Genomic DNA, 55201 nt, shown 5'->3' with positions numbered 1-55201 from the left:
CGGGCCCGTACCCGACGGTGGGCCCGTCCCTACAACGCGCTCCCGCTCAGCGGCCCCGACACGCCCTCGTAGAGGGCGGCGCGGTCGCGCACCGCCGCGGGCGTGGGGGCGCGGGTGCGCCAGCCGACGTAGCCGTCGGGGCGGATGAGCAGGGCGGTTCCCGGTGCCGGCCGGTAGGCGCGGCGGGCGGTGCGGCCGCGGTCGCGGACGGTCTTGCCCTCCCATCCCGCGGGGACCGGGCCGTCGGTGACCAGACACGTGTCGAGGTGGGAGGGCAGGTCGGCGCCCGATAGCCGGGCGGCCGCGCGTTCGCCGAACAGCAGCAGCGTCGCCCGCGGGCCCCGGAACACGTCGAACAGCCGCATGTGCGCGCCGGTCGCGGCGTCGGTGATCAGGGCGTCCGGGGCCCTGTCTCCGGCGCGCACCCGTCCCCCGGACAGGTCGTCGGCCACCAGCGGACTGTCCCGGTAGCCGATGTCGGTCTGGGAGACCTTGCCGATGAGCGCCCGGTTCACCGCCGGGATGCTCAGCAGCGGCAGGGCGACGCGCTGCACCATGAACGCGACGGCGCGGTTGGGGCTCATGACGACATCGAGGATGTCGGTGCTCTTCTCCAGCACGCCCCGGGCGACCGGCATCCGTTCGGCCTGGTAGCCATCGATCAGGTCCTCCCCGCCGCCGTGCAGCCGGGCGGCGAGCTTCCAGCCGAGGTTGTAGGCGTCCTGGATGCCGGTGTTCATGCCCTGCCCGCCGGTGGGCGGGTGGACGTGGGCCGCGTCGCCGGCCAGCAGGACCCGGCCGCGCCGGTAGGCGTCGACCATGCGGGTGTTGACCGTGAAGTCCGACAGCCACGTCGCCTCGCCGAGGCGGACGTCCGTGCGGCCGGTGCGTTCGTCCCACAGGCGCTGGAGGGCCGGCAGCGACGGTTCGAGGCCGGCGGCGTCGGCGGGGACGTCGGCCCCGATCTGCCACTGCCCGGTCCCGGGCAGGCCGGCCAGCCCCAGGAAGGAGCCGTCGGAGGCCAGCCAGGCGTAGGAGCGGACGGCCTCGTCCTCCTCGGGCGACCACCCGGGTACGGTGACGTCGCCCAAGAGGTAGCGGTGGGTCTCGCGGGTGACCCCGGCGAAGCCGACGCCGAGGGTGCGGCGGACCAGGCTGCGTCCGCCGTCGCAGCCGACCAGGTAGCGGGCGTGCACCTGCTCCTCGGCGGCGTCGGTCGCGGCGAGGGTCGCCCGCACGCCGTCGGCGCCGTCGGTGAAGCCGGTGAGGCGGGTGCCGAAGCGGATCTCGCCGCCCAGGTCGCGCAGGCGCTCGGCGAGGATGCCGCTGGTGCGCCACTGCGGCTGCATCACGATATTGGGGTAGGGCACGTCGGAGCGGGGCTCGGCGAAGCCGGTTCCCAGGTCGGCGAGCTCCGTGCGGTCCTTGTACAGGGTGGTCCGCTGCCTCCACCGGCCGTGGGCGAGGACCTCCTCGATCACGCCGAGGTCGTCGAGGACTTCGAGGGTCCGGGGTTGCAGTCCTTTTCCGCGCGACTGGCGCGGGATGGCGGGGGCGGCCTCCACCAGGACGGCGTGCACGCCCCGGCGGGCGAGGTCGACGGCCAGGGTCAGGCCGGTGGGTCCCGCTCCGATGATCAGTACGTCGGCGGTGTGCGTGGTCATCGCTGGTCCTCCTGCTGCGGGGGGGTCGTGGCGCGGACGAAGCCGGCCGCCAGTGCCGCGGCGACGGCGGCGCGCTCCTGGGCGGGGCGCGGCCTCTGGTCGACAGTGGCCACCTCGACGTAGAACTGGACGGGGCCGAGGAACTGGGCGAGGAGCGCGCCGGGGGGGTGCGCGCGCACGAGTTCGGCGGGGAGCCGTTCGGCCAGGAACGCGTCCACGGCCGCGGCGCTGTGCGGGATGTAGGTGTCGCGGATGTGCCCGGCCAGGGCGGAATCCGGGCGGGCCAGCGCCTCGGTCATCAGGGCCGTGGCCACCGAGGACCGGTCGAGGCCGAGGTCGAGGAGCCTCCGGAAGACGGCTTCGGCGATGTGCCGCAGGGCGGCACCGTCCTGCCCGGGGGCCGCGGCGGGGTCGTCGAGGAGCGGCGCGAAGCGCGGCAGGACGGCGTGGTGGTCGAACACGGCGATGAGCAGTGCGTCGCGACCGCCGATCTGGTTGTGGATCGACATCACCGTGCACCCGGCCGCGGCGGCGACCCGCTCCAGGGTCAGGTTCCCCAGGCCGTCCGCGACGATCAGCCGCCCAGCGGCCTCGACCGCCCTCTCGGCGAGGGTCAGCGGCCCGGTGCCGCGGCGCCGGAGAGCGTCGTCGATGGCCTCGCGGCCACCGACGCGCCGCAGGAGTGTCGATCTCGACGTCCCGGCCGCCGCTGCGATCTCGGCCAGGCTCAGGGCGCCGACCGCCCGTCCTTCCCTCTCGGCCGCGCGGATCGCCGCGTCGGCGACGTCATCTGCGTAGGTCATGACGCAACCATATATTATCTGTAAAAAAATGCGTCATAGAGGGTGGGTTCAGCCTGCCACCGAGGTCGGCGCGTTGGTCACCCGGCATCTCGACCGCGCTCGGCGCAGGGGGTCCTGGTGGCGTTGACGAGCACGAATCACGTGAACGCGCCGGGGGAGCCGCGCCGAAGCGGAGCGGTGGGAGCGGTGGGGGCGGTGCAAGGCGCGAGGGGCCCGCGGCCGGTCGCCGCCGATGCGGTCGGCGCCGAGCGCGAGGGTGTCCGGGACCGCGCGGCCGGATGCCGCCGGCGCCCGCCGCGGTCGCGCCCGCGGTCGTGCGGTCGTCTCCGGTTCGGGTGCGGTGACCGGGCCATGCCGGGTGGGTGACGGCCGGTCCGCACATGCCCGCTACAGCGGGCCGTCCTCGCACCGGGCCGGAGGCAGGGGCGCCGGGCGGGGGAGCGAGGATCCACCGGATGGGACGCCGGCGGGGTCAGAGCATCCCGGAAGGGGCGGCGACGCCGGCCATGCGCAGCAGCTGCTCCAGCCCGTTGATGGCGGGGAGGTCGGTCTGGCCGGTGTTCATGCCGTGGCGGTCGATCAGGATGGGGCGCAGCCCGCCGGACATGGCCCCCAGCGCATCGGCGCGGAGCTGGTCGCCCACGTGCCAGGCGTGCTGGGGCGCCACGCCGATGCGCTGGCAGGCGATGTGGAAGATCCGGGGGTCCGGCTTGCCGGCGCCCGCGCTGTCGGCGCACACCACGACCGGGAAGTACTGCATGATGTCGACGGCGGCCAGCTTCTCGTGCTGGAGCGCCTCGATCCCGTTGGTGATGACCCCCAGCCGGATCCCGGCCGCAGAGATCGCGTTGAGCGCGGGGACGACGTCGTCGAACGCGCGCCAGGCGCTGCGGTGCGCGGCCAGGTAGCGCTGGTAGAGGTCGTCGCAGTGCTCGTCGGCGACCGAGGAGTGCCCCGCCTGGGTGGCGAGGGCCCGCACGCGCTCGCGGCGCTGCTCGGCCAAGGTCAGGCGCCCGGCGATGTAGGCGCCGAAGGAGATGTCGGTCTGGACGTCCCAGAGGCGTCGCGCCGCCGGGAAATCGGGGTGGCCCAGGAGGTCCATGAGCGCGTGCAGCCCGGCGGTGCTGGCGGCCTGGTCGTCCAGGAGGGTGTCGTCAAGGTCGAAGAAGATCGCCGCGGGAGCGGCGGAGGTATCCGGCATCGTCACGTCTTCCAACTTTCCCGTCAACAGGGCAAACAGCGACACGGTACCGGGCGAACAGCGGAAATGCGGCATCGGGGCTGTTCGCCGGGCTTGCGGCGACCCTCTTGGAGGTGACATGACCGGGTCGTCCCGGTTTGCGCAATGCCCTGGGGGGAAGGAAGTTTCGCCGCCCCGCGGCGTCTCCCGACGCCCCGCCGGGCCCCGGGCGGAGTGGCGAATCGCGCGCGCCGCCGCGGGCACGCGTCGGCCGGACGGGGGGAGGGCACCGCGACGAGGCGGCCCCCGCCCTCCGGCGCGCCCCGGAGGGGCGGCGCCCCTTGCGGCCCGCAGACGGGCGCCGGTCGCCGGCGCGGAGCGCGCCGACGGGAAAGCCGGGGGCTGGCCGGATCAGGTCAGGGCAGGCGCTGGAACCACGCCAGAGAGGTCACCGCGGTGGCCGTGCCGAGCACCAGGGCCGCCAGCACGAACCAGTGGACGATCTCCTGGTCGACGGTCTCGCTGCCCAGGGAGGAGCCGATGTCGGCGTAGACGTCGCTCAGCTCGCCCTCGGACTCCGCCTCGTAGAAGTGCCCGCCGGTCCCCTCGGCCAGCCGCTCCAGCGCCTCCTTGTCGATGTCGGCCTCGACCGGCTCGCCGTTGATCTCGATGATCGCCGCGCCGGTCCCGAAGGCGATCGTCGACACCGGGACCTCGGTGTCGCCCGCTTCGCGGCTGGCCGCCGTGATGGGCCGCCCGCTGGTGTTCTCCCCGTCGGACAGCAGCACCACGGCGGAGGGCGGCGGGTTCTCGCCCGCCTCCTCGTCGAAGGAGGTGATCGACTGGAGCGAGGTGAACACGCCCTCGCCGATCGCCGTGCCCGGCGACATCTGGAGGTTCGCGATGGAGTCGACCACCGCGCGGTGGTCCTGAGTGGGGGACGACACCACGCTGGCCGCCGAGGAGAACGCGACCAGCCCCACATTGAACCGGTCGGGGAGGGACTCGACGAACCCCTGCGCGGACTCCTTGGCGGCGGTCAGCCGGTCGGGCGCGACATCGGTGGCCGCCATGGACGGCGACACGTCCATGGCGATGATGATCGTGGCGCGCTCACGCGGCACCTCCACCGGCATCGCCGGCCGCGCCATGGCCGCGATCAGCACCACCAGGGTTAGGCAGAACAGCGTGGCCGGGACGTGCCGGCGCCACTCCGGGCGGCGCGGCGCCACATGGTCGAGCAGCGCCAGGTTGGTGAACCGCAGCGTGTAGTCCTTGCGGCGGTACTGCAACAGGACGTACACGGCGACGAGGGCGGCGAAGGGCAGCAGCAGCCACAGCCAGCCAAGGGACAGGAAGCTCACCCGTGGTCCTTTCCGCGTGGGTCGTGCAGGGGGCTGTGGGTCGGTGGGCGCCGGCCCGCGGGCGGGCCGGCGCGGTCAGCGTGGGATCGCCGGCGTGTGCCGCGCGAGCCGGTGGGCCGTGCGCCGCTGCTCGACCACGAACCGGGCCATGTCCACGATCCAGTCCCGGTCGGTGCGCAACACGAGGTGCGGTACGCCGCACCGGCGCAATCCGGCCTGGACGGCCGAGCGCTGCGCCAAGGCGGCCTGCCGGTAGTCGTGCCGCACCCGGGGCGTGAGCGCGACCTCGCGCACCCGCCCGGACTCGGGGTCCTGCATCGTGACCAATCCTATGTCGGGGAGATCGAGTTCACGGGGGTCGATGACCTCGATCGCGATCACCTGGTGACGGGTCGTGAGGCTGCGCAGGGGGCGCTCCCACGACGCGGGCTCGGCGGACGATGTCCCCGGCGGCGTGTCCAGGAAGTCGGAGATCACCACCCGCAGGCCCCGCCGCGTGCGCGTGCGCGCCAGGTCGGTGAGCGCGTCGCCGAGCGCCGCGCCCTCGGAGCCGCCGGGGTCGGTGCGCGGCGCCGCGGCCACGGTGGCCATCAGCGACAGCAGGGCCGCCTTGCCCGACCGGGCCGGCCACCTGCGGATACGGCCCCGGTGCAGGAAGTGCGCGCCGAAGCGGTCGCCGACGCGCTGGGTGAGGACGTTCACGGCCGCCAGCGCGCCGATGGCGATGTCGCGCTTCTCCTGGCGGCCGGTGCCGAAGTCCATGCTCGCGGACAGGTCCAGCAGGGTCCAGCTCTCCAGCTCGCGGTCCGCCACGAGGTCGCGCACGTGCGGGCTGGTGGTGCGCGCGGTCACCGACCAGTCCATCAGCCGGACGTCGTCCTCGCCGGCCTGGTACAGCCGGGCCTCGGCGGGCTCGCTGCCCGGCCCGAGCCGCAGGCCCAGGTGCTCGCCGTGCAGCAGCCCCTCAAGGCGGCGCACCACGCGCAGGTCGAGGTGGTGCAGGGCGGAGTGCAGGCGCGGGTCGAGTCCGCGCGAGGCCGGCGTGCGCATCGCGGCCTACCTGGCGGCCATCGCGGTCTGCTCGCCGCTGGAGGGGTCGTCCCAGATCACCCGGGGCGGCGGGACCGCGGCGAGGACCCGGTCGACGATCTGGGTGGTGGTGACGCCGTCGGCCAGCGCGTCGAAGGACAGCACCAGCCGGTGGGCCATGACATCGCGCGCCAGCACGCGCACATCCTCGGGCAGCACGTAGTCGCGCCCGCGGATCAGCGCGAGCGCCCGGGACGCGGCCACCAGGCCCAGCGTCGCGCGCGGGCTCGCCCCGACCTCCAGCACCCGGCGCAGCTCCGGGACGCCGTAGTTCTCGGGCTCGCGGGTGGCCATGACCAGCCGCACCACGTAGTCGGCGATGAGCTGGTGCACGTGCACCCGTTCGGCGTCGTGCTGGAGCTCGCGCAGCGTCACCGGGTCGAGGATCTGGTGGGCCTCGGGCGGCGCGGCGCTCATCCGGCGCAGGATCTCCATCTCCTCGTGCGCGCGCGGGTGCGGCACGATCACCTTCATCAGGAACCGGTCGCGCTGGGCCTCGGGCAGCGGGTAGACGCCCTCGGACTCCACCGGGTTCTGGGTGGCGATCACCACGAAGGGGTCCGGCAGCCGGTAGGTGGTGCCGCCCAGCGACACCTGCTTCTCGGCCATGACCTCCAGCAGCGAGGACTGGACCTTCGCCGGCGCCCGGTTGATCTCGTCGGCCAGGACGAAGTTGGCGAACACCGGCCCCAGTTCGACGTCGAACTGCTCGGTGGAGGGGTGGTAGATGCGCGTGCCGACGATGTCGGAGGGCACGAGGTCGGGCGTGAACTGCACTCGGGCGAACGACCCGCCGGTGACCTTGGCCAGGGTCGAGACCGCCAGGGTCTTGGCGATCCCCGGCACGCCCTCCAACAGGCAGTGCCCGCGGGCGATCAGCGCCACCATCGTGCGCTCCACCATCTGGTCCTGGCCCACGATGACGGTGGAGACCTCCTGCATGGCGGCGCGCAGGAGGCGTGTGGGCTCGCCGACGCCGCCGGACGCGGCGGCCCGGTGCTCGCGGCCGTCGTCGCCTCCAGGCGCGGTGTCGTTTTCCGGCATGAGTCCACCCTTTCACCGAACGGTGCCGCCCCCACGGTGCCGCCGCCGGGTACGTTGGTCACGCATCGGTGATGCTACCCGTTCGAACCGTATGCGACCGGTCAATGCGGGACCGATCGGTGCCCGTGGCACAGGGGGAATGAGGAGGACGAGCGTGCCGCTAGAGGACGCCGACCCACGTCAGCTCGGGGCCTACCGGCTGAGTGACCGGGTCAGCACCACACCGGAAGGTGTGGTGTACAGCGCGCGCGACTCCCGCGGGCGCCCGGTGAGCGTCGCGATGCTCAGCGCCGGCGCGGCGGCCGACCCCGCCGCGCGCGACCGGTTCGTCGCCGCCGTGCACAAGGGTGTCGGCGTGTCGGGGTCGCCCAAGGTACTGGCGTCCAACACCAGCGGCTCCGCCGCGTCGTGGGTGGCCGTGAGCGGCGGCGGGGACCGGGCGGGGGCGTTCCTCACCCCGGTCGGCGTCGGCGGCGCGGCGGACACCGGAGGGCCCTCCTACGCCCCGTACTGGGCCACGGGCTCCCAGGCGCCCGCCGCGGCCCGGTGGTCGTGGGCCGGCCGGGGGCCCGGGGGCCGCGGCTCGACCGAGACCGGCCCGACGTGGCGGGTGGTCGTGGCGCTGCTGCTGGTGCTGCTGCTGTTCATCGCGATCCTGCTGATGCTGTTCATGTGGCTGTCGGGGCTGGCGCAGGAGGAGACCCCGCCGCCGCCACCCAGCCCCTCGCCCTCCCCGTCCCCCTCGCCGGAGTCGGCGTCGCCCTCGCCCTCGCCCTCGGACGGCGCCAGCCCCAGCGCCGACCCGTCCTCCTCGCCGAGCATCGAGCCCTCCAGCGACGTCCCCACCGTCGAGCTCGATGAGGACGAGTTCACCGATTTCCCGGCCGAGCCGAGCGACCAGGCGTGACCCGCCGGTCGGCCGGCCGCGGCGCCCCCGGTGGAAAACGCGATGACAGCGCGTGACCCGACCGGGATCCTGGGGGCATGACGCATCCACAGGAGCCGGTCGTGCCGGTCCACCACCCCGATCTCCACGAGCTGGCCCGCGACCCGCTGCCGCTGCGCGGCCGCTCGGCGCTGGTCACCGGCGCCAGCAGGCGCGCGGGCATCGGCTACGCGGTGGCCCGCCGGCTCGCCGCCTACGGCGCCGATGTGATGTGCCACCACCACCGGGCCCACGACGAGGACCAGCCGTGGGGCGGCGACGATCTCGGCGCGGTCCTGGCGGGCGTGCGCGAGGCCGCCGGGCCCGGCGGCGGGCGCGTGGCCGACATCGGCGCCGACATGGCCGACCCCGGTGCGCCGCGCGAGGTCGTCGACGCCGCCGTCGCGGCCTTCGGCCGCCTCGACATCCTGGTGTGCAACCACGCCCGCAGCGGGGGCGACGCCGCCCTGGCCGGCGTCACCGCCGGCATGCTCGACGCCCACTACGCCGTCGACGCCCGCTCGCCGCTGCTGCTGGCGCAGGCGTTCGCCGCCCGCCACGACGACGGCCGCGAGGGCGGGCGGGTGGTCTTCATGACCTCGGGACAGGGCCAGGGACCCATGCCCGGCGAGGTGGCCTACGCGGCGGCGAAGGGAGCGCTGGCGGCCATCACCCTCACCATCGCCGAGGAGCTGGCCGACCGCCGCATCACCGTCAACACCGTCAACCCCGGCCCCGTGCAGACCGGCTACCTCACCGAGGACGCCTGGCGGTGGCTGCGCCCGATGTTCCCCGCCGGCCGGTACGGCTTCCCGGACGACCCCGCGCGGCTCATCGCCTGGCTGGCCACCGACGAGGCCCGCTGGATCACCGGCCAGGTGATCGACACCGAGGGCGGGTTCGCACGCTGGCGGGCGGGCGCGCCCGAGACGTGACCGGCCGCACCGGCGTGCGGGCCACGCGCCCGCCCGCGGGCGGGCGGCGGGTGCCGGGCGGATCCGCCGTGCGGGCCGGCGGGCGGGGTGCCGGGCGGCCGGACGGTTGTCCCGCCGTCGCGGGGTAGGTACCCCCGGAGACGGCCGCAGGTGCCGAGGGGGCGAGGGAGACCACCATGACGTTGCTCGACGAACAGCAGATCACCGAGGGCCTGGAGCGCCTGGACGGCTGGGAGTGGGACCGCGAGCGCGCCGAGATCCGGCGGACCGTGGAGCTGCCGGACTTCATGGGCGGCGTCCACCTGGTGACCGCGGTCGCGTATGCGGCCGAAGAGGCCGACCACCATCCCGACATCGACATCCGCTACACCAAGGTCACCTTCCACCAGACCACGCACGTGGCCGGCGGGGTCACGCTCGCCGACTTCGAACTGGCCGCCCGGATCGACGAGCTCATCGAGGCGGCGATCCCCGGCGAGTGATCCGCGGCGGCCCGGGCACGGCCCCGGGCCGCGCGCCATCGCCGCCGCGCCCGGGGCCGTGACCCGTGGCGCGGCGGGGGACCCCGCCGCCCGGTGACGAGAGCCGCACCGGCCGGACCGGCGGCGCTCAGTGGCGCGGGAAAGGGGTCGTTCAGCCCGTCCGGCGGAGCCGGGCCCGGCGGATCTTCCCCGACGGGGTCTTGGGCAGGTTCTCGGCGAAGGTGATCCGGCGGGGGTAGGCGTGTGCCGCGAACCGGGTGCGCACGATGTCGCGCAGGTCGTCGGCGAGTTCGTCCCCGGCCCGCCAGCCCTCGTTGAGGACCACGGTGGCGGCCACCACCTGGCCGCGCAGCTCGTCGGGGACGCCGTAGACCGCGCTCTCGGCGACCGCGGGGTGCTCCAGCAGCGCCGTTTCGACGTCGAAGGGTCCGATGCGGTAGCCCGACATCAGGATGGCGTCGTCGTCGCGCGAGGAGAAGTAGAGGTAGCCGTCGCGGTCGCGGCTCCCGGTGTCGCCGGTGAGGAACCAGTGGCCGTCGGGGGTGAAGCGGGCGGCGGTCGCGGCGGGGTTGCCGAGGTAGCCCGTGAACCACATGGCCGGGCTGCCCTTGACGTCCACCGCCACGCGGCCGAACCCGCCGGGCGGGGCCTCGTGGTCGGCGATCTGGTCCAGCACGGTCACCGACCAGCCGGGCAGGGCGGTCCCCAGCGACGCCGGCCGCAGGTCGGTGGCGACGGCGTCGTGGCCGTGGTGTCCCACGCACATGCCCAGCTCGCTCTGGCCGTAGTGGTCGTGGACCGGGACGCCGAAGCGGTCGGTGGCCCAGTCGACGACGTCGGGACCGAGCGGTTCACCGGCGCTGGAGAGGCGGCGGACCGCGATCTCGGGCGGCAGGGTCTTCACGGTCGCGCGCAGCGAACGGTAGACCGTGGGCGAGGCGGCCAGGTTGGTGACGCCGTAGGTGGCGAGCACGTCGAGGGTGAGTTCGGGGTCGAACCCGGCCCGCAGCTGGAGGGTGCGCTGCCCGGCCAGCAGCGGGGAGACGAGCCCGTGGTAGAGGCCGTAGGCCCAGCCGGGGTCGGCGGTGTTCCAGTAGACGTCGTCGTCGCGGACGTCGAGGGCGTAGTGGTGGTAGGCGTGCATGGCCGCCAGCGCCCGCACCGGAACGGGGACGGCCTTGGGCGGCCCGGCGGTGCCCGAGGTGTGCAGGAGGATGAAGGGGGAGTCGCCGCCCACGGCGGCCGCCGGCGGCTCCGCCGTGCCGGACGCGGCGAGGGAGGCGAGGGTGTGGTCGCCCTCGCGCAGCGGGGTCCCGCCGGTGGTGGCGATCCGCCAGGGCGGGTCGGCCGGCATGTCGCGGCCGGGCTCCAGCTTGGGGCGCTGGTCGTCGTCGCAGACGATCAGGCGGACCGCCGGGTGCAGCAGGCGGTGGGCGATGGCCGAGGGCGCGAACGCGGTGAACAAGGGGACGTGCACCGCCCCCAGGCGCCAGACCGCCATGGCGGTGACGGCGAAGTCGATGCCCTTGCCCAGGAGCGTGGCGACGTGGTCGCCAGGGCCGATACCCAGGTGCGCCATCCCGGCGGCCACCCGGCCGGAGCGCTCGGCGAGTTCACCGTAGGTGAGATCGCGCGGCCGGAGATCGGGCCCGATCTCGGTGACGGCGACGGCGTCGGCAGGGTGGCGGTCGCAGAGCAGTCGGGCCACCGACGCGGTGGGTGAGCCGTAGGTGGCGAGCCAGTCGCGTATCTGCTGCGCCGGTTCGGGCATCGGTGGTGGTCCTCTTTCCAGTGGAATGCGGGGTTGGTAGCGCCCCTCCCAGAATATGCCCCGGGATGTGAACCCGCCCTCACCATGTAGCGACGAGGGTCTCACCCCGCGTGAGCACGCCCTGAGGACCGGCCGCGCGATCAGCGCGAACGACCGCGGACGCGGGCCGTTGGCCGCCCCGGGGGCCGGAAACGCCGGACGTTTCGGGGGCGGGTGGGGGGTCCGGTGCGGTGCCGTCTGGGTGGTGTCGTGCCTGGTGGGAGCGCTGCCGCGCGCAGCCGTTCTCGGGACCAGGGCCGAGGGGGTGCGCCGGGCGTTCCCGGTTCCCTCGGGCGGGCCAATATATGGGGATGGACGCTGCTGCTGTGGTCGACAGGTTCGGTCTGGACGAGTCCGCGCGCGTGTGGCTGGAGGAGGCCGCCGCGCTGCCGTTGCCGGAGGGGGGTGTGCCGCTGCCGGTCCGGGCACGGGCGGCGGAGGCGCTGGCTCCGTTCGCGCCGTCGCGACGCGATGCCGCGGAGCTGATCGAGGCGTGGCCGGACCCCGCCTGGCCCGTGGAACTGTGGTGGCTGCTGGAGCGTATGTACGCCCGGGTGGCCGCGGACCTCGCCGAAGGGCGCCGTGAGTGGCGCTCCTGGCCGAACCTGATCGCCGCCGAGGACGTGCGGGTGCGCTGCGCCGTCGTCTACGCGCTGGCCGCCGCGGTTCCGCTGCTGGAGGCCGTCTACGACCGCCACGGTGTGCCGGAGGAGGTACGGGCGGCCACCCTCCGCGACATCGGGCGCCACATCGGCCACAGCCGCGCCATGTTCGGCCGGCTGGGGCTGGAGACCGTGACGTGGGCGGCGCTGCACTTCCGGGCGGGCCTCTACGAGCTGGGGCGGCTGCAATACGAACCCGCCACCCTGTCCACCGCGGGTGCGGTCAGGTGGTACGGCTCCGGTGCGGCCGCCGGCCTGGGGCCGGAACTGGCCGAGGGCGCGCCCGCGCTGCGCCTGCACATCCCCGTGGGCGGTCCGCTGGACGCCCCGAGCGTCCAGCGCTCGCTGGACGCGGCCCGCGGGTTCTTCCGCTCCTGCTTCGCCGCCGACTACCCCGTGGCGACCTGCACCTCGTGGCTGCTGGACCCGCAACTGGCCGACCACCTGCCCGAGTCCTCCAACATCCTCGCCTTCCAGCGCAGGTTCACCCTCGTGGAGGCGGACGCGCCCGGAGACGCCGATGTCTTCCGCTTCGTGTTCCGGATGGCCGAGGTCGACCCCGCCCGCACCCCCGCCCGCACCACGCTGGAGCGCGCCGCGGCCGGCCTCGTGCGGTCGGGCGGCTCCTGGCGGGTGCGCACGGGGTGGCTCCGGCTCGCCTGACCGGCGGCCGCTGTCGGTGCCGGCTCCGACCGGCACCGACAGCGGAGGACCCGCCCGCCGGGCCGCGCGCATCAGATCGCGAGCAGCCGCTGGGCGCCCGCTGTGTCCAGCTCCGCGCGCGGGCCCGCGCGGATCACCCGGCCGGCGTCCAGCACCGTGATGCTGTCGGCCAGCCGCAGCGCCACGTCGAGGTACTGCTCGACGAGCAGCACGGCCACCCCGTCGCCGGCGATGGCGGCGACGGCCTCCTCGATCTCGGCCACGATGGAGGGCTGGATGCCCTCGGTGGGTTCGTCCAGGATGAGCAGGGCGGGCCGGGTGACCAGGGCGCGGGCGATCGCGAGCTGCTGGGCCTGTCCTCCCGAGAGCAGCCCCGCCCGGCGCTCCAGCAGCGGGGCCAGCCTCGGGAACAGCTCCAGCGTCCGGTCGATCGCCTCGGGTCGTGCCCGCCCGGCCGCCTCGCGCGCGACCTGGAGGTTCTGGAGCACCGTGAGCGGGGCGAAGGACGCGTGCCCCTGCGGCGCGTAGCCCATACCGGCGCGCACCCGCGCATGGGCGGGCGCGCGGGTGACATCGGCGCCGTCGAAGGAGATCCGGCCCGCGGTCGCGGGGATCAGGCCCGCGACGGTGTTGAGCAGGGTGCTCTTGCCAACCCCGTTGCGCCCCATCACGCAGGTGACGCTCCCCGGCTCCGCGGTGAGGTCGACATCGAAGAGCACTTGGGCGCGGCCGTAGCCCGAGCACAGGCCGTGGACGGTCAGCATGTCAGCGTCCCTCCTCGTTCGCGGCGGCGGCCACCGGGCCGGCGGCGCCGGATCCGGCGCCACCGCGGCCCAGGTAGACCTCCTGCACCCGCGGGTCGGCCTGTACTTCGGCGACGGTGCCCTCGGTGAGGACGCGGCCCTCGTGCAGCACGGTGACGTCGCGCGCGTAGCGGCGCAGGAAGTCCATGTCGTGCTCGACGACGATGACGGTGTGGTCGGCGGCGATCTCGGTGAGCAGTTCGCCGGTCCGCTGCCGCTCGTCGGCGTTCATGCCGGCCACCGGCTCGTCCAGCAGGAGCAGCCGCGGGTCCTGGGCCAGCAGCATGGCGATCTCCAGCCATTGCCGCCGGCCGTGGGAGAGGGTGCCGGCGCGGTGGTCGGCCAAGGCGGCGAGGCCCACGCGGTCCAGGACGGCGGCGACGGGACCGCTCAGGCCGCGCCTGCGGCGCAGCAGCCCGATGGGGCTCATCCGGAACGACGCCGCGAGGTCGACGTTGTCGGCGACGGTCAGCTCCTCGAAGACCACGGCGGTCTGGAAGGTGCGGCCGATGCCGGCGCGCACCACGCGGTGCTCCCCGCGCCGCGTCAGCCGTCGGCCCGCGAAGGCGACGGTGCCGGAGGTGGGCCGGGTGCGGCCGGTGACGACGTCGATGAGGGTGGTCTTGCCCGCCCCGTTGGGGCCGATGAGGAAGCGCAGCTCACCCTCGCCGACGGTCAGGTCGATGCCGTCGAGCGCGGTGAAGTCGCCGAAGACGACGCGGATGCCGGACAGTTCCAGGAGTGGGGTGCTCATCTGGTCCCTTCGGTGGCCGGGGAGTTCGGGGACGCGGGTGCCGCGGGTGCCGGGGAGGGCGCGGCCGGCCACCGGGCGCGCAGGCGCTCGGCGGACGCGCGGGCGATGCCCGCCAGCCCTCCGGGCGCGAGCGCGATCACCAGGACGAACAGTGCGCCCTGGAGGTAGAGCCAGCCGCCCGCGAAGGCCTCGGAGAACGTGGTCTGCGCGGCGTTCACCAGCACGGCGCCGGCCGCGGCCCCGGCCAGGCTGTACCGGCCGCCGATCGCCACGGCCAGCACCAGCATCAGCGAGGGGACCACCCCCAGCAGGGAGGGCGAGATGATGCCCATGACCGGCACGAACAGCGCCCCGCCCACACCCGCGGCCATGGCCGACAGGGTGTAGGCGACGGTCTTGATCCAGGTCGGGTCGTAGCCGAGGAACCGCACCCGGTCCTCGCCGTCGCGCACGGCGATCAGCAGCGCCCCGTAGCGACTGCGGGCGACCTGGCGGAACAGCAGGTACACCCCTGCCAGGGCGAGGACCGTGAGCACGTAGAGGCCCTGCTGCGCCTCGGGGCGGTAGAGGTCGATCCCGGCGAAGACCGGGAAGTCGGTCAGCCCGTTGGAGCCGCCGGTCAGGTGCTGGCGGCCGATGAGCAGGATGACGAATGCCGCGGCCAGCGCCTGGTTGAGGATCGCGAAGTAGGCGCCGCGCACACGCTGGCGGAAGACCGCCCAGCCCAGCAGCGCCGCGACGGCACCCGGAACGAGGACCGCGGCGGCGAGGGCGAACACCGGGTCGGCGAAGGGCCGCCAGAAGAGGGGCAGCTCGGTCAGCCCGCTCCAGGACATGAACTGCGGCAGCGCGCCGGGATCGAGCGGATCGGCCGCGGAGTTGGCCAGGGTGAGGTGCATGGCCATGGCGTAGCCGCCCAGGCCGAAGTAGACGCCGTGGCCCAGGGTGAGCATGCCGCCGCGCCCCCACGCCAGCGCGATGCCCACGGCGACGATCGCGTAGCACAGGTACTGGGCGAGCAGGTTGAGCCGGAACGGCTGCATCACCAGCGGCAGGACCAGGACGGCGGTGAGGAGCAGGACGGTGAACACCGCCGGGCCGCCCAGCCGCGCGAGGCGTCGGGCCGGGGCGGGGGCGGAAGGTGGAGACGTCACGTCAGGGCCCTCGTTCTCACGGTGAACAGTCCTTGCGGGCGCATCTGCAGGAAGGCGATGATCGCGGCGAAGACGACGACCTTGGCGAGGCTGGCGTCGCTCCAGAACTCCACGAGCGCGTTGAGCAGGCCCAGGGCGAACGCGGCGATCACGGTTCCGCGCAGCTGGCCCAGCCCGCCGATGACGACCACGAGGAACGCGTCGACGATGTAGTTGGTGCCCAGGGTGGGCCCCGTCGGCCCGATGAGGGTGAGCGCCACCCCGGCGATCCCGGCCAGACCGGAGCCGATGAAGAAGGTGGCGGCGTCCACGCGGCGCGTCGCGATGCCCGAGACCGCGGCGAGGTCGCGGTTGTGGATGACGGCCCGCATCTGCCGCCCCGGCCGGCTGCGGTTGAGGTAGTAGGCGATGGCGGCCACGCAGGCGATCGCCAGGGCGAGGATGAACAGCCGCGAATAGTGCAGCCGCACCCCGGCCAGGGTGATCCCGCCCGTCAGCCAGGCGGGCGCGGGGACGTCCACATTGGGTGCGCCGAACACGTCGCGCGCCAGCTGCTGGAGGACCAGTCCGATGCCGAAGGTGAGCAGCAGCGTGTCCAGGGGGCGGCCGTAGAAGTGCCGGATCACCCCCAGTTCGAGCAGCCAGCCCAGGGTCCCGGCGATCGCGAAGGCGGCGGGCAGGGCGATCACGAGCGCGGTCGAGGCCGGCAGGTGCACCCACGCCTGGAGCACATAGGCGGTGTAGGCGCCCACCATGATGAATTCGCCGTGGGCCATGTTGACCACGCCCATCTGGCCGAACGTGAAGTTCAGGCCCAACGCGGCGAGCAGCAGCACGGCGCCGATCGCCAGCCCGATCGGCAATTGGTTGACTATCGCGTCCATCGCATCTCTCTTGCCTTCCCGGGCGCCGGCCGGGAAGGCCGGGCACCCGGGGCGGGGGCGGGCAGGCGGACGCCGTTGTCCGTGCAGTGGGGGAGGGGGCGGGGGAGCCGGCGGAGAGGGCGTCAGCCGCCGCTGCCCGACAGGTCCCGCGCCCAGTCGTAGCCCTCCAGGAAGGGGTCGGGGGCGATCGGCTCGCCGGAGTCCCAGACCTGCTCGATCATGCCGTCCTCGCCGATCTCGCCGATCCGGGCGGTCTTGACCACGTGCTGGGTGGCGCCGTCGATGCTGATGTCGCCCTCGGGGGCCGCCAGCGCGATCCCGTCCAGGGCGGCGCGCACGTCGTCGACCTCGAAGCCGCCCGCCTCCTCCACGGCCTCGGCCCACAGGTACACGGCGTTGTAGGCCGACTGCATCGGGTCGGAGGTGACCCGGTCGTCGCCGTTGGCCTCCTGGAACGCGGACACGAACCCCTCGTTGGCGGGGGTGTCGGTGGTCTGGTAGTAGTTCCACGCCACGAGGTGGCCGGCGATGTTCTCGGCGCCGATGCCCTCGATCTCCTCCTCGGCCACGCTGACCGACAGCACGGGGGTGTCCTCGGCGCTCACCCCGGCCGAGCGCAGCTGCTGGAAGAAGCTGACGTTGGAGTCGCCGTTGAGGGTGTTGAACACGGCATCGGGCTCGGAATCGGCGATCCTGCCGGTGATCGTCGAGTACTCGGTGTGGCCCAGCGGGGTGTAGTCCTCGGCGACGATCTCCATGTCGTTGGCCTCGGCATAGGCCGTGATGATCTGGTTGGCGGTGCGCGGGAAGACGTAGTCGCTGCCCACCAGGTAGATCGAGGTGTGGCCCTGCTCCTTGAGGTAGTCCAGGGCCGGGACGATCTGCTGGTTGGTCGTGGCCCCCGTGTAGACGATGTTCTCCGACGCCTCCAGGCCCTCGTACTGCACCGGGTACCACAGCAGGCCGTTGTTGCGCTCGAAGACGGGGAGCATGGCCTTGCGCGACGCCGAGGTCCACCCGCCGAAGACCGTGGCCACCTGATCGGACTGCAGCAGCTTCTGGGCCTTCTCGGCGAACACCGCCTCGTCGGAGGCGCCGTCCTCGATCACGGGTTCGATCCGCCGGCCGAGCACGCCGCCGTCGGCGTTGATCTCGTCGATGGCGAGCTGGACGGCGTCGCGGACCGTCACCTCACTGATGGCCATGGTCCCCGAGAGGGAGTGGAGCATGCCGACCCTGACGGTGTCGTCGGTGACCCCGCCCGGACCGGCCGACCCGCACGCGGTGGCCGTGAGGGCCAGGGCGGCGAGTGCGGATGTGAGGGCGGCGCCGGTGCGCAATGAGCCCACGCGCGTCCACCTCCTTGGTGTCGTGTTTCATCTGGGGATACCAAGGGGGAGTCTCGCGCCGACCTGTTTCCCTACCGGTCTCGTCCGGTTACGCAGCCGTTTCCGGACGGTCCGGCGTGTGAACGGAGGTGGTCCGTTATTCGTCGGCGCGCGGGCCGTCGTCGTCGTGCTCGTCGACGGCCGACCAGCCCGCGGTGGTGATGCGCCCCCCGCCGGCGCAGTCGGGGCAGCGCCGCGGCACGACCATCTCCCCGGCGAGGTCGCCCCCGGCGTAGCCGACGACATTGACCCGCAGCCCGCTGCCCTGGCACGCGGGACACACGATCACGATCTCCATCCCCGCAGGATAGGCGCCGGGGCCGTGGGGGACGGGGAATCCGGGCGGATGGGGCGCTTCGAGCCGGGCGCGGACGCTCCGGGACGCCTCGGGGTGTGTGATCCCCGGCATCCGCGGGTAGCGGGAGGGTTCCGCCACGTCGCGTGGCGGTGCCGGCGTCCGCCCAGGGGGAAGGGGAGGATATGGCGCGCAACCTCATCACGCTGATCACCCGGGACCACCGCGAACTGGAACGGATGTTCCACCCGCTGGGCCGGGAGCCCGAGAAGCGGGAACGCCTGGTGCGCGAGGTGGCCGCGCGGTTCGTCGCCCACGGCAATGCGGCGGAGGAGTACCTGTACCCCGTGGCCGAGCACGAGGCGGGGGAGGTCGAGGGGGTCCGCGGCTGCGCCGCGGAGCACCACAAGGCGGAAGAGATCCTGGAGCGGCTGTCGGCCACCGATTGCGGCTCTCCGCTGTTCGACGACCGCCTGCACGAGCTGGTCGACGTCGTGCGCCGCCATGTCCGCCAGGAGGAGGACGAGATCCTGCCCGCCCTGGCCAAGGTCGTCAGCACCGAACGGCTGGAGGAGCTGGGCGCCGCCTTCGACCGCATGCGCCAGGAGGAGGTCCGCCGCATCCTGTCCGCGGGCAAGGCACCGCTGACGCGCGAGGAGCTCTACGAACAGGCGGAGAAGATGGGCATCGAAGGCCGCTCCCACATGAACCGCGAAGAGCTCGCCGAATCCCTCCAGCGCCGCAAGTGACCTCCGGGCCCCCGGGCCCGGCGGCAGGGCGGATCGGGCGACCGGTCGGGGGCCGGCGGGGACGAACGGCGCCGGCCGGCCGGTCCGCCCTCCCCGCCGAGCGGACGCGCGGGGCCGACATCCCTCCGCGCGCGCCACCCCGGCCTCCAGAGCCCCCGGGCGGCAGCGCCGCGGCGGTGCCCGGGCATCGGCGCCCTGTCCACCCCGCCCGCCCCCGGGTCCGGCCCCCGCCGTACCGTGTCCGGGGACCGGAGGAAGGGGCGCGATCCCGCCGGTGCCACAATGTCCCGCGGGTGTCGCGGGCTCCGCGGCCACGGCGGGCGGGGAGGCTCCTGATGGACCGGCGGCGCACCAACTGGGCGGGCAACACCACCTTCCGGGCCGACCACGTGCACCACCCCGCCACCGTCGACGAACTGCGCGGCATCGTCGCCGCGGCCCGGCGCGTCCGCGCACTGGGCTCCGGCCACTCCTTCAACGACATCGCCGATTCCCCCGGGGGCGCGCTGGTCTCCCTGGCCGCCCTGGAACCCGTGGTCGAGCCCGACGCCGCGACCATGACGGTCCGCGTCGCCGCCGGCGTCCGCTACGGGGAGCTGGGCCGCCGGCTGCACGCCCTGGGCTACGCGCTGCGCAACCTCGGCTCGCTGCCGCACATCTCGGTCGCCGGGTCGTGCGCGACCGGCACCCACGGATCCGGCGACCGCAACGGCGGCCTCGCCACATCGGTCTCCGCACTGGAGATCGTCACCGCCGACGGGAGCCTGCGCACCCTCGACCGCTCCGCGCACGGCGACCGCTTCGACGGGGCCGTGGTCGCGCTCGGCACGCTGGGCATCGTCACCCACCTCACCCTCGACGTCGTCCCCGCCTTCGACGTCTACCAGCGCGTCTACGAAGGGCTTCCGCTGAACGCGCTGGACGAGCACTTCACCGACATCACCTCCGCCGGGTACAGCGTCAGCATGTTCACCGGCTGGCGCGGTCCGGCCATCGACCAGGTGTGGGTCAAGCGGCGCACCGATTCCCCCGGCGACGGCGCGCCCGATCCCGGCGCGTTCGGGGCGCGGGCGGCCGACGGCCCCCGCCACCCGGTGCCCGGCGTGTCCCCGCGCAGCTGCACCGAGCAGCTCGGCGTGCCCGGCCCGTGGTTCGAGCGGCTGCCGCACTTCCGCCCCGACTTCACCCCCAGCAGCGGGGAGGAGCTGCAATCGGAGTACCTGGTCGCGCGCGAGCACGCCGTCGCCGCAGTCCACGAGCTCGACGCCGTCCGCGACCGCATCGCCCCCGTCGTGCAGGTCGGCGAGATCCGCACCATCGCGGCCGACCGGCTGTGGCTGAGCCCGAGCCAGGGGCGCGACACCGTGGGGTTCCACTTCACCTGGGTCAAGGACCCCGACGCGGTGCGCCCGGTGATGGACCTGGTCGAGGAGCGGCTGCGGCCCTTCGACGCGCGCCCCCATTGGGGGAAGCTGTTCGCCACCCCGCCCGAGCGCATCGACGCCCTCTACGACCGGCTGCCGGACTTCCGCGCGCTGGCCGCCGAACTCGACCCCCACGGCAAATTCGCCACCCCCTTCACCGCCCGGCACCTGCGCATAGCCCCGTGACACCCCCACGGCCCGCGCCGCCGCCGGCCGGACCCCCGTCCGCGCCGTCCCCGGCTTGAGCGGCGCCGGCGCCGCGTCCTCGGGCCGCCGCGGTGGGGCGGCCTGCGTTCGGTCGGGATGTGCTCGTCGCGTGCCAACCCGGCCTGCCATGATGGCGCGCATGTCCGATCGCGAACTCACGGTTCTGGGGACCTCCAGCGCCGTCCCGACGAAGCGCCGCAATCACAATGGGTACTTCCTGCGGTGGGACTCCCACGGTGTGCTGTTGGACCCCGGCGAGGGGATCCAGCGCCAGATGCGGCACGCCGGGCTGTCGGCGCACGACGTCACCCGGATCTGTGTGACGCACTTCCACGGCGACCACTGCCTCGGGGTGCCCGGTATCGTGCAGCGCATCGCGCGCGACCGCGTCCCCCACGAGGTGGAGGCCGTCTTCCCCGCCTCGGGACTGGAGTACTGGCGCCGGCTGCGGCACGCGTCGGTGTTCGAGGACACCGACGTGATCGCCGAGCGGCCGGTCAGCGGCGAGGTCGCGGCACTGGGCGGCGGCAGCGGGCTCACACTGACCGCGCGCAGGCTCACACACCGCATCGAGACCTACGGCTACCGGCTGGCCGAGCCCGACGGCTGGCGGATGCTGCCCGAACGGCTCGCGGCCCGGGGCATCACCGGACCCGACATCGGGATCCTGGAGCGCGAAGGGCGCGTGCGCGACGCCGAGGGCTCCTGGGTGGGGCGGGAGGAGTGCGCCGTCCCGCGCCGCGGCCAGGTGTTCGCGTTCGCCATGGACACCGCCTACTGCGAGGCGGCGGTGCAGCTGGCCGAAGGCGCCGATCTGCTGGTGATCGAGTCGACCTATCTGGACTCCGAGGCCGGGTTCGCGGCGTCGCGCGGCCACCTCACCGCCGCTCAGGCGGCGCGCATCGCCGAGCGGGCCGGGGTCCGCACGCTGGTGCTCACCCACATCTCCGAGCGCTATGAGGAGGCCGACGACGAGCGGTTCGTCGCCGAGGCGTCCGCCCGCTTCGGAGGGGACGTCGTCCTCGCCGCCGACCTCGCGACCATCCCGGTGCCGCGCCGGCGCTGACCCCGCTTCGCGCGCGGCCGGGCCGCGCCGGTCGTCAGGTCGGACCGGAGCGGGGACCGGGGCCGTGGCGCTGGGCCAGCCGGGCCTCCCAGGCGGCCGCGAGCCGGGCCAGGCGCCGCGCGGCGGCCTCCAGGCGTCCCGGGCACAGCGCGTAGTGGACCTCCCGGCCGTTGCGGGTGCCGGAGATCAGCCGGGCGTCCCGGAGCACGGCGAGGTGCTTGGCGACCGCCTGCCGGGTGACGGGCAGGGGGCCGGCCAGTTCGGTCGCGGTGGCCCTGCCGCGGGTGGCCAGGATGTCGAGGATGTCGCGCCTGGTGCGGTCGGCCAGCGCCGCGTAGACGCGGTCGTCGGCACCGGCCGCCACGGGGTCGGCGGGATCCGGGAACGGGTCGCCGCCGGGCCGGTCCGGCCCGCCCGGCTCCGGGTCGGCGGGCGGGGGCGTGGTGTCCGTCATCGCCTCACCCGACCGGCAGGCGGGCGTGCGACCAGGGGCCCGCGGGCGGTCGGCCCCCGGGCGGGCCCGCCGGTGCGCGTGCGCTCGGCGGGGCCGCGGCGCGGGGCGTGTGCTCGATCCGCGGTTCGGGCATGGCCTGCTCCTGACCGGGTACGCGCGCCCGCTACCGCGCCGGACCCCGAGACTGTGGTGACAATGTGTGAACACATCGTCGCACACTGGATTCGACCGCTCGCCCGCCAGGGGCGCGGGGCCGGGACGGAGCGATGCCCCGCGTCCGCGCGGCGGGTGCCCCGCGGTGGAGCGGTGCTCCGATGCCCGCGGCCCTCAGCGGGGCACCGCGCGCCGCCGGCGGCGGCCGGCGGAGTGCGTACGGCCGCCCGCGGCGGCCGCGACGGTGTCGTCCCGGGAGCGATCCCCGGGCGCCCGATCGTGTCCACGGTCACACCGTAGAACGCGGTACCGACGTTTTCCGGGACGCGTGCGGCGGGGCACACCCGCGTCCCGCCCCCATACGTGGCGGTTCGCCCGGGTCGCCGACGTGCGGGCCCTCCTCCCGGGTCGTCCGGGGCCCGCGTACCCGGTCGCGCGGGGCCGGCCGCGGCTCCGGGCCGGGGCCGCCCGCGCGGGCCCGGCATGGCACGATCGCCTTGTGCACCGGCGCGACCGGCGACGGGTGCAGTGGGCCCGCCACCGGAGGATCGACACGAGAGGACCCGCCGAACGATGGCAGCCGACCCCAACGACAGCGCACTGTGGATCCGACGCTTCCACCCCGCCCCCGACAGCGCCATCCGACTCGTCTGCCTGCCGCACGCCGGCGGTTCGGCCGCCGTGTACTTCCCGATGTCGCGGGCGCTCAAGGACGACGCCGACGTGCTCTCGGTGCAGTACCCGGGCCGCCAGGACCGGCGCGCCGAACCCGGTGTCCGCGACATGGCCGAGTACGCCGACCGGGTCTACGACGCGCTCCTTCCGTGGAACGACCGCCCGCTGGCCCTCTTCGGCCACAGCATGGGCGCGGTCATCGCGTTCGAGGTCGCACGGCGGCTGGAGGAGCGTGCGGGCACGGTCCCCGCGAGGCTGTTCGTGTCCGGCCGGCGGGCACCATCGCGCACGCGCGAGGGCGAGGACCTGCACCGGCGCGACGACGCGGGCCTCATCGACGAGATGCGCCGCCTCAACGGCACCGATTCGACGCTGCTGGACGACCCCGAGCTGCTGCCGCTCATCCTCCCGGCGCTGCGCAGCGACTACACCGCCATCGAGACCTACGTCCACCGGCCCGGGCCGCCGCTGGCCGCCCCGGTCACCGCTCTGGTGGGCGACGCGGACCCGCGCGCCACCCTGGAGGAGGTGCGCGCCTGGCGCGACCACACCAGCGGCGCGTTCGACATGGAGGTCTTCCCCGGCGGGCACTTCTACCTGACCGACCACCAGGACCGGGTGGCCGGGCTCGTCGCCGGCCACCTGCGCGCGCTGCGGACCGCGGGCCCGCGGAACTGACCGCCGGACGCCCGGGCCCCGGCGGCCTTCCGGGGTGCCGCGCCGCGCGCGGCACCCCGGGCCTCATTTCTTGGAGATCATCACCTCGTGGCCGTCGGGGTCGGTGGCCTTGATGTAAGTGCCCCAGGGCTCCTCGACCGGGTTCGTCACGGCCACGCCCCTGCGGCGCAGCTCCGCCGCCGTCGCCTCGACGTCGTCGCAGGCGAAGGTGAGGAACGCGCCCTCACCCGGCCTGCGGTTGAACGTGGCGGCGCTGTGCAGGGTGATCGAGGTCTGGGCGCCGGGCGGCCGTACCTCCACCCAGCGGGCCCCCGGCCACATCTCCGCATCGACGGTCTTCTCGAATCCGAGCTTGCCTGCGTAGAAGTCCACCGACCGCTGCTGGTCGCGGACGTACATCACCGCGACGCTGATGTGCGTGATCACAGGTCTCTCCACCTGCCTGTCCGTGTGTCGTGCCTGTTCCGGGCCACCACGCTAGCCAGACGGGGCGACATCCCCGGGCGGCTCGCCGCCCACCTGGGGCCGGCCCGGCGGATTCGGGTTTCGGGCGGTCCGCGCGGGCCGCTGCGGCCACTGGGAGGTGTCCGAAGTCCCCGGAAGGCGGTACCGGTGCGGTCGGCGGGGCGGCTCGGGGCGGCGGCGTCGCCTGCCAGGCGCGCGGTGGTACGTTGTACGGCGTTCCCGTGGCGAGCCGGGACACCACCCCGGCGAGGAGGGCCATGGCGGCGCGGAGCAGAGGGGGCGGCGATCCCGCGCGGGGGCTCGCGCTCCTGTGGCGGGCCCGGGAGGCGCCGTCCGCCGGACGGACGGCGCTGACGGCGGACCGCGTCGTCCACGCGGCCATCGGGATCGCCGACACCGAGGGCCTCGCGGCACTGTCCATGCGCAGGGTCGCCGAGAGCCTGGGCGTGGGCACGATGTCGCTCTACACCTACGTCCCCGGCAAGTCCGAGCTGACCGACGCCATGCTCGACACCGTCTACGGCGAGGCGCTCCACGACACCCCCGGGGCCCCGGCCCCATCCGGGGCGGGCGGCCGGGCCGGCGGTCCGGCCGACGGCTGGCGGCCCCGGCTGGAGCGCATCGCGCGCGACGACCGCGCCCTCTACCTCCGCCACCCCTGGATGGTGCAGATCGCCACCGGCCGGCCGGTCCTGGGCCCTAACGAGACCGCCAAGTACGACCGCGAGCTGCGCGCCGTCGAGGGGATCGGCCTCACGGAGGTCGAGATGGACTCCGTGATCAGCCTGATCACGGGCTACGTGCACGGCGCGGTGCGCGGCGAGGTCGAATCCGCGAGGGCCGCGCGCGAGAGCGGGGTCAGCGACGCCGAATGGTGGTCGGCCCGCGCCCCCCTGCTGTCGCGCCTCATGGACCCCGACCGCTACCCGACGGCGGCGCGGGTGGGCCGGGCCGCCGCCGAGCGGCACGGCGCCGCCCACGACCCCGACCACGACTTCGAATTCGGGCTGCAACGCGTCCTCGACGGCATCGACGTCTTCGTCCGCGGCCGCGGCACCGGCGCCGGCGGCGCCCGCCGGGCTCCCGCCCCCGGCTGACCGCGGGGCGGCGCCCCGATACGCCGGCCCCGCCTGCGTGCGGCCGGTGATCCGCCGTGTCGGATGCCGCGTGCGCGGCATCCGGCGGGCGAGACTGGGGCCATGTGCGGACGCTACGTCAGTGCCCGGAACGACCGCGAGCTGCGGCTGCTGTTCGACGTCGCCGAGCGCGTCGGCGAGCGCTCCGCGCCCTCGTGGAACGTCGCGCCGACCGACACCGTGCGCATCGTGCTCGACGACGCGCACAAGGACCGCCCGCCGGCCCGGCAGCTGCGCGACGTCCGCTGGGGGCTGCTGCCGGTGTGGGCCGAGGACCGCCGGTCCGGGGCCCGGATGATCAACGCGCGGTCCGAGACCATCACCGAGAAGCCCGCGTTCCGCTCGGCCGCGGCCCGGCGGCGCTGCGTCGTCCCGGCCGACGGGTACTACGAGTGGCAGAAGTCGCGCGACCGCACGACGCCCTTCTACCTGCACGCGCCCGATGAGTCGGTGCTCCCGTTCGCGGGGCTCTACGAGCGCTGGCCCGACCCCGACGTCGCCGAGCACGATCCCGCGAAGTGGGTGTGGACCTGCACGATCCTGACCCGCCCGGCCACCGACACCCACGGGCACATCCACGACCGCGCGCCGGTGATCCTGCCCCTGGCCATGGTGGGGGACTGGCTCGACACCGCCACCACCCGGCCCGGCGCCGTGCGCGCCCTGGTCGACGCGATCCCCGAGGCGCACCTCGTGCCGCGCCGGGTCGACCCCGCGGTCGGGTCGGTCCGCACCGACGAGCCCTGGCTCATCGACCCGGTGGACTGACCCGCACGCCGCGCCGCCCTGCCCGGCGCCGCCACCGCGTACGGGGCCGCCGGGCGGGAACGGACGGCGGCGGCCGGGACGCCGATCCGGGGACACGGGCCGCGGATGACGTGCACGCGCGGACGCGGTGGGTAACGTCGGCTTCGGGAAGTATCCGGCCTGGTCAGGGCCTATCCGATCGATTCTGGAAGAGGGACCCGATGCTCCGCACCCCAGCGCCCACGCAGGGCCGTGCCCGCAACCCCGGCCGCCACGGGGTCCTGGCACGGGTCGCGGCCGTCGCGGCGGGGGCCGCGCTGGCACTGGGATCGGCCGTTCCCGAGGCGCGGGCGGGCGGCAGCGCGTGCACGTCGGCCGCCCATCCCCAGGCGGCCCTGGCCATCGACGAGGTGATCGAGCGCATCACCGCCGAACGCGCCGGCGACGTCGCGGTGGGGGTCTCCGCCTTCGACGGGGAGCTGAGCTGCGGCCACCGCTCCGGCGACGTCTTCGACGCGGCGAGCGCCGGGGAGGTCGTGGTCCTGTCCGCCCTGCTGCACCGGTCGGCGCGGGAGGGACGCGCCCTCACCCCGGAGGAGGACCGGGCGGCCGTCCGCATGGTCACACGATCCGATGCCGCCGCGACGCGCTGGCTGCGCGACCATGTGGGCACCGGCGCGATGCAGCGCTTCGTCGACGCCGCGGGCATGACCGGTACCCGGCCGCACGCCAGGGGCGCGGTGGGGCTGATGAAGACCAACGCCGCCGACCAGCTGCGCCTGCTGGAGCTGATCACCGCGCCCAACGACGTCCTCGGCGACGAGGGGCGCGCCTATGCGCGGCGGCTCATGGGCGAGGTGCCCCGGGAACAGCGCTGGGGGGTGCTCGCAGGGGCGCCGGCGGGTGCCGAGATCGCGGCCAAGAACGGGTGGCTGCACCGCGCCGGCACGGACGTGTGGCGGGTCAACAGCGTCGGCATCATCGACAAGACCGGCATCGGACCCTATGGCATGGTCGTCCTCACCGACGGTAACGATGCGCGGGACTACGGCGTACGGACCATCGAACTCATCTCCCGCGAGGTCCACGCCGCCCTGAACGGCACCCGGGTCCGCACCCCCGTGACCCCGGCGGTGCCGCCGGACACGGCCTGAGCGGCGCGCTCGCCGGTGCCGACCGACCTCCGACGCCATCTCCCCGGTGCGCAACCGGTGCGGGCCGCCGCGTTGGTAGGTTCTGTCCATGCGGTCAGAAAGCAGCCAGGGCGGCCAGAAGGGCAAGGAGCGTACCTTCATCGAGAAGGCGCGCCGCGCCCAGATCATCGGCGCGGCGGTGCAGACGATCGACGAACTGGGCTACGCGCAGGCGTCGCTCGCCCAGATCGCCAAGCGCGCCGGGATCAGCAAAGGCGTGATCTCCTACCACTTCAGGGGCAAGGACGAGCTGATGGAACAGCTCGTCGAGCACGTCTACACCGCGATCATCGAAGCCGTGGTGCCGCGGATCCTCGCCCAGGAGGACCGGCGCGAGATGCTGCGCACCCACATCCTGGCCGTCGCGGAGTTCATGCGGGAACACCCCGCCGAGCTGAACGCGCTCGGGGAGGTCTTCAGCAACTTCCGCACGGCCGACGGCCGGCTCCGCTACGGGCCGCACACATCGGTGGACCTCTACGAGGGCCTGGAGCACATGTACCGCGCCGGTCAGGAGGCGGGGGTGTTCCGCCCCTTCGACACCCGGGTCATGGCCATCACCGTGCAGGCGTCGATCGACGCCATGTTCGGTTACTGGAACCTCTTCCCCGACACCGACCTGATGGCGCACGCTCGGGCACTGGCCGACATCTTCGACCACGCGACGCGGGCGGCACCGGGTTCCGGCGCCGCTGGTGCCGGAGCCGCGGCCGCCGAGCAGGGACCCGAGACCGCGGACGGCGCCGACGAACCGTAACGACCCGTTGCGCACCGCCCGGACCTGCGAACGGGCGACGGGCGGTGCGGGCAGCGGGGAGCGCCGGCCCGCTCACCCGCCGTTCGCCGGGCCGAGGCCGGCGAAGGCGCGGCGGAGCAGGCGCACGCCTTCGGCGATCTCGGCGGGCCCGGAGGTCTCACCGAAGCTGAGCCGCAGGTGCGGGCCGGGCGGTTCGGCGGGGAAGTAGGAGTGGCCGGGGGTGACGGCGACCCCCGCCCGCAGCGCCGCCGCGGCCAGCGCCGACTCCTCCACGGAGTCGGGCAGCCGCAGCCACAGGTGGAAGCCGCCCGCGGGCAGGTGCGGCGCGGGCAGCCCGGGGAAGCCGTCGAGCAGTGCCGCGGCCATGGCCGTCCGCCGCTCCCGCAGGCCGGCCGCCACCGTCCGCAGGTGCCGCCCCCACGCGGGCGAGCCCACCAGTTCCAGGGCCGCCTCCTGCAAGGGGCGCGGCACGAAGAAGCTGTCGACGACCTGGATCGCCCGCAGCCGGCGCAGCACCGGCCCCCTGGCGGCGATCGCGCCGACGCGCAGGCTGGGTGAGGTCGCCTTGGTCAGCGACCGGATGTGCACGACGGTGCCGTCGGGGTCCTCCGCGGCCAGCGGCGGGGGGAGGGCGGCGGCGTCGGCGTGGCCGAGGTGCCGTGCGAAGTCGTCCTCCACCACGAAGGCCCCCGCCTCGCGGGCGATCCGCAGCACCTCACCGCGGCGCTCCGGTGCGAGCACCGCCCCGGTGGGGTTCTGGAACAGCGGCTGGCACAGGAGCACCCGCGCGCCGGTGGCGAGAAGGGCGTCGGCGAGCAGGTCGGTGCGGATCCCGCCGGTGTCGACCGGGACCGGGACCGGCCGCATCCCGGAGGCGCGGGCGATGGCCAGCATGCCGGGGTAGGTGGGCGATTCGACCAGAACAGGCGCCCCCGGCGGGGCGAGGGCGCGCAGCGCGGCGGCCAGCGCGCTCTGGCCGCCCCCGGTGATCAGCACGTCGGCGGCGCCGATCGCCCCGCCCGGGCCGCCGATCTCGCGGGCGAACCAGCCGCGCAGCTCGCTCAGGCCGTCGATCGGCGGGCGCTCCCACGCCCCCGGCCGCCGCCCGGCGCGGGCCAGCGCGGCGGCCATCGCGCGTTCGGGCCGCAGGTCGGCGGGCAGGTAGCCGCCGTTGAAGGCGATGACGCCGGAGGCGGGGGCGGCGAGCGTGGCCAGGACACCCGACGCGTCCACCGCCCGGGGGACCGGCTCTCCGGCGGCGGTGGCCGGATCCGCGCTGAGGGTCACCTGCTGCCAGGAGGTGTCGCCCGCCGCGCCCGCGGGAGCGGCGACGGCACGGAAGGCGCCCGATCCGGGACGGGTGGCGACCAGGCCCTCGGCGGCCAGCGCCGCGATGGCCCGCGAGACGGTCACCGGGCTGACGCCGTGCCGCTCCACCAGCGCGCGGCTGGACGGCAGCTTGGCCCCTGGTGGGTAGCGGTCGAACTCACTTCGCAGGACATCCGTGAGATCACGGACACTGCTACGCTGATTCATGAGAGTCCATGATAGCGCTACCGCACCTCGGCGAGTAGCGGCACCCGACGGCACCCTGCTCGCCGCCCTCGGGGTGCTCGCGTTCTCGTTCACCTTTCCGGCCACCGCGTGGGGCCTGGAGGGCTTCGGGCCCTGGAGCGTCGCCGCGGTCCGCTGCGGGCTGGCCGCCACCATCGCCGCGGGCTGCCTGGCGGCGGGGCGCGTGCCGGTCCCCGCCCGGGCGCACTGGCCGGGGATCGCCGCGGTGGCCGGCGGCGTCGTCATCGCCTTCCCCTTCCTGAGCACCCTCGCCCTCCAGGCGTCCTCGACCTCCCACTCCGCCGTGATCATCGGCCTGCTGCCGCTGACCACCGCCGTGGTCTCCGCTCTGCGTACCGGGGTCCGCCCCTCGCCGGTGTTCTGGGCGGCGGCCGCGTGCGGGGCGGCGGCCGTGGTGGCCTTCGCGGTCGTGAACAGCGGAGGAGCGCTCGGCGTCGCCGACCTCTACCTCGCCGCCGCGCTGGTGGCGGCCGCGGTCGGCTACGCCGAGGGCGGCCGGCTGGCCGCGTCCCTGCCCGGGTGGCAGGTGATCGCCTGGGCGCTGGTGGCCGCCGCCCCGATCAGCGTGCCGCTATCGGTGCTGGCCCTGGCCGTCGAGCCGGTGGACGCCGGGCCCCGCGCCCTCGCGGGCATGGCGGTCCTGGGCGTGGTCTCCCAGTTCGGCGCGTTCGTCGCGTGGTACCGGGGGATGGGCGCCATCGGCGTCGCCCGCGCCAGCCAGCTCCAGCTCGCCCAGCCGCTCCTCACCCTGCTGTGGGCGGTGCTGCTCGTCGGTGAAGAGCCGACGTGGGCGGCGCTGCTGGCCGCCGTGGCCGTGCTGATCTGCATCGCCGTCACCCAACGCGCCCGGGCCTGACCCACGCGCGACCGGTCGGCCGCGTCCCTCTCAGGCGCGGGACGCGGCGTTCCGGCGTTTCCCCTCGGGGGGTCCGAGTGGGGGGAGGGGGTGATGCCGGTCTCGCCGGCCCGCCCCCCTGTGAGGCGGACCGCGGGCGGGACCGCCTGCCCCTGAGGGGATCCGCTCATTCCCGGAGGGTGGAGTCAGGGGCTCCTCGGTGGCCGTTCCGGGACATCCCGGATGGATTCCCGTCCATGCGTGCTAGATTCTGGCCAAGCGGTCAATAAATCAGTCGAGCGTCTTGAATGCGGCGCGCCATGTCCGACGGCCACCCCTCCGGGACCGCACAGGAGCCCAACATGAGCGAACAGACGACCACCCCATCCCCCCGGCAGGAGGGGCACCCCGGCCGGCCCGCATCCCCCGCGCCGCCGCCGGCCGCCCGGCGGCTCGCCTACATCGACAACCTGCGGATCGTGCTGACGGTCCTGGTGGTCCTGCACCACGTCGCCGTCACCTACGGCAACATCCCCGTGTGGTACTACACCGAGCCGGCCCAAGACCCCTCCGGTGCGGCGCTGGACCTCCTGGTCATCTTCAACCAGGCGTTCTTCATGGGGTTCTTCTTCCTCGTCTCCGGCTACTTCGTGCCCGCCTCCTACGACCGCAAGGGGCCCCGGGCGTTCCTGCGCGGCCGGCTCGTCCGGCTGGGCGTCCCGATGCTGCTCTTCGTCCTGCTCGCCCGGCCGCTGCTCACCTCGGTCTTCTTCCCCGCCGCGCAGGCGGCCGCCGCCGAGCAGGGTGAAGAGCTGCCCTACTGGCTCTTCTACCTGGTCAGCTGGGACCCGGGACCGATGTGGTTCGTCGAGGTCCTGCTGGTGTTCTGCCTCGGGTACATGCTCATCCGCCGGATCCGCGGAACCGCCGCCGCCTCCGCCAGGCAGGTCGAGGCCCCGGCCCCGCGTCCGGTGTCGCCCCTGACCGGCACCCTCGCCGTCGCCGCGTTCACCGCCGTGCTCATCGCGCTGACCTACGCCTGGCGCCTGCTGGTGCCCACGGGCAGCTACTGGCCGTTCGTCGGCCTGCCCACCCCCTACTACCTGCCGCAGTACGTCCTGCTGTTCACCGTTGGCGCACTCGCCTTCCGCCAGGGGTGGGCGGACCGGCTGCCCCGCGGCGCCGGATGGGGCGGACTGGCGGTGGCGCTGATCGGTGCGGCCGCCGGCCTCGCCCACCTCTCCGCGTCCGACGACACCGCCGGCGCGGGCCTCGCGGCCCTGACCGCGGCGGCCTGGGAGAACGTCTTCGCCGTTGGCGTCATCATCGCCCTGACCGTCCTGTTCCGCGAGGTCTTCAACGGCCAGGGGCGGTTCGGCCGCTTCCTCTCCGACCAGGCGTTCGGCGTCTACTTCCTGCACCCGCTGGTGCTGGTGGGGCTGGGCTACGCGCTCAGCGGCTGGGAGGCGACCGCGGTGGTGAAGTTCGCGGCCATGGCCGTCCTGGCACTGCCCCTGTGCTGGGGCGCGGCCCGGCTGCTCCGGTCGGTACCGGGGGCACGCAAGGTCTTCTGAGCCGGTGTCAGGGCGCGCGGAACCGCGCCCGAGCCGTCCGGCCCCGGCCCGATCCGCTCGGGCCGGTGCCTCTGCCCCCTGTCGTCGCGGCCCGCGACAACAGGGGGCCGCGGACGTCGGCGCGGCGCCGCACCCGCGCGGTACGCGGACCGCACACTCGGAACATGGAGCCTCCGAAGACCGGGCGCAAGGACCTGGTGATCAGGATCGGCGGCGATGAACTGGTCATCCGGCGCCGCTACGAGGCACTGAGCATCGTCAACGACATCCTGATCGCCGTGTGGTTCATCGCGGGCAGCATCATGTTCTTCTCGACCGCGCTGGCCACGGCGGGCACCTGGATGTTCCTCATCGGCAGCGTCGAGCTCCTCATCCGCCCGGTGATCCGCCTCGCCCGCCAGTTCCACCTGCGGCGCGTCCACGGCGCGGCGGCCACACCGGGGGAGTCGCCGGGCGACTTCTGACGCGTGAGCGGCGGAGGAGCGGGCGGCGCAGCGGCGGTCAGCGCGACAGGACGGCGACGTGCCCGTTCTCCAGCGCGGTCCACACCCGGCCGGCCCCGTCGACGGCGATGCCGTGCGGCTCCGACGACGGGTCGGGGAGCGGGAATCCGCTGATCCGCCCCTCGGCGGTGACACGGCCGATGCGGCCGGAGCCCCACTCGGTGAACCAGCACCCGCCGTCGTCCGCCGCGGCGATCGCGTGCGGGCGGCCGGCCGGATCGGCGAGCGGGTACTCGGCCACCGACCCCGACGGATCGACGCGGACGACGGCGCCCGTACCGATCAGGACCGCCCACAGCGCGTCCGGCGTCGCGCAGATCCCCACCGGTGCCGCCCCCGTGGTCGGCAGCGGGTGGATCGTGGCGTCGCCGCCGGTGGTGATGCGGCCGATGGCGTCGGCCCGGTTGAGGGTGAACCACAGTGCGCCGTCGGGGCCGGTCGCGATCATCGACGGCATGCCGCCGTTGACGGGCAGGCCGAACTCCGTGACGGAGCCCGCGGTGTCGATCCGGCCGATCCGGTCGGCGCCCATCTGCGTGAACCACAGCGCGCCGTCGGGGCCCGCGCAGATGCCGAACGGTGCCGCCCCCGTGGTCGGCAGCGGGTGGATCGCGGTGTCGCCGCCGGTGGTGATGCGGCCGATGGCGTCGGCCTGGTTCAGGGTGAACCACAGCGCGCCGTCCGGTCCCGCCGCGATCACCGATGGGCGCCCGCCGGGAAGCCCGATGTCGTGGACGGCCACCGAGCCCTCGACGGTCACGCGCGCCACGGCGCCGGCGTGGGCCAGAGTCGTCCATACAGCGCAGTCGGGCCCGGCGGCGATCCCGTAGGGACCGCCCCCTTCAGGGCCGACCGGGATCTCCCGGATCCCGGGACCCGTTGAGGGAGCCGACATCGCTGACCACCTGCCTGACCTCGTCGCGTGCGGTGCGCCGGAATCCTCGCGCATCCGCCGCGTACCGGCAACGGGATTTACGCGCCGGCCGCCCGCGGCAACGGATGCACGCCGGGACGCCCCGCGGCAACGGGACGCACGCGGCCGCCGGGTCAGCGGCGGACCGCGGTGACGCGCAGGCGCCGGTAGTCGGCCCACCAGGTGCCGTCGCGGTGGAGCTCCGGGCGCAGCCGCGCGTCCAGCTCGGACAGGAAGGCATCGGGGACGGCGACACCGGCGAGCAGGTGCCCGCCGAACATGCGCACCCAGGTGGCGAGGCCGTCGTCGCCCGGCAGCCGGGTGGGGCGGTCGAACAGCCAGGCGCCGGTCACCTCGAACCCCGCGCGCTCCAGCACCGCCGCGTATTCGGCGACCCCGGGGAAGTACCAGGGGTTCGCGGCCGGCTCCAGCCCGTGCCGCGCCCGCAGGGCGCGGGCACCGCCGTCGATGGCCGCGATGTTGCCGCTCCCGCCGAGTTCGGCGATCAGCCGGCCGCCGGGACGCAGGGCCCCCGCGAGCGAGGCGGCGGCGCCGGCGGCGTCGGGGATCCAGTGCAGCACGGCGTTGCTCAGCACGGCGTCGAACCCGCCGAGGGGCCCGAGGTCGCGCAGGTCGGCGACGCGCAGATCCAGGCCGGGGAAGCGGGCACGGGCGCGGTCGATCATGTCGGGGCTGGCGTCGACCCCGACGACGCCGGCGCCCGACGCGGCGACGCGGTCGGCGAGGTCGCCCGTTCCGCATCCGGCGTCGAGGACCCGTTCGCCCGGCCGCGCGTCGAGCAGGTCCAGGAGGCCCGCGCCCAGCGAGGCGACGAACCCGTGGCGCGCGTCGTAGAGCTCGGCGTCCCACGTGTGTGCGGTCATGTGGCGAGCCTAGGGCCTGTGTTCCGCGGGAGCGGGAGCGCGGGCGGCCCCGCGTTCGGATGAGGGGCCGCCCGCGGGTCCGGCCGCACCCGCCGGTGGTGCGCGCGGCGGCGGGCCGGCGGCCCGTCACCCGCTCGGCATGGGAGCGCCTCCGCTGATCAGGGGTCGAGGGTGTGGGAGCGTTCGACGAGGCGGCGCATGGCCCGGTGGAACTCGTCGCGCTGCCGGGGGGTCCACTGCTCGGTGAGGTGGTCGAACACCGCCTCCTGCCACCGGCGGGCATCGCGGAGCAGGGCGAGGCCCGCCGGGGTGACCGACACCTCTCTGCGCCGTGCGTCGGTGCCGGACGGCCGCAGTTCCAGATGGCCGGCGGCGACCGCGTCCTTCACCAGCCGGGACGCTCCGCTCTGGTCGATGCCGACCTCCCGGGCCACGGCGTTGATCGTCGCGCCGCCGCGCGCGGAGAGGGCGTGCACCGCCTCCGTGGCCAGCACGTGGCGGCCCTGCTGTGCGGCCGCCGCGTCCCCTGGGGCGTTCCAGCGGCGGGACCAGTGCCGCACGAAGGAGAAGAGGGCCTGGCCGGGGCCGTCCGCGGGCGGCTGCGGGGCGTCCCTGTCGACGGGGTTCACTCGGTCGCCGCCATCTCACGGCAGATGTAGGCCAGGTCCAGGGCCGACCTGAGGTCGGGCAGCCGCAGCGCGGCGGAGACGAGGCCGCCTGTGGCACGGAAGACCGTGGCCACCCGGGTCGGCCCCGTGCTCTGCGGCCAGGTGGCGTCCTGCTCGACGACCATGAGGCGGTCGCCGACGGGATGCCACGACCGCGGGACGAGGCGGATGCCGGAGCGCGTCACCCACGCGGCGAAGTCGGCGGGGCCGATCGGACCGGCTCCTTTGGGGCCCAGGACGACGATCGGATCGCTGACGGCCGCCGCGGCCCGGTCGGGACGTCCGGTGTTGACCGCCGCGTGCCAGCGGCCGATGGCGGCTTCCAGAGGAGGTTGCATGCGGGGAAGTATATGCGAAACGCATGTATTTTTTCGCGATGCCGACGGCGCCGTCCTCCGTCGGCGACATCGCGGACCCCGGAGACTAGGGTCGGGAGGGACCGGCGGCGGGGCCCGGCCGCAGCCGCAGTGCCCAATTGGCGGTGCCGGGCGCGGGGATGCGAGGACACTCTCATGGCGATGACGGACACGACCGTGCTGATCACCGGCGCCACCGACGGCCTCGGGCGGCACACCGCCAACCGCCTCGCCGGGCTCGGCGCGCGGCTCATCCTGCACGGGCGCGACCCGGAGCGCGCCGCGCGGGTGCGCGAGGAGATCGAGGCGGCGGGCGGGACCGCCGACGTCGTCCTCGCCGACCTCGCCGACCTGCGCGCCGTCGACCGGCTCGCCGACGACGTGCTGGCCTCCCATTCTCGGCTCGACGTGCTGGTCAACAACGCGGGAGTCGGCTTCGGCCGCCCCGGTGCCGGCCGCGAGGAGAGCGCCGACGGCATCGAACTGCGCTTCGCGGTGAACCACCTCGCCGGCCTCCTGCTCACCCGGCGGCTGCGCCCGCTCCTCGCCGGCTCCGCCCCGGCGCGGGTGATCAATGTGGCCTCCATCGGGCAGGAGGCGATCGACTTCGCCGACCCGATGTTCCACGAGGGCTACGACGGCGTCGCCGCCTACCGCAGGAGCAAGCTGGCCCAGATCATGTCCACCTTCGACCTCGCCGCCGAGTTCGCCCCCGACCGGATCACCGTCACGGCGCTGCATCCGGCCACGCTGATGGACACCACCATGGTCGGGGACGCCCAACGGGAGCCCCGGAGCTCCGTGGCCGAGGGCGGCGACGCGCTGCTGCGCCTGGTGACCGCGCCCGAGACCGAGATCGGCACCGGCCGCTACTACGACGGGCGGCAGGAGTCACGCGCGCATCCGCTGGCCTACGACCCCGACGCGCGCGCCCGGCTGCGCGACCTCTCGGCCGAGCTGATCGCCGGAGCGCTGGGGCGCCCTGCCTGAGCCCGGCGGCGGGCGGGACCCGTCGCGTGCGCCCCCGGTCCGGGGCGGGGACCGCGATCCGGACGGCTCGGGGGGCGGGGACCGCGATCCGTGCCCCGGTGCGCCCCTCAGGGGCCGCACCGCGGGCGGGGTACGTGGCGGGAGCGCCGTTGCGCGGGCGTCCGGGGCCGTCCGGAGGACGCCGACCAGGCCCAGCGGGCGACCATCATCCCAACGTCACATGACTTTCTGGGAGAATGCTCAGAAATGTCGGCTGCGTGACTTGTTCATAACGACGACATCACGGCAACATAGGGGTTTCCGGCTCTGGACGCCGATGCCGTCCGGGGATTCGGACCGTACGCCTTGTCCCACCCGTGCCGTCTGGAAATGCGCTCCGTGACGACAGATACCCGTTCCGCACCCGCCGCCGGCAGCGCGTCGGCGCTCGCCGCCCAACGCCGATTCTTTCCCGAGGTCCAGGGCCTGCGCGCGGTCGCCGTCGTGCTCGTCCTGCTGTACCACGTCGACAAGGATCTGATCCCCGGCGGCTACGCCGGGGTCGACGTCTTCTTCGTGATCTCCGGTTTCCTCATCACGACCCTGCTGCTGCGCGAGGCACGCGATCACGGGCGGGTCTCCCTCGCCCGCTTCTACGTCCGCCGTATCCGGCGCATCCTGCCCGCGTCCACGCTCGTGCTGCTGGTCACCGGAGCGGCGGCCTTCGCCCTGCTGCCGTCTCCCCGGCTGCTCGACACGGCAGGCCAGCTCGTGGCGAGCGCGGCGTACCTGGAGAACATCTACCTCGCCCAGCAGGCGGTCGACTACCTCGCGGCCGAGGCCGCGGCCAGCCCCGTGCAGCACTACTGGTCGCTCGCCGTGGAGGAGCAGTTCTACCTGGTGTGGCCGCTGCTGTTCCTCGGGTGGGCCGCGCTGGGGCGGCGCGGCCGCGGCGGCGGTGACCGGACCATCCTGGCGGCCACAGGGGTGGTGCTGGCGGCCTCCTTCGTCTGCTCGGTGATGCTCACCGCCGCCGACCCGCAGGCGGCCTACTTCCTGCCGCAGACCCGGATGTGGGAGCTGGCGGTCGGCGGCGTGCTCGCCATCGCCCTCAGCCGGTGGCGGCTTCCCGCCCGCCTGCGCTGGGCGCTGGGCTGGGCCGGACTCGGCGCCATCCTCGTGGCCGTGTCCGCCTACGACGACGCCACCGCCTTCCCCGGCTGGGCGGCGGCGCTCCCGGTGCTGGGCGCCGCGGCGGTCATCGCGGCGGGCGAGAGCGGGACCCGTTGGTCCTCCTACGGCCTGCTCAGCACGGCACCCGCCCGCTTCATCGGCGACATCTCCTACGCGCTGTACCTGTGGCACTGGCCGCTGGTGGTCTTCACCCTCAGCCTCACCGAGTCCACCACCCTGTCGCCGCCGGCCGGTGTCGCCGTCATCGTCCTGTCGGTCGCGCTGGCCTGGGCCACCAAGATCTGCGTGGAGGACCCCGTCCGCGACGGCGGCCTGCTGCGCGCCGGCCGCAGCGCGGCCGCGTTCGCCATGGCCGCCACGCTCATCGTCACCGCCATCGGCGGCGGCCAGTACCTGCGCGTCCAGTGGCTGCGCGCGGTCGAGTTCGACCCGGCCGTGCACGTCGGCCCGCAGGCCCTCAGCGAGACCACGCCCGAGGGCGACCCCGGCGAACCCGTCTACCCCTCCCCGGTGGCCGTCGAGGAGGACCTGCCCAGCGTCTACGCCGACGACTGCCAGGCGCCCAACCGCGCGCTCACGCCGCAGTCCTGCGAGTACGGGCCGGCCGAGGACGACGCGGCGGCGACGGTGGTCATCGTCGGCGACTCCCACGCCGCCCACTGGGTGCCCGCTCTGCGCGAGGTCGCGGCCGAACGCGACTGGCGGCTCCTCACCTACACCAAGTCCTCCTGCCCGTTCAGCGACACCCTGATCGAGGAGAAGGACAGCGCCTATCCGGAGTGCCCGGAGTGGAACACCGCCGTGGCCGAGGAGCTGACCGAGGACGTGCGGCCCGATGCCGTCTTCACCAGTTCCCACGCCGACGCCGACGCCTTCGGCGCCGGGTCCGAGCAGGAGAGCACCCGGGAGATCGCCGACGGCATGGCGCGGCTGTGGGACACGCTGGAGGACGCCGGCAGCGAGGTGGTGGCCATCCGCGACAACCCGGGGATGCGTGCGCGACCGGCCGAATGCGTGGCCCGCCACGACACCGCCCGCGACATGTGCACCCGGCCGCGCGACGAGGCGTTCTCGCGGGACGATCCGCAGCTCCTGGCGGCGGAGGCCGCGGACAACTCCGCACGGGTCGTGGACCTCACCGAGGGCTTCTGCACCGACGAGTCCTGCCCGGTCGTGGTCGGCAACGTGCTGGCCTACCGCGACAGCCACCACCTCACCGCGACCTACTCCGAGCTGCTGGCGCCGCTGCTGGCCCGCAAGACGGAGGACGTCCTCGATCCCTGATCGGCTCCCGGCTCCGCGGGCGATGCGGCACCGCGACCGTGCGCCGCCACCGGCGCACGGTCGCCCACGCGGCCGACAGCCGCGCGGGCAGCATCCGATGCCGATGCCGATGGCGATGCCGATGCGGATCGGCGCGACGACGGTCGACGGCTTTTCGCGCGGACTCCGTCCGGTCGGTGAGAGACGCACCCCCGGGTCGTGTCCGCTCGTGGAGCGAGCGCGTTCGAGGGCCGCGGGCCCCCGCCGGGCCGGCGGCGAGCGGCGCGACGTCCTCGACCCCGGTGGGCCGGACGCGGGGCGGTCCGCCGCCCCGGCACCGCTCGTCTCCGCAGAGCCTGCGGGCCGTGCGGCGGAGAAGCGCGTCCGCGGGAACGACACCGCTGCGGATCACAAGAACGGTGAGGTCAACGGGGTGGCCCGCCCTCGCGGATGCCGTCACCGCGGCGGCTCGGCCACGAGACTCGACCGCGGGTCACCGGTGCCCAGAGGCGAAGGCGAAACGTATCAACGTGTATCCGGCCCCGGCGGCCGCGGTTGCGCCGGTTGCCGGGACCGGCCCTGTGGTTCCGCCGGGGCCCGCAGGGCCGGCAGGCACCCGGGTGGAACCGGCCACCGCGACCGGGTACGGATACTCAGGCGCACGGGCGCCGCGGCGGTCAGCATGGCGGTATGAGCACACCACCGGTCCGCGCGACGACCACTCCCGCGTTCTTCGTCCAGTCCGTCCTGTCCTTCGGCGCCTCCCTGGCCGGCCTTTCCGCCGGCATCGTCTACCTCCCCGTCGACCCCTGGATGCGGGCTTTCGTCGGCCTGGGGCTCCTCTATGTCGTGACGTCGGCTTTCACCCTCGCCAAGTGCGTCCGCGACCGCCAGGAGGAGTCCGCGGTGACCAGCCGTGTCGACCAGGCCCGCCTCGACCGCCTCATCGCCGAGCACGATCCCTTCCGGCTGGAGGACGCCTGAGGCCGGGCGGCACGGATACGCCTGGCGGCGCCCGGCGGGGGAGCCGCCATCGACAGGCCGGCTCCGGCCCGGCCGGAACCGGCGGACGTCTCCGCTGGCCGGCCGGTGCGCGGCCGGACAGCGGTCGGACCGACCGACGGGCCCTACGGCCAGTGGAGTTCCGGGATGACGCGGAAACGCGCCGCGCTGGCGTCGGGCGCCGTCCTGCTGAGCCCAGGGCTCTCCGCCTCCGCATTCGCCGCCGACATCGACACCACAGGGGGCGGCCGTGTCGCGGGTGTGGGCGACATCTGGGGTTGAGGACCGGAGGCGGTCGGGCCGCGGTCTGGACGGGCGGCGGGGCCGAGGGTGCCCGAAGGCAGCGGTCTTGGCGTCGGTCGGGTCCCGGCCTCCGCCCGGGCCGATCGCACATGGGAGCGCTCCCATATCGCTCATGTGCGTCGGCCGGACGGAGGGCGGGGGCGGTGCGGCGCCCGTGGGGGGAGTCGCACCGGCCGTCAGTGTGACCCGCGACACGCCGCGTCGTCAATACCTCGCGCAACCCCCCGTTTACAGAACGACTCCGGTGGCGTAGCGTTCGAATTGGATGTGGGAGCGCTCCCAAAAGCGAGATCACCTCGCACCCGGCGGCTCCGCCGCCACGATCCCCGCCCGGTTCCCCCGACCCGCGCCGTCCGCCCGACTCCACTGGGCTCCTTGCCCGGCGGAGTGTGCCGCACCGACCGTGCGGCAGTGGGCGGGACCGCGCCCGCCAAGGAGTGCCGTGACCACGACCGACGCCATCCCGGCCGGCCATCCCCGCCCGCCCCTCCGAAGCCACCGCCCCCCGGCGGCGCGCCGTGCCTCCCGGCCGCTGCGCCGGGCCGCCGCCGCGGCCGCCACCCTGCTGCTCGCGGCCGGGCTCGCCGCCGGCACCGCGGCGCCCGCGTCAGCCGCCGACCTGCCCGATGACACCGAGTTCTTCGCCGACCCGCAGTCCCAGGTCGCGCGATGGGTGGCCGGCAACCCATCGGACACGCGCCGCCCCGTGATCGAGGAGCGGATCGCCGTCCACGCCCAAGGCATCTGGTTCTCGAACTACGAGCCCGACACGGTCACCGAGGACGTGCGCCGGGTCACCGACTCCGCCGCGCAGGCCGGGGAGGTGCCCGCGCTCGTCCCCTACCAGCTGCCCAACCGCGACTGCGGCGGCGCATCGGCGGGCGGCGCCCCCGATATCCCCGCCTACAACGCGTGGATCGACGGCTTCGCCGACGGCTTGGGCGAGGACCCGGTGCTCGTCCTGCTCGAACCCGACTCGCTGGCGCTGATCACCTGCCTGGACGACCAGGAGCTCGCCGAGCGCAACGGCGCGCTCTCCCGCGCGGCCGAGGTCATCCACGACGCCAATCCCCAGGCGCGGGTCTACCTCGACGCCGGGCATTCGGCGTGGAACGCCCCCGAGGAGCAGGCGCGGCGGCTGCGCGCCGCAGGTGTCACCGAGGACGCCGACGGCATCTACACCAACGTGTCCAACTACCGCCACACCGGTGACGAGCGGGTCTTCGCCACAGCGGTGCTGTCCCAGCTCGGCGACCCGGATCTGCGCGCGGTCATCGACACCAGCCGCAACGGCAACGGCCCAGCGGCCGGCGGCGAATGGTGCGACCCCGCCGGCCGGGCGGTGGGCGAGCCGCCCACTGGTGCCACCGGCGACCCCTTGGTCGACGCCTACCTGTGGGTCAAGCCCCCGGGCGAAGTCGACGGCTGCGCCGGCCCGGCGGGCAGCTTCTCGCCCGATTACGCCTACGGCCTGGCCACGAACTGATCCGCGTCGAGCCGGTGGGTCTTGGGGACCCACCGGCCCCCTGAACGGTGCTCCCCCACGCGATGGGGGAGTACCCCCCACATCGCGCGACCCGGGCCCGCGCGGCCCGACCGCCGCGCCCGCGTGTACGGCGCCACACCGGCCCGGCCCTTGGCCCGCCGGGTGCACGGCTTGCGTGCCACGAAGCCCCTTGCTGGAGCGCTGGGTCGGCATGGCACGGTCCGCGATTCGATGCCGAGCAGGCCTTCTTAGACGAGCGGGGGAACGGGGTGCCGGCGTTCGGTCGGCCGGTCGTCGAGGATGAGGTCTCGGGCCACCGCCGCGGAGAGCCCGGCGTCCCCGGGGCAGGCTGAGCGGTCCACCCGCCGCGCGGGCCGGTGCCGGCCGGTCGGCACCGGCCCTGCTCGGCCCACGGCCGGTCCGTCCCCGCGGGCCGCCGGCCCCGCCGACCCCGTCGGCCGCGCCCCGGCGGCGTCAGTGATCGTTCTGGCCGTGGGGATGGGCGGATTCGTAGTCGTCCGCGAACACGTCCGCCGGTGCTCTGCTGCCGGGCCGGTGCAGCGGGGTGCCCGTCGTTTCGCGGATGTCCGTGTGCAGCGGCGCCCCGGCGGTGTCAGTAGTCGTCCTCGCCGCGGGGATGGACGGATTCGTAGTCGTCTGCGAACACGTTCACCGGTGCCCTGCCGCCGAGGCCGTCCAGCGGGGTGCCCATCGTCTCGCGGATGCCCGCGCGCAGCAGGTTCTCGCGGGCCGCCGTGCGCGCGTCGCCCTTCAGCGGCTTGCCCTTGGAGTCGAACATCGAGGGGTCGTCGGCGTGCTCCTCGGCGTAGTCGAGCGCCTCCCGGTAGACGTCGCGCAGCACGGGGTCGGCGACGTGGTCGGGGGCGGCGCCCTCGACCTCCAGCGTCCGCACCGACGCGATGAAGGCCTCCTCGTGGATGTCGGCCGAGGCGTTGACGTACTGGCTGAGGTCGCCGCGGTTCCACTCGTCGCGGCGGTAGTCGGTGATGTCGCGCAGGCCGTCGTCGGCCACCCGGTTGTAGCCCCGGTCGTCCAGGATGAGGGCTTGGGCCACCGCCGCCGAGAGCTCGGCGTCGCTGTTGTAGGCCGAGCGGTCCACCCGTAGCACCGGCCGCCCGGTCGCGGGATCGGTGTTGGCGTGGTCGATGTAGGGGGCGCCGCGCCCCTCGTAGTCGATCACCGGGTCGGTCCGGCTCCACAGGTCGGAGATCCGGTCGGGGCCGAAGGTACCGCGCCCTGTTCCCGGCATGCCGCCGATGGTGTCGGCCACCGCCGCCGTGCGCGCGTTGTCCTGCGCGCGCAGCAGCGACGCTTCGGCGGTGTCGGCCGCGTCCTCCAGGATGCGCCGCCGGTCGGGATCGGTCTCGTTGTCGGCCTGGCGGCGGAGGTCTTCGGCGATGGTCTCGGCCTGGCGCGCCTTCCTCTGCGCGGTGCGCACCCGGCCGCGGTCAGCCGCCGTTCCGGCCTCGTCGGCCAGTTCCTCCAGTGCTCTGAGCCGGCCGGCCACGCGCCGGCCCGAACGCGTATCGAAGAAGGCGCGCCGCTCGCGCTCCTGCGTGACGATGTCGTCGAGCGACCGGTCGCCGGTCACCCCCAGGTCCCGGGCGAGCTGCTCGGCAGCGTCGCAGTCGCCGCCGCCCGCGCTGACCATGGCGGGACGGACCAGGGGCGTGATCGCCATCGGGACCGCGCCCCCGTTCCCGGCTCCGGGAGCGGGGGCGGCGATCGAGCACTCGGAGGCGTCGGCGCGCTCACGCAGGTCGTCGATCCGGTCCTCCAGCGACTCGATGGCGTCGTCGGCCGCGTCGAGGTCGCCGCGTTCGGCCGCGGCGCGGGAGTCGGCGAGATCGCCCCGGAGGTCATCGGTGGAGGGGAGGTCGGGGAGGTCCTTCTTGCCGATGTGTTTGAAGGCCTTCAGGGCCCCGCCGAACAGCGCCGGCAGGCCATAGGCGATCGCCTTGCCGGGGCCGCCCTCGCGCCAGTTCTCCTTGAAGGGCTCGGTGAAGCCGTCCCACATCTGCTCCGCGGTGGTCAGCGGGCTCTGCCGGAAGGCCTGCCCGATGGAGGACCAGTTCTCCTGGAACGCGTCGTTGGAGCAGAGGTGGATCAGGCACGCGGCCGAGGCGGCGCCGTCCCAGAGGTCGCGGACGCCCTGCGCGAAGCCGCCGCCGATCTTGCAGGCGACGTCGAAGATCCGCCCGCAGTCCCAGGTGTAGTTCCCGCGGTCCTCGAACTCGAACCACTCCTCGTCCTCGGGCGGCATCCACTGCCCGAACTCGCCGTGCCGCTCCTCGTCCACGGGGCGCGGCAGGGTGTCCAGCGGGACGAGCCAGTCCGATCCGCCGCCGGCGGCGGTGCTGCTCTGGTCCGCCGCGCCGCCGTCCTGGGGCTCGGCACACCCGTCGGACCCCGCGTTCTCCACGGCGCACAGGGCGGTGTCGAAGTGCTGCCCGACGCGCTCGGGCACGCCGGACCCGGCGATGACGACGGCGAGCACTCCGGCGACCAGCAGGATGGTGGCGGCGTATTCGGTCAGGTTCGCGCCGCGTTCGGGGTCATGGATGCGGGGCAGCAGCATAGGCGATCGGCTCCGGTGGGACGCCGGTGCTCGGACGGGGGAGGGGCCGGGCGCCGGGGAAGGAGGGCTTCGGCGGGGCGGCCGCTGCCGTGGTGGCGGACAAGCCGACAACGTACGCCGCCGCGTCGCCGGGCGTCATGGGCCCGTGGGCCCAAGATCATCGGGCCGCGCCCGCGCGGGCCCCGGGCCCGGGCCCGGGGGCGCGGCGCCGCCGGCCGGAAATAAGGTCGGCGCCAGTGCGGTTGGGCAAAGGGTGACCCAGGTCGGTCCGGCCCCTCGGGCGCACGCCGACCCCCGTCCCCTCCGATGAAAGGCCGCTCGCCCGTGTCCCTCCCCATCTCGATCCTGGATCTGGCCCACATCGCCGAAGGCGGTACCGCGCGGGACAGCTTCGACACCAGCCTGGCCATGGCCCGCAGCGCCGACGAGTTGGGGTTCCGCCGCATCTGGTACGCCGAGCACCACAACATGGCGACCATCGCGTCCTCGGCCACCAGCGTCCTCATCGCCCACATCGCGGCGCACACGACCCGGATCCGGCTGGGAGCCGGCGGCGTCATGCTGCCCAACCACGCGCCGCTCACCATCGCCGAGCAGTTCGGCACGCTGGAGACCCTGCACCCCGGCCGCATCGACCTGGGGCTCGGCCGGGCGCCGGGCAGCGACCAGAACACCATGCGCGCCCTGCGCCGCGACCCCTCCTCGGCCGAGAGCTTCCCCCAGGACGTCCTGGAGCTCCAGGGCTACCTGACCGGGAACTCGCGGATCCCGGGCGTCGACGCGACCCCCGGCAAGGGCACGAACGTCCCGCTCTACATCCTGGGGTCGTCGCTGTTCGGCGCCAAGCTCGCCGCCGCGCTCGGCCTGCCCTACTCCTTCGCCTCCCACTTCGCGCCCAACGCCCTGGAGGACGCGGTCGCCGCCTACCGGCGCGAGTTCACCCCGTCCGACCAGCTCCAGGAGCCCTACGTCATCGCCGGCGTCAACGTCACGGCGGCCGAGACCACCGAGCAGGCGCGGGAGCAGGCGCACCTCTCGCGCCGGCGCATGGTCGCCCAGCTGCTCGCGCGGGGCCGCACCCTCACCCCCGAGGAGGCCGACGCGGCACTGGAGTCGCCCGCCGGTCGCCAGGTGATGCAGATGGCCACCTATTCCGCAGTGGGCGACCCGGGCGAGGTGCGGCACTACCTTGACCGCTTCGCCGAGCACGCCAAGGCCGACGAGCTCATCATCGCGCCGCAGGCCGGGACCGTCGAGGCGCGGCTGCGCACCCTCGAACTCGTCGCGGCCACCGCTGACGGAGCGTGACGCGCCGCGGGCGTGTTCTCGGCGGTGGGTATGCGCCGAAGATGTAGGTTGCGTCGTGTGGTCGCCGGCGGTGCGCAGCGGGTCCGCCCGGCCCCTGCCCGACGGCGACCGGCGACAGGAGACCCGTTCGGATGCGCACCCGACCGCTTCGCGCGGCGGCGGTCCTGGCCGCCGCGCTGTGCCTCGCGACCGCCGCGCCCGCGGGCGCCGTCCCCGCCGCGGCCGGCACGGTCGCGGCGGAGCGCCGATGCCCGCGACTGTCGGCGGACCTTCCGTGGTACGGCGCCAACCGCGGCGAGCTCCAGCGCGTGATCGACGAACGGGGCTCCTGCTCCGACCCCGGCGGACGGCCCGTGGCCGTGTTCGACTGGGACAACACCGTCACCAAGAACGACGTCACCGACGCCACCCTGGCCTGGGCCCTCCTCAACGACAAGATCCTGCGCCCGGAGCGCTGGGGCGGTGTCAGCGCATGGCTCACCCCGGCCGCCGACCGCGCCCTGACCGACGCGTGCGGTACCTCCGTTCCCGTCGGCGCGCCCCTGCCGACCTCCACCGACACGCGCTGCACCGACGAGATCCTCGAAATCCGCGAGAACGCGGCGACCATGGACGGCGACGCGGCCTTCGCGGGCGAATGGGACCACCGGCGGACGGTCCCCGAGTACGCCTGGGTCCCGCAGCTCTTCGCCGGGCACACGCCCGCGCAGCTGGCCTCCTACGCGCGCAAGGCCCGGGCGCGCAGCCTCGCGGCGCCGGTGGGCAGCACCCTCACGGTCGGGACCCACACCCTCCCGGGCCATGTGCGCTACTACCCGCAGCAGCGGGACCTCATCCGAACTCTGCAGCGGGCCGGGTTCGACGTCTACATCGTCTCCGCGGGCTCCGAGCCGGTGACCCGGGTGTGGTCGGCCGGGGTCGGGATCGACCGCGAGCACACGATCGCCATCCGCAGCGTGCTCGACGACCGGGGCCGCATCACCGTCCGCAACGAGGGCTGCGGCGGCACCCCCGACAGCCAGGGCGCGGACATCCCCTACATCGACGGCAAGCGCTGCCGGGTCAACCAGGAGATCTTCGGAGTCGAGGGCCCCGCCGCCTGGCAGCGCCAGGACCCCCCGAACCGGATCGCGCTGGGCAGCGGCGACGCCGACACCGACGTGTCCTTCGTCGCCGACGCGACCGGCGCCCGCCTGGTCCTCAACCGCAACCGGAGCGAGATCATGTGCCGCGCCTACGACGACGCGGACGGCCGCTGGCTCATCAACCCGATGTTCATCGAGCCCCTGGCCCCCAATCCCGCCCCCTACCCCTGCTCCACGACCGGTCACACCCGCCCCGACGGCACCCGCGGCCCGGTGCTGCGCGACGACGGCTCGGTGATCCCCGACCAGCGGGACACCGTGTACTGAGCGCGTCCGCCCCCGTTCGTCCCGCCGGATCCCTGGTGCGCCGGCGACCCGCCCCACGGCGCCCGGACCGCCGTGTGCGCGAAGCTTTCCCCGGGCGTTACACCCCATCGACCACCCGGAAACGGCCGGTCCGCCACGCTGGGCGACGAAACGATGACCGACCCTCTCCGCGCGAGGTGGACATGACCGAGACCGCGACCACGATCTACGACCGCGTCGGCGGCTACGACGCCATCGCCGCGGTCGTCGACGACTTCTACGTCCGCGTACTCGCCGGTCCGGAGCCGGCCGGATTCTTCAGCGGGACGAACACGGCCAAGCTGAAGGGCCGGCAGACCGAGTTCTTCTCGGCGGCGCTGGGCGGCCCGGTCCCCTTCAGCGGCGGCGGGATGAAGGAGGTGCACGCCGGGCGCGGGATCGAGCAGCGGCACTTCGATCTGGTGGCCGGGCACCTGAGCGCGGCGCTGTCGGCGGCCGGCGTCCCGGAGGAGACGGTCGGGGAGATCATCGCGCTGGTCGCACCGCTCGCCGACGTCATCGTCTCGCGGTCGCTGCCGTCCTAGCCGGGCCGTGCCGGCCGGGCGGAATCTTTCGGGTGGAACCGGTATAGGGGCAGGTCAGAACGGGTGTAGTGGATGTGGTCGCCATTGCGGCGCGCCGAATCGGGGCGGTGGGATGACCTCGCCGGACAACCACATCCAGTGATCGGAGTGCTGTGAAGCGCATCGTCGTCGCCCTCGCCGCCGCCGGGCTCGTCCTGGCCGCCGCGGTCCCCTCCCACGCCGCCCAAGGGATTCTGCGACTGGGGTTCCAGACCATCGCCAACCCCAGCGGCTGCTACAACTCGCAGACCTGGCCGCTATCCGTCAGCAACGGCACCGACCAGCCGGTCACCATCTACGGTCAGCCGGACTGCCAGGGCGACCCCCTCAGCGTGGTCGGCCCCGGCGGCAACGTCGTGGAGGAGTTCGGGGCCAGCGTCTCGGTGCCGTAGTGCCCGACCGGCCCCCGGTGGCAGCCTCCGCCGGGGGCCGGCTCGCGATCGGACGGCGCGCAACGGCGGGGCCGCGTCAGAAGCGGACCCCGCTGGTCGCGCCGTCCGGCCAGGTGATCGACGCTCCTTCGGGGGTGACCGCGACCGAGGCGTTGGCGGACGCTCCGCCCTGCCCGCCCGAGAGGCGGACCAGGCACGCGAGCACTCCGCCCGCGGGCAGGTCGGCGCGGGCCCAGGGGACCGCGGTCGCGTCGGCCAGCGGACCGACCCCGCCCAGCCGCTCGGTGCCGGTGCGCACCGGCCCGTCGGCGGCCAGCACCGTCACCGTCGACCGCGGACCGCCATCGGGGGCCACCGGCCATCCGCCCACGCGGACGGGCCACGGCGGAGCCGGCGGTCCGGGGTCCTCGCCGGGGGCCACGCGGACGATGCGCACCTCGTCGCCGCCGCGGACCGCCGACCAGACGTCGAGCACGGGGCCGCGGCGCGTGCTCCCGCGGCGCCCCGAGCCATGGTCGGGTCCGGTGTCCTCCTCGACCGCCACCCAATGGGCCGTCCACCGCGAGTGCCCGATGGCGGCCGTGCCGTCGTCGCGCACGCCCAGCGCGCTGAACCCCGTGCGGTGCGTCGCGGCGCCGCCGGCGTCGAGGACCACCACGCTGTTGTCCAGCGGTGCGGCGAGGGAGCCGCCGACCAGGGGCGGCGCGGTGGCGGTGGAGTAGCCGAGCCGCGCGTACAGCGGGGAGTCCCCGGTGGGTTCCCCCTCCGTGCCGTGGTCGGTCCCGTGGTTGACGACCCGCACCACGCCGTCGCCGACCGTGCCGCTGACGATCCACCCGGGGGCGTGCACGATGGCGCGGAAGTCCGCGGCCTCCACGGGCAGGGGCCGCTCGGGCGCGGTCCACACGGGGTGGTCCGGGGGGAGCAGCAGGCCGAAGAACCCCTTGGCCGCCCAGTAGGGCGATCCGCCGCCGGAGTAGGACTGCCGCATGCGGGGCCAGGCCCGGTGCCAGCCGAGTGTCAGCAGGCCGTCGGAGTCCGGGGCGCCGCGGTCGGTGAAGTGCCGCAGGATTCCGGAGGCGGCCCGCCTGGTCAGCCCGGGGTCGAGGTCCGTGGCCCCGCTCCACGCCCCCACCCACAGGGGCGCGGCGGCCGCGGCCCGGTAGATCAGGCTGCGGCCCTGGAAGAGCGGGCCGCCGTCGGCGCCGATCAGGCGGACGTGGTCGTGCAGGAAGCGCCTGAGGTCCGCGTGCCACCGCCGGTACCGCTCGCTCGCCGGCGGCTCCCCGGAGAGCGACGCCCAGACGAGCGGGTAGAAGTGCAGGGCCCAGCCGCAGTAGTGGTCGTAGGCGCGTTCCGGCCCGTCGGACAGCCAGCCGCCCGCACGGCGCAGTCCGGCGTGGACCGCCAGGCCGCGCTCGATGTCGGCCCCGCTCCAGGGGCCGCCGACCGACCGGAGGAACTCCTCGACGATGATCTGGAACCACACCCAGTTGATCGGGGGGTACTCCGCGCCGACCACGGCGGACATCCAGTCCACCACCCGGTCCCGCTCGGGCGCTGCCAGGCGGTCCCACAGCCAGGGGCGCGTCAGCATGAGGGCGAGTGCGATCGAGGCCGCCTCGACCTTGGCCTGGCCGAGCTCGTCCGGGCGCGGCCAGCGCTCGCGGCCTCCGGGGTCCGTTCCGGCGAGCAGCCCGCTGCGGTACCGGTCCAGGAAGCCGTGGGGGTCGGCTCCCCGGTGCCCGGCGACGAGGAACGCGGCCAGGACGAACGTCCGGGCGAACCCTTCGAGGCCGTCGCTGTCGCGGCCGTAGGCGCTGCCCGGCCCGGGCAGGTCGACGCGGGCCAGGCATGGGGAGGCGTAGGGCCGCACGGAGAGCAGGAGGTGCTCGGCCACGGCGACCCAGTGGTCGCGCGTCCAGCCCGTATGGGGCGACAGCCCGCGGTCCTCGGGGGGCAGGACGAGGGGGTTCGCGCTCACGCCATGACCCCCAGGACCTCCGGGGTGACCCGGTCGAGCGGCGGGCGGCCGGTCCGGTACCGGTCGAGCTCGTCCAGCGCGGCCAGGGTCATGCGCTCGGTCTCCGAGGCCAGGGAGCCGGCGACGTGGGGCGTGAGCACGACGTTGGGGCAGTCGTAGAGGGGCGACGTATCGGGCAGGGGCTCGGGGTCGGTCACGTCCAGGATCGCGTACAGGCGCCCCGTCCCGCATTCGCGCGCCAGGGCGTCGGTGTCCACCAGCCCGCCGCGCGCGGTGTTGATCAGGGTCGCGCCGTCGGGCAGCAGGGCCAGCGCGGCGGCGTCGATCATCCGCCGCGTGGCCGGCAGGAGCGGGGCGTGCAGGCTCAGCACGTCGGACCGGGGGAACGCCTCGGCGGGCGCCACCAGCCGTGCGCCCAGGGACGCGACGTCGCCGGGGTCGGCGTGGGGGTCGACGACCAGCACGTCGATGTCGAAGGGGCGCAGGCGCTCGCCGACGAGCCTGCCGACCCGGGACCATCCGACCAGGCACACCGTGCGCCCCCGGTTGCTGAGGGGGCCGAGGCCGGAGACGTAGGACCAGTCGGAGCGGTGGACCCGCGCCCGGCGGGCGAGGAAAGGAACGCGCTTTCCGGCCGCCAGGACCATGGCCAGCGTGTATTCGGCGACCGGGATGGCGTTCGCCGCGGCCGCCGTGGTCACCAGGATGCCCCGGTCGAAGACCTCCGGCGGCACGTGGCCGCGCACGCTGCCCGCCGCGTGCAGGACCGCGCGCAGGTGCGGGGCGGCGTCCAGGACCCGCGCCGTGATCGGCGGGCACCCCCAGGAGGTCACGAGCACCTCGACCGCCGCGAGCCGGGCGCGCGCCGTCGGTCCGTCGAAGGAGCCCACCCGCAGGGGCTCGCCCAACCGGGAGGACGCCGCCAGCCGGTCGAGCAGCGCCGGGCCGAACTGGTGCGCGAACGCCGCGTCGCCCATGGCGAGCAGGGTGTGCGGCCGTCGCCCGGGGGTGTCGGCCGTCGTGTCGGTCCGTCGTTGGTCGGCGTGGTCGGGGACGCGCATGGCACACCTTCGCTCGTCGTACGGCGCCGGTCCGATCGGGGCGGTCCCGGGCTTTCTCGGGCTGCTCGGAAGGTTCCCGACCCTGGGGGATTGACCGTGTTCTGGATCACACTTATTTTGGAAAGCGCATTCCGCTGCGATCGATGTTACACGTACGTGACCGTTTCGCGCCAGCCAGGTGAAGGAGGAACGGATGAGCTCAGTCCCCTTATCAGCGGTGAAACGCCCCCACAGGCACTGGCGCCGCGACTGGACCGGTCTGCTGTTCGTCACCCCCTTCCTGGTCGTCTTCGCGGCCGGGATCGTGGCCCCACTGCTGTACGCCGGCGGCCTCAGCCTCTTCCGCGACCAGCTCATCGGCGGGCGCTCCTTCGTCGGACTCCAGAACTACGTAGACGCGGCCACCGACCAGAGGCTCCTGGAAGGGATCTCCCGGGTCGCGCTCTTCCTGGTCGTCCAGGTGCCCGTCATGATCGGGCTGGCGCTGGCGGCCGCGCTCATCCTGGACTCGGGCCGGGTCCGCGCCATGAGGTTCATGCGGATCAGCATCTTCATGCCCTACGCCGTCCCCTCGGTCGTGGCGGCGCTGATGTGGGGGTTCATCTACGGCGACCAGTTCGGCCTGGTGGGCCAGCTCAACGACGCGACCGGCCTGGCGCTGCCGTCCCCGCTGTCCCAGTCGTGGGTGCTCGCCGCCATCGGCAACGTGGTGACCTGGGAGTTCCTCGGTTACAACATGCTGATCCTCTACGCGGCGCTGCGGGCGGTGCCCGAGGAGCTCTACGAGGCCGCGGCCATCGACGGGGCCGGCGAGGCGCGGATCGCGCTGAGCATCAAGATCCCGGCCCTGCGGCCCGCGCTGTGGGTGGCCACCCTGTTCTCGATCATCGGGAGCTTCCAGCTGTTCAACGAGCCCAATGTGCTGCAATCCCTGGCCCCGGCCGCCATCAGCACCTACTACACCCCCAACATGTACGCCCACCAGCTGGCCTTCAATGCCAACCAGGTCACCTACTCGGCCGCGGTGGCCGTCGTGCTCGGCGCGGTCACGGTGGGCGTCGCCTACTTCGCACAATGGCTGACCGCACGAGGTGGGACCCGATGAGCACGAGCACGCGTTCCGCCGTCCGGCCCCGGACCACCGCCGCGGCCGGACCCCCCTCGGCGCCCTCCCGGAAGGCGGCCGGGCGGCGCCGGCCCCGGGCCGACATCGCCCTCCAGGCCGCGATGGCGCTCATGGTGCTGTACACGCTGCTGCCGCTCTACTGGCTCACGGTCAACGCGACCAAGACGAACGGCGAGCTGTTCGGCACCAACGGCCTGTGGTTCGGCTCGGAGTTCGCCCTGTGGGACAACATCGTGACCACGGTGACCCACCAGGACGGCATCTACCTCACCTGGCTCTTCAACACGGTCCTGTACTCGGTGACCGGTGCGGTGGGGGCCACGCTCATCTGCGCGTTCGGCGGATACGCCCTGGCCAAGTTCGACTTCCCCGCGAAGCGCTTCATCCGGGCGCTGGTCTTCGGCGCCATCACCATCCCCGCGACCGCCCTCGCGGTCCCCACCTTCCTGCTCTTCGCCGAGCTCGGGATCACCGACACCCGCATGGCGATCATCATCCCCGCCCTGGTGAGCCCCTTCGGCCTCTACCTCATGACGGTCTTCGCGGCGGACTCCATCCCGGACTCGCTGCTGGAGGCGGCCAGAATCGACGGCGCGGGCGCCTGGACCACGTTCTGGAGCGTGGCCTTCCGCCTGCTCTCACCCGGGTTCGCCACGGTCCTGCTGTTCAACCTGGTGCACACCTGGAACAACTACTTCCTGCCGCTGATCATGCTCAGCGACCCCGCCCTCTATCCGCTCACGGTCGGCCTGAACCAGCTCAACAACCAGGTGACGACGGGGGCCAACCTCGAACCCGTGTACAACGTGGTCCTCACCGGGTCGCTCCTGGCGATCGTGCCGCTGATCATCTCCTTCCTCCTCCTCCAGCGCCACTGGCAGTCGGGACTGGCGGCGGGGAGCGTCAAGCAATGAGCCCACACCACCACGAAGGAAGCGCCATGCCACCTCCCCCTCACGGCATCCTCCGCGCGGCGGCCGCCTGCGGCGCCCTGCTCCTGGCCGCCGGCTGCGCGTCCAGCGCTGACACGGCCGGTCCCGGCGGCTCCGCCGGCGATATCCAGGCGGCCCTGAGCGAGGGCGGCGAACTCACCCTGTGGACCTGGAGCACCAAGTTCGAGGGGGCGGTCGCCGCCTTCGAGGAGGAGTACCCGGGAGTCGACGTGGAGATCGTCAACGCCGGCCAGTCCGCGGACCAGTACACGGCGCTCCAGAACGCGATCAGCTCCGGCGAGAACATCCCCGACCTGGCCATGGTCGAGTACTTCGCGCTTCCCCAGCTCGCGCTCTCAGAGCAGCTGGAGAGCGTGGACGACTGGGGGCTGGACTCCCTGGAGGGCGAGTTCACGCCCTCCTCGTGGCAGCAGATGACCTACGGCGGGGCCACCTACGGCCTGCCCAACAACACCGGGCCCCTGGTGATGATCTACAACCGGGAGGTGTTCGAGGCGGCGGGGGCCGAACCGCCCGCCACCTGGGACGAGTTCGCCGAGGCCGCCGAGCTGATCCGCGAGGACAGCGGAGCCCGGATCATGTCGATCGACCCGGGCGACGCCGGCGGGCTGGACAGCCTGATCTGGCAGGGCGGCGGGCGCCCCTTCCGGGTCGACGGGGAATCGGTCACCGTCGACTTCTCCGACGAGGGGACCCGCCGGGTCACCGGCTACTGGAGCGACCTGCGCGAGCGCGACCTCGTATCGTCCCAGCCCGGATGGACCGATGAGTGGTGGCGGGCGCTCGGCGACGGCTCGCTGGCCACCTGGGTGACCGGGGCCTGGGCCCTGGGCAACATCTCCAACACGCTGACGGACAACGACGGCGACTTCCGCGTGGCGCCGGCGCCCGTGTGGGACGAGGGCGACCCGCAGAACGCCGAGAACGGCGGATCGGGATTCTCCGTGATCAGGGGCGGGGAGGACACCGCGCTGGCCATGGGCTTCCTCGAATGGTTCTCCACGCACGAGGCCGCGGTGGCGGCCCAGGTCGAGGCGGGGTCGTTCCCCGCGCAGACGGCCGTCCTGGAGGACCCGGAGTACGTGTCCGCCGAGTACCCCTACTTCGGCGGCCAGCAGGCCAACGAGGTCCTGACCGCCGCGTCCGGCGGGGTCGCCGAGGGCTGGCAGTATCTCCCCTACCAGGTCTACGCCAACTCGGTGTTCGGCGACAGCGTCGGACCCGAGATCGACGGGCCGGGGTCGATCCAGTCCGGGGTCGACGCATGGGGCGAGGACCTGCGCTCCTACGGCGCGGACCAGGGGTTCGCGGTCGACTGAGCCCGGGCGGCGGGGCGGTGCGCGCCCCGCCGCCGGCGCGTGGGCGCCGGCGGGCGGCGGACCGGTGGGACACGAGGAGGAGGACGGTGAAGGCGTCGAGCGGTTCCGGCCGTGTCACCCTGACGGACGTCGCCCGGCGGGCGGGGGTGTCGCACGCGACCGCTTCGCGGGCCCTCAACGGCAGCGCGCGCAACGTCCGCTCCGAGTACCGCGACCGCGTCCTGGCGGCGGCGGCCGAACTCGGCTACGTCGCCAACACCGCCGCCCAGGCGGTCGCGCGGGGCCGCGGGGAGCACCTCGCGCTGCTCGTCAACGGGATCAACGACGACTACTTCTCGCCCATCGCCTCCGCCGTCCTGCGCGCCGCCGAGGCAGACGACCGCATGGTCACGATGATCTCCAGCCGCAACAGCCCGCAGCAGGCGACCCGCGTCGTCTCCTCCCTGCGCGCCCAGCGGCCGAGGGCGGTCATCCTGGCCGGGGGGCGCTCGGTGACCACAGGTGTGTGGGACCGCCGCCTGTCCGACGAGCTCGGCGCCTACCAGGACGAGGGCGGGCGGGTCGTCGCCATCAGCGAGGAGGGGCTGCCGTTCGACACGGTCGCCGTGGGCAACCGCGCCGCGGGCTTCGACCTCGCCTCGGAACTCGCCGACCTGGGCTACCGCGAGTTCACCGTGCTGGCCGGTCCCCCCGACGCCCGGACCGCGTACGACCGGGTCCAGGGCTTCCGCGCGGCCCTGGCCGAGCGCGGGCTGGCGGTCCCGGAGAGCCGCGTGATCCACTGCGACTTCGACAGGGACGGCGGGTACGCCGCGGCGGGGGAGTACCTGAGGCGCCGCAACCCGGCCCAGCTGGTCTTCGCGATCAGCGACACGGTGGCCGTGGGAGCGATCGCCCGGTTCCGTGAGGCCGCCCTGGACCTGCCCGGCGACGTCGCGGTCGCCGGGATCGACGACGTCCCGGCCCTGCGCGACGTCTCCCCGGCGCTGACCACGGTGCGCCTTCCGTGGTCCGAGGTCGGGCGCGCGGCCCTGGACCTGGCGGTGGAGCAGACCGGTACCGAGCCCCGCGTGATCCGGATGCGCGGACACGTCGTGCTCAGGGAGAGCACGCCCCCGGCCGGCCCCGCCCCGGACTGACGCGGGTGCGCGGCGCCCGTTCCCGCGGGGCCCGCACCGGCGTGCGCCCCGGGGCCCGCGCCGGTGCGTCGGGTCGGGAGCGGAGGCCGGCAGCGCGGACCCCGGGCAGCGGTCACTCCGCGCCGGCGAGCCGGTAGACGGAGACGGCGGAGCGCGATTCGGCCGTGAACCCGCCCGC

52 protein-coding genes (1 of these 52 only partly in view) are annotated in these 55201 nt (G+C 74.3%); 28 read left to right on the top strand and 24 right to left on the bottom strand.

What is annotated here, in order from left to right; genetic code table 11:
* Positions 1–29: 29 nt before the first annotated feature.
* From ACFO4E_RS07800 to ACFO4E_RS07775, 6 genes are all read right to left on the bottom strand, one after another.
* Positions 30–1664, bottom strand: a complete 1635-nt coding sequence (locus tag ACFO4E_RS07800) for an FAD-dependent monooxygenase (protein ID WP_378572374.1) — start codon at positions 1662–1664, stop codon at positions 30–32.
* Positions 1661–2467 carry a TetR/AcrR family transcriptional regulator gene (locus tag ACFO4E_RS07795; protein WP_378572373.1) on the bottom strand — a complete coding sequence of 269 codons (807 nt, stop codon included), beginning with the start codon at positions 2465–2467 and terminating at the stop codon, positions 1661–1663. The genes ACFO4E_RS07800 and ACFO4E_RS07795 overlap by 4 nt, the downstream gene beginning before the upstream one ends.
* A 472-nt stretch (positions 2468–2939) precedes the next feature.
* Positions 2940–3668: an HAD family hydrolase gene (locus ACFO4E_RS07790; protein WP_378572644.1), complete on the bottom strand. Its 729-nt coding sequence runs from the start codon at positions 3666–3668 to the stop codon at positions 2940–2942.
* A gap of 395 nt (positions 3669–4063) precedes the next feature.
* Positions 4064–5011 carry a VWA domain-containing protein gene (locus tag ACFO4E_RS07785; protein ID WP_378572372.1) on the bottom strand — a complete coding sequence of 316 codons (948 nt, stop codon included), beginning with the start codon at positions 5009–5011 and terminating at the stop codon, positions 4064–4066.
* Between the two features lie 75 nt (positions 5012–5086).
* Positions 5087–6061, bottom strand: coding sequence for a DUF58 domain-containing protein (locus tag ACFO4E_RS07780; protein WP_378572371.1), 975 nt, complete (start codon positions 6059–6061; stop codon positions 5087–5089).
* 6 nt (positions 6062–6067) lie between these two features.
* Positions 6068–7144, bottom strand: coding sequence for an AAA family ATPase (locus ACFO4E_RS07775; RefSeq protein ID WP_378572370.1), 1077 nt, complete (start codon positions 7142–7144; stop codon positions 6068–6070).
* 154 nt (positions 7145–7298) lie between these two features.
* Between ACFO4E_RS07775 and ACFO4E_RS07770 the strand changes: the two genes are divergently transcribed.
* The 3 genes from ACFO4E_RS07770 to ACFO4E_RS07760 all read left to right on the top strand — a co-directional run bounded on the left by ACFO4E_RS07770 (position 7299) and on the right by ACFO4E_RS07760 (position 9486).
* Positions 7299–8051 (top strand): hypothetical protein, encoded by a 753-nt coding sequence (locus ACFO4E_RS07770; protein WP_378572369.1) that lies wholly within the window; start codon positions 7299–7301, stop codon positions 8049–8051.
* Between the two features lie 77 nt (positions 8052–8128).
* On the top strand, positions 8129–9004 hold the full coding sequence (locus tag ACFO4E_RS07765; RefSeq protein WP_378572368.1) for an SDR family oxidoreductase: 876 nt from the start codon (positions 8129–8131) through the stop codon (positions 9002–9004).
* A 176-nt stretch (positions 9005–9180) separates the two neighbouring features.
* Positions 9181–9486 (top strand): 4a-hydroxytetrahydrobiopterin dehydratase, encoded by a 306-nt coding sequence (locus ACFO4E_RS07760; RefSeq protein ID WP_378572367.1) that lies wholly within the window; start codon positions 9181–9183, stop codon positions 9484–9486.
* 151 nt (positions 9487–9637) lie between these two features.
* Here the strand turns inward: ACFO4E_RS07760 and ACFO4E_RS07755 are convergent, their stop codons facing one another.
* On the bottom strand, positions 9638–11257 hold the full coding sequence (locus tag ACFO4E_RS07755) for an AMP-binding protein (protein ID WP_378572366.1): 1620 nt from the start codon (positions 11255–11257) through the stop codon (positions 9638–9640).
* A gap of 350 nt (positions 11258–11607) precedes the next feature.
* On the opposite strand from ACFO4E_RS07755, the gene ACFO4E_RS07750 reads away from it, so the two are divergent.
* Complete coding sequence (locus ACFO4E_RS07750; protein ID WP_378572365.1) at positions 11608–12621, top strand: acyltransferase domain-containing protein; 1014 nt, start codon at positions 11608–11610, stop codon at positions 12619–12621.
* Between the two features lie 71 nt (positions 12622–12692).
* Here ACFO4E_RS07750 and ACFO4E_RS07745 read toward each other — a convergent pair whose 3' ends face one another.
* The 6 genes from ACFO4E_RS07745 to ACFO4E_RS07720 all read right to left on the bottom strand — a co-directional run bounded on the left by ACFO4E_RS07745 (position 12693) and on the right by ACFO4E_RS07720 (position 17902).
* Positions 12693–13385, bottom strand: a complete 693-nt coding sequence (locus ACFO4E_RS07745; protein ID WP_378572364.1) for an ATP-binding cassette domain-containing protein — start codon at positions 13383–13385, stop codon at positions 12693–12695.
* Position 13386: 1 nt separating this feature from the next.
* Positions 13387–14178, bottom strand: coding sequence for an urea ABC transporter ATP-binding protein UrtD (gene urtD, locus ACFO4E_RS07740; RefSeq protein ID WP_378572363.1), 792 nt, complete (start codon positions 14176–14178; stop codon positions 13387–13389).
* On the bottom strand, positions 14175–15332 hold the full coding sequence (gene urtC, locus ACFO4E_RS07735) for an urea ABC transporter permease subunit UrtC (protein WP_378572362.1): 1158 nt from the start codon (positions 15330–15332) through the stop codon (positions 14175–14177). Before urtC ends, urtD begins: the two co-directional genes overlap by 4 nt.
* Positions 15329–16216 carry an urea ABC transporter permease subunit UrtB gene (urtB, locus tag ACFO4E_RS07730; RefSeq protein ID WP_378572361.1) on the bottom strand — a complete coding sequence of 296 codons (888 nt, stop codon included), beginning with the start codon at positions 16214–16216 and terminating at the stop codon, positions 15329–15331. The genes urtC and urtB overlap by 4 nt, the downstream gene beginning before the upstream one ends.
* Positions 16217–16338: 122 nt before the next feature.
* Positions 16339–17565 carry an urea ABC transporter substrate-binding protein gene (urtA, locus tag ACFO4E_RS07725; RefSeq protein ID WP_378572360.1) on the bottom strand — a complete coding sequence of 409 codons (1227 nt, stop codon included), beginning with the start codon at positions 17563–17565 and terminating at the stop codon, positions 16339–16341.
* 136 nt (positions 17566–17701) lie between these two features.
* Positions 17702–17902 carry a hypothetical protein gene (locus ACFO4E_RS07720; RefSeq protein ID WP_378572359.1) on the bottom strand — a complete coding sequence of 67 codons (201 nt, stop codon included), beginning with the start codon at positions 17900–17902 and terminating at the stop codon, positions 17702–17704.
* Positions 17903–18084: 182 nt separating this feature from the next.
* Between ACFO4E_RS07720 and ACFO4E_RS07715 the strand changes: the two genes are divergently transcribed.
* The 3 genes from ACFO4E_RS07715 to ACFO4E_RS07705 all read left to right on the top strand — a co-directional run bounded on the left by ACFO4E_RS07715 (position 18085) and on the right by ACFO4E_RS07705 (position 21345).
* Positions 18085–18648, top strand: a complete 564-nt coding sequence (locus tag ACFO4E_RS07715) for a hemerythrin domain-containing protein (RefSeq protein WP_378572358.1) — start codon at positions 18085–18087, stop codon at positions 18646–18648.
* Positions 18649–18983: 335 nt separating this feature from the next.
* Entirely contained in the window at positions 18984–20258 is a 1275-nt protein-coding gene (locus ACFO4E_RS07710) for an FAD-binding protein (protein ID WP_378572357.1), read from the top strand.
* Between the two features lie 160 nt (positions 20259–20418).
* The gene (locus ACFO4E_RS07705; protein WP_378572356.1) at positions 20419–21345 is read left to right on the top strand and encodes a ribonuclease Z; all 927 of its coding nucleotides are present in this window, start codon (positions 20419–20421) and stop codon (positions 21343–21345) included.
* A 34-nt stretch (positions 21346–21379) separates the two neighbouring features.
* Here ACFO4E_RS07705 and ACFO4E_RS07700 read toward each other — a convergent pair whose 3' ends face one another.
* Positions 21380–21799, bottom strand: coding sequence for an ArsR/SmtB family transcription factor (locus tag ACFO4E_RS07700; protein ID WP_378572355.1), 420 nt, complete (start codon positions 21797–21799; stop codon positions 21380–21382).
* Between the two features lie 726 nt (positions 21800–22525).
* Here ACFO4E_RS07700 and ACFO4E_RS07695 point away from each other — a divergent pair.
* Positions 22526–23305, top strand: coding sequence for a thioesterase II family protein (locus ACFO4E_RS07695; RefSeq protein WP_378572354.1), 780 nt, complete (start codon positions 22526–22528; stop codon positions 23303–23305).
* A gap of 63 nt (positions 23306–23368) precedes the next feature.
* Here the strand turns inward: ACFO4E_RS07695 and ACFO4E_RS07690 are convergent, their stop codons facing one another.
* Positions 23369–23731: a VOC family protein gene (locus ACFO4E_RS07690; RefSeq protein ID WP_378572353.1), complete on the bottom strand. Its 363-nt coding sequence runs from the start codon at positions 23729–23731 to the stop codon at positions 23369–23371.
* A 296-nt stretch (positions 23732–24027) separates the two neighbouring features.
* Between ACFO4E_RS07690 and ACFO4E_RS07685 the strand changes: the two genes are divergently transcribed.
* The 4 genes from ACFO4E_RS07685 to ACFO4E_RS07670 all read left to right on the top strand — a co-directional run bounded on the left by ACFO4E_RS07685 (position 24028) and on the right by ACFO4E_RS07670 (position 27603).
* Positions 24028–24867 (top strand): TetR/AcrR family transcriptional regulator, encoded by an 840-nt coding sequence (locus ACFO4E_RS07685; protein WP_378572352.1) that lies wholly within the window; start codon positions 24028–24030, stop codon positions 24865–24867.
* 102 nt (positions 24868–24969) lie between these two features.
* Positions 24970–25674 (top strand): SOS response-associated peptidase, encoded by a 705-nt coding sequence (locus ACFO4E_RS07680; protein WP_378572351.1) that lies wholly within the window; start codon positions 24970–24972, stop codon positions 25672–25674.
* A 200-nt stretch (positions 25675–25874) separates the two neighbouring features.
* Positions 25875–26807, top strand: coding sequence for a serine hydrolase (locus tag ACFO4E_RS07675; RefSeq protein ID WP_378572350.1), 933 nt, complete (start codon positions 25875–25877; stop codon positions 26805–26807).
* An 88-nt stretch (positions 26808–26895) separates the two neighbouring features.
* Positions 26896–27603, top strand: coding sequence for a TetR/AcrR family transcriptional regulator (locus ACFO4E_RS07670; protein ID WP_378572349.1), 708 nt, complete (start codon positions 26896–26898; stop codon positions 27601–27603).
* 72 nt (positions 27604–27675) lie between these two features.
* Here ACFO4E_RS07670 and ACFO4E_RS07665 read toward each other — a convergent pair whose 3' ends face one another.
* A complete protein-coding gene (locus ACFO4E_RS07665; protein WP_378572348.1) occupies positions 27676–29139 on the bottom strand; it encodes an aminotransferase-like domain-containing protein in 1464 nt (487 codons plus the stop codon).
* Here ACFO4E_RS07665 and ACFO4E_RS07660 point away from each other — a divergent pair.
* The 3 genes from ACFO4E_RS07660 to ACFO4E_RS07650 all read left to right on the top strand — a co-directional run bounded on the left by ACFO4E_RS07660 (position 29138) and on the right by ACFO4E_RS07650 (position 32051).
* Positions 29138–30034: a DMT family transporter gene (locus ACFO4E_RS07660; RefSeq protein ID WP_378572347.1), complete on the top strand. Its 897-nt coding sequence runs from the start codon at positions 29138–29140 to the stop codon at positions 30032–30034. The two genes, ACFO4E_RS07665 and ACFO4E_RS07660, sit on opposite strands and share 2 nt — an antisense overlap.
* A gap of 341 nt (positions 30035–30375) precedes the next feature.
* A complete protein-coding gene (locus ACFO4E_RS07655; protein ID WP_378572346.1) occupies positions 30376–31587 on the top strand; it encodes an acyltransferase family protein in 1212 nt (403 codons plus the stop codon).
* Between the two features lie 164 nt (positions 31588–31751).
* The gene (locus ACFO4E_RS07650) at positions 31752–32051 is read left to right on the top strand and encodes a YrhK family protein (protein WP_378572345.1); all 300 of its coding nucleotides are present in this window, start codon (positions 31752–31754) and stop codon (positions 32049–32051) included.
* Positions 32052–32088: 37 nt separating this feature from the next.
* On the opposite strand, the gene ACFO4E_RS07645 is transcribed toward ACFO4E_RS07650, so the two are convergent.
* The 4 genes from ACFO4E_RS07645 to ACFO4E_RS07630 form a co-directional block, all read right to left on the bottom strand.
* On the bottom strand, positions 32089–32985 hold the full coding sequence (locus ACFO4E_RS07645; protein WP_378572344.1) for a Vgb family protein: 897 nt from the start codon (positions 32983–32985) through the stop codon (positions 32089–32091).
* A 152-nt stretch (positions 32986–33137) separates the two neighbouring features.
* The gene (locus ACFO4E_RS07640; protein WP_378572343.1) at positions 33138–33887 is read right to left on the bottom strand and encodes a class I SAM-dependent methyltransferase; all 750 of its coding nucleotides are present in this window, start codon (positions 33885–33887) and stop codon (positions 33138–33140) included.
* Between the two features lie 158 nt (positions 33888–34045).
* Positions 34046–34516, bottom strand: a complete 471-nt coding sequence (locus ACFO4E_RS07635) for a MarR family winged helix-turn-helix transcriptional regulator (protein WP_378572342.1) — start codon at positions 34514–34516, stop codon at positions 34046–34048.
* Positions 34513–34893, bottom strand: a complete 381-nt coding sequence (locus ACFO4E_RS07630) for a hypothetical protein (protein ID WP_378572341.1) — start codon at positions 34891–34893, stop codon at positions 34513–34515. Before ACFO4E_RS07630 ends, ACFO4E_RS07635 begins: the two co-directional genes overlap by 4 nt.
* A gap of 174 nt (positions 34894–35067) precedes the next feature.
* On the opposite strand from ACFO4E_RS07630, the gene ACFO4E_RS07625 reads away from it, so the two are divergent.
* The 5 genes from ACFO4E_RS07625 (at position 35068) to ACFO4E_RS07605 (ending at position 41128) form a co-directional block, all read left to right on the top strand.
* Positions 35068–35901 (top strand): SDR family NAD(P)-dependent oxidoreductase, encoded by an 834-nt coding sequence (locus ACFO4E_RS07625; RefSeq protein ID WP_378572340.1) that lies wholly within the window; start codon positions 35068–35070, stop codon positions 35899–35901.
* A gap of 369 nt (positions 35902–36270) precedes the next feature.
* A complete protein-coding gene (locus ACFO4E_RS07620; RefSeq protein ID WP_378572339.1) occupies positions 36271–38358 on the top strand; it encodes an acyltransferase family protein in 2088 nt (695 codons plus the stop codon).
* A gap of 669 nt (positions 38359–39027) precedes the next feature.
* A complete protein-coding gene (locus ACFO4E_RS07615) occupies positions 39028–39321 on the top strand; it encodes a YiaA/YiaB family inner membrane protein (protein ID WP_378572338.1) in 294 nt (97 codons plus the stop codon).
* 165 nt (positions 39322–39486) lie between these two features.
* Positions 39487–39621 (top strand): hypothetical protein, encoded by a 135-nt coding sequence (locus ACFO4E_RS07610; RefSeq protein WP_378572337.1) that lies wholly within the window; start codon positions 39487–39489, stop codon positions 39619–39621.
* A gap of 463 nt (positions 39622–40084) precedes the next feature.
* Positions 40085–41128 carry a glycoside hydrolase family 6 protein gene (locus ACFO4E_RS07605; RefSeq protein WP_378572336.1) on the top strand — a complete coding sequence of 348 codons (1044 nt, stop codon included), beginning with the start codon at positions 40085–40087 and terminating at the stop codon, positions 41126–41128.
* Positions 41129–41741: 613 nt separating this feature from the next.
* On the opposite strand, the gene ACFO4E_RS07600 is transcribed toward ACFO4E_RS07605, so the two are convergent.
* Positions 41742–43727: an SPFH domain-containing protein gene (locus ACFO4E_RS07600; protein WP_378572335.1), complete on the bottom strand. Its 1986-nt coding sequence runs from the start codon at positions 43725–43727 to the stop codon at positions 41742–41744.
* A gap of 306 nt (positions 43728–44033) precedes the next feature.
* Here ACFO4E_RS07600 and ACFO4E_RS07595 point away from each other — a divergent pair, with 306 nt between their 5' ends.
* From ACFO4E_RS07595 to ACFO4E_RS07580, 4 genes are all read left to right on the top strand, one after another.
* Positions 44034–45035 (top strand): LLM class flavin-dependent oxidoreductase, encoded by a 1002-nt coding sequence (locus ACFO4E_RS07595; RefSeq protein ID WP_378572334.1) that lies wholly within the window; start codon positions 44034–44036, stop codon positions 45033–45035.
* 131 nt (positions 45036–45166) lie between these two features.
* Positions 45167–46447, top strand: coding sequence for a haloacid dehalogenase-like hydrolase (locus tag ACFO4E_RS07590; protein ID WP_378572333.1), 1281 nt, complete (start codon positions 45167–45169; stop codon positions 46445–46447).
* A gap of 182 nt (positions 46448–46629) precedes the next feature.
* Positions 46630–47010: a group I truncated hemoglobin gene (locus ACFO4E_RS07585; RefSeq protein WP_378572332.1), complete on the top strand. Its 381-nt coding sequence runs from the start codon at positions 46630–46632 to the stop codon at positions 47008–47010.
* A gap of 152 nt (positions 47011–47162) precedes the next feature.
* A complete protein-coding gene (locus ACFO4E_RS07580; protein ID WP_378572331.1) occupies positions 47163–47441 on the top strand; it encodes a hypothetical protein in 279 nt (92 codons plus the stop codon).
* A gap of 76 nt (positions 47442–47517) precedes the next feature.
* Here ACFO4E_RS07580 and ACFO4E_RS07575 read toward each other — a convergent pair whose 3' ends face one another.
* Both ACFO4E_RS07575 and ACFO4E_RS07570 read right to left on the bottom strand, forming a co-directional pair.
* Entirely contained in the window at positions 47518–49425 is a 1908-nt protein-coding gene (locus tag ACFO4E_RS07575; RefSeq protein WP_378572330.1) for a DUF2264 domain-containing protein, read from the bottom strand.
* A complete protein-coding gene (locus ACFO4E_RS07570; protein WP_378572329.1) occupies positions 49422–50486 on the bottom strand; it encodes a hydroxyacid dehydrogenase in 1065 nt (354 codons plus the stop codon). Before ACFO4E_RS07570 ends, ACFO4E_RS07575 begins: the two co-directional genes overlap by 4 nt.
* A gap of 193 nt (positions 50487–50679) precedes the next feature.
* Between ACFO4E_RS07570 and ACFO4E_RS07565 the strand changes: the two genes are divergently transcribed.
* The 4 genes from ACFO4E_RS07565 to ACFO4E_RS07550 all read left to right on the top strand — a co-directional run bounded on the left by ACFO4E_RS07565 (position 50680) and on the right by ACFO4E_RS07550 (position 55023).
* Entirely contained in the window at positions 50680–51591 is a 912-nt protein-coding gene (locus tag ACFO4E_RS07565; protein ID WP_378572328.1) for a carbohydrate ABC transporter permease, read from the top strand.
* Positions 51588–52526: a carbohydrate ABC transporter permease gene (locus ACFO4E_RS07560; protein WP_378572327.1), complete on the top strand. Its 939-nt coding sequence runs from the start codon at positions 51588–51590 to the stop codon at positions 52524–52526. Before ACFO4E_RS07565 ends, ACFO4E_RS07560 begins: the two co-directional genes overlap by 4 nt.
* A gap of 26 nt (positions 52527–52552) precedes the next feature.
* Positions 52553–53884: an ABC transporter substrate-binding protein gene (locus ACFO4E_RS07555; protein ID WP_378572326.1), complete on the top strand. Its 1332-nt coding sequence runs from the start codon at positions 52553–52555 to the stop codon at positions 53882–53884.
* An 86-nt stretch (positions 53885–53970) separates the two neighbouring features.
* A complete protein-coding gene (locus ACFO4E_RS07550) occupies positions 53971–55023 on the top strand; it encodes a LacI family DNA-binding transcriptional regulator (protein ID WP_378572325.1) in 1053 nt (350 codons plus the stop codon).
* 112 nt (positions 55024–55135) lie between these two features.
* On the opposite strand, the gene ACFO4E_RS07545 is transcribed toward ACFO4E_RS07550, so the two are convergent.
* Positions 55136–55201, bottom strand: the final stretch of a protein-coding gene (locus tag ACFO4E_RS07545) for a class I SAM-dependent methyltransferase (RefSeq protein WP_378572324.1). 678 nt of this gene lie beyond the right edge of the window; only the last 66 of its 744 coding nucleotides appear in the window; its start codon lies beyond the right edge, outside the window — the gene reads right to left on this strand; its stop codon occupies positions 55136–55138.

Origin of the sequence: Nocardiopsis mangrovi (genome assembly GCF_042653925.1) — a bacterium.
Lineage (GTDB): Bacteria > Actinomycetota > Actinomycetes > Streptosporangiales > Streptosporangiaceae > Nocardiopsis_B > Nocardiopsis_B mangrovi.
The sequence above is the reverse complement of the archived record's forward strand: the minus strand, read 5'-3'. Positions and strand labels throughout refer to the sequence as shown.

Bases quoted from the DNA above. Each gene is read 5' to 3' on its own strand.
- ACFO4E_RS07800 (WP_378572374.1), bottom strand. From the start codon at position 1,664: ATGACCACGCACACCGCCGACGTACTGATCATCGGAGCGGGACCCACC.
- ACFO4E_RS07795 (WP_378572373.1), bottom strand. From the start codon at position 2,467: ATGACCTACGCAGATGACGTCGCCGACGCGGCGATCCGCGCGGCCGAG.
- ACFO4E_RS07790 (WP_378572644.1), bottom strand. From the start codon at position 3,668: ATGCCGGATACCTCCGCCGCTCCCGCGGCGATCTTCTTCGACCTTGAC.
- ACFO4E_RS07780 (WP_378572371.1), bottom strand. From the start codon at position 6,061: ATGCGCACGCCGGCCTCGCGCGGACTCGACCCGCGCCTGCACTCCGCC.
- ACFO4E_RS07775 (WP_378572370.1), bottom strand. From the start codon at position 7,144: ATGCCGGAAAACGACACCGCGCCTGGAGGCGACGACGGCCGCGAGCAC.
- ACFO4E_RS07765 (WP_378572368.1), top strand. From the start codon at position 8,129: ATGACGCATCCACAGGAGCCGGTCGTGCCGGTCCACCACCCCGATCTC.
- ACFO4E_RS07760 (WP_378572367.1), top strand. From the start codon at position 9,181: ATGACGTTGCTCGACGAACAGCAGATCACCGAGGGCCTGGAGCGCCTG.
- ACFO4E_RS07755 (WP_378572366.1), bottom strand. From the start codon at position 11,257: ATGCCCGAACCGGCGCAGCAGATACGCGACTGGCTCGCCACCTACGGC.
- ACFO4E_RS07750 (WP_378572365.1), top strand. From the start codon at position 11,608: ATGGACGCTGCTGCTGTGGTCGACAGGTTCGGTCTGGACGAGTCCGCG.
- ACFO4E_RS07745 (WP_378572364.1), bottom strand. From the start codon at position 13,385: ATGCTGACCGTCCACGGCCTGTGCTCGGGCTACGGCCGCGCCCAAGTG.
- urtD (WP_378572363.1), bottom strand. From the start codon at position 14,178: ATGAGCACCCCACTCCTGGAACTGTCCGGCATCCGCGTCGTCTTCGGC.
- urtB (WP_378572361.1), bottom strand. From the start codon at position 16,216: ATGGACGCGATAGTCAACCAATTGCCGATCGGGCTGGCGATCGGCGCC.
- ACFO4E_RS07720 (WP_378572359.1), bottom strand. From the start codon at position 17,902: ATGGAGATCGTGATCGTGTGTCCCGCGTGCCAGGGCAGCGGGCTGCGG.
- ACFO4E_RS07715 (WP_378572358.1), top strand. From the start codon at position 18,085: ATGGCGCGCAACCTCATCACGCTGATCACCCGGGACCACCGCGAACTG.
- ACFO4E_RS07710 (WP_378572357.1), top strand. From the start codon at position 18,984: ATGGACCGGCGGCGCACCAACTGGGCGGGCAACACCACCTTCCGGGCC.
- ACFO4E_RS07705 (WP_378572356.1), top strand. From the start codon at position 20,419: ATGTCCGATCGCGAACTCACGGTTCTGGGGACCTCCAGCGCCGTCCCG.
- ACFO4E_RS07700 (WP_378572355.1), bottom strand. From the start codon at position 21,799: ATGACGGACACCACGCCCCCGCCCGCCGACCCGGAGCCGGGCGGGCCG.
- ACFO4E_RS07695 (WP_378572354.1), top strand. From the start codon at position 22,526: ATGGCAGCCGACCCCAACGACAGCGCACTGTGGATCCGACGCTTCCAC.
- ACFO4E_RS07685 (WP_378572352.1), top strand. From the start codon at position 24,028: ATGGCGGCGCGGAGCAGAGGGGGCGGCGATCCCGCGCGGGGGCTCGCG.
- ACFO4E_RS07680 (WP_378572351.1), top strand. From the start codon at position 24,970: ATGTGCGGACGCTACGTCAGTGCCCGGAACGACCGCGAGCTGCGGCTG.
- ACFO4E_RS07675 (WP_378572350.1), top strand. From the start codon at position 25,875: ATGCTCCGCACCCCAGCGCCCACGCAGGGCCGTGCCCGCAACCCCGGC.
- ACFO4E_RS07670 (WP_378572349.1), top strand. From the start codon at position 26,896: ATGCGGTCAGAAAGCAGCCAGGGCGGCCAGAAGGGCAAGGAGCGTACC.
- ACFO4E_RS07660 (WP_378572347.1), top strand. From the start codon at position 29,138: ATGAGAGTCCATGATAGCGCTACCGCACCTCGGCGAGTAGCGGCACCC.
- ACFO4E_RS07665 (WP_378572348.1), bottom strand. From the start codon at position 29,139: ATGAATCAGCGTAGCAGTGTCCGTGATCTCACGGATGTCCTGCGAAGT.
- ACFO4E_RS07655 (WP_378572346.1), top strand. From the start codon at position 30,376: ATGAGCGAACAGACGACCACCCCATCCCCCCGGCAGGAGGGGCACCCC.
- ACFO4E_RS07650 (WP_378572345.1), top strand. From the start codon at position 31,752: ATGGAGCCTCCGAAGACCGGGCGCAAGGACCTGGTGATCAGGATCGGC.
- ACFO4E_RS07645 (WP_378572344.1), bottom strand. From the start codon at position 32,985: ATGTCGGCTCCCTCAACGGGTCCCGGGATCCGGGAGATCCCGGTCGGC.
- ACFO4E_RS07640 (WP_378572343.1), bottom strand. From the start codon at position 33,887: ATGACCGCACACACGTGGGACGCCGAGCTCTACGACGCGCGCCACGGG.
- ACFO4E_RS07630 (WP_378572341.1), bottom strand. From the start codon at position 34,893: ATGCAACCTCCTCTGGAAGCCGCCATCGGCCGCTGGCACGCGGCGGTC.
- ACFO4E_RS07625 (WP_378572340.1), top strand. From the start codon at position 35,068: ATGGCGATGACGGACACGACCGTGCTGATCACCGGCGCCACCGACGGC.
- ACFO4E_RS07620 (WP_378572339.1), top strand. From the start codon at position 36,271: ATGCGCTCCGTGACGACAGATACCCGTTCCGCACCCGCCGCCGGCAGC.
- ACFO4E_RS07615 (WP_378572338.1), top strand. From the start codon at position 39,028: ATGAGCACACCACCGGTCCGCGCGACGACCACTCCCGCGTTCTTCGTC.
- ACFO4E_RS07610 (WP_378572337.1), top strand. From the start codon at position 39,487: ATGACGCGGAAACGCGCCGCGCTGGCGTCGGGCGCCGTCCTGCTGAGC.
- ACFO4E_RS07600 (WP_378572335.1), bottom strand. From the start codon at position 43,727: ATGCTGCTGCCCCGCATCCATGACCCCGAACGCGGCGCGAACCTGACC.
- ACFO4E_RS07595 (WP_378572334.1), top strand. From the start codon at position 44,034: ATGAAAGGCCGCTCGCCCGTGTCCCTCCCCATCTCGATCCTGGATCTG.
- ACFO4E_RS07590 (WP_378572333.1), top strand. From the start codon at position 45,167: ATGCGCACCCGACCGCTTCGCGCGGCGGCGGTCCTGGCCGCCGCGCTG.
- ACFO4E_RS07585 (WP_378572332.1), top strand. From the start codon at position 46,630: ATGACCGAGACCGCGACCACGATCTACGACCGCGTCGGCGGCTACGAC.
- ACFO4E_RS07570 (WP_378572329.1), bottom strand. From the start codon at position 50,486: ATGCGCGTCCCCGACCACGCCGACCAACGACGGACCGACACGACGGCC.
- ACFO4E_RS07565 (WP_378572328.1), top strand. From the start codon at position 50,680: ATGAGCTCAGTCCCCTTATCAGCGGTGAAACGCCCCCACAGGCACTGG.
- ACFO4E_RS07560 (WP_378572327.1), top strand. From the start codon at position 51,588: ATGAGCACGAGCACGCGTTCCGCCGTCCGGCCCCGGACCACCGCCGCG.
- ACFO4E_RS07555 (WP_378572326.1), top strand. From the start codon at position 52,553: ATGCCACCTCCCCCTCACGGCATCCTCCGCGCGGCGGCCGCCTGCGGC.